At 44.4% G+C, this 57,671-nt stretch carries 44 protein-coding genes, 2 tRNA genes and 2 pseudogenes (1 of these 48 running past the window's edge); 21 read left to right on the plus strand and 27 right to left on the minus strand.

Annotation, left to right across the window (positions count from 1 at the left end):
* Positions 1–251: 251 nt before the first annotated feature.
* Positions 252–1,103: a PepSY-like domain-containing protein gene (locus tag DW947_RS18795; protein ID WP_005834354.1), complete on the minus strand. Its 852-nt coding sequence runs from the start codon at positions 1,101–1,103 to the stop codon at positions 252–254.
* A 166-nt stretch (positions 1,104–1,269) separates the two neighbouring features.
* Here DW947_RS18795 and metG point away from each other — a divergent pair, with 166 nt between their 5' ends.
* The 7 genes from metG to DW947_RS18830 all read left to right on the plus strand — a co-directional run bounded on the left by metG (position 1,270) and on the right by DW947_RS18830 (position 9,769).
* Positions 1,270–3,312, plus strand: a complete 2,043-nt coding sequence (gene metG, locus DW947_RS18800; RefSeq protein ID WP_117962975.1) for a methionine--tRNA ligase — start codon at positions 1,270–1,272, stop codon at positions 3,310–3,312.
* 92 nt (positions 3,313–3,404) lie between these two features.
* A complete protein-coding gene (locus DW947_RS18805) occupies positions 3,405–4,850 on the plus strand; it encodes a lipopolysaccharide biosynthesis protein (RefSeq protein WP_098032005.1) in 1,446 nt (481 codons plus the stop codon).
* On the plus strand, positions 4,847–5,758 hold the full coding sequence (locus DW947_RS18810) for a beta-1,6-N-acetylglucosaminyltransferase (RefSeq protein WP_057281447.1): 912 nt from the start codon (positions 4,847–4,849) through the stop codon (positions 5,756–5,758). Before DW947_RS18805 ends, DW947_RS18810 begins: the two co-directional genes overlap by 4 nt.
* A gap of 64 nt (positions 5,759–5,822) precedes the next feature.
* Positions 5,823–6,692: a phosphorylcholine transferase LicD gene (locus tag DW947_RS18815; RefSeq protein ID WP_005834345.1), complete on the plus strand. Its 870-nt coding sequence runs from the start codon at positions 5,823–5,825 to the stop codon at positions 6,690–6,692.
* 15 nt (positions 6,693–6,707) lie between these two features.
* Positions 6,708–7,724, plus strand: a complete 1,017-nt coding sequence (locus tag DW947_RS18820; protein WP_016272354.1) for a hypothetical protein — start codon at positions 6,708–6,710, stop codon at positions 7,722–7,724.
* Between the two features lie 40 nt (positions 7,725–7,764).
* Positions 7,765–9,030 carry a glycosyltransferase family 4 protein gene (locus DW947_RS18825; protein ID WP_057281448.1) on the plus strand — a complete coding sequence of 422 codons (1,266 nt, stop codon included), beginning with the start codon at positions 7,765–7,767 and terminating at the stop codon, positions 9,028–9,030.
* Positions 9,023–9,769, plus strand: a complete 747-nt coding sequence (locus DW947_RS18830; RefSeq protein ID WP_057256564.1) for a glycosyltransferase family 2 protein — start codon at positions 9,023–9,025, stop codon at positions 9,767–9,769. Before DW947_RS18825 ends, DW947_RS18830 begins: the two co-directional genes overlap by 8 nt.
* Before the next feature lie 265 nt (positions 9,770–10,034).
* On the opposite strand, the gene DW947_RS18835 is transcribed toward DW947_RS18830, so the two are convergent.
* Positions 10,035–10,751 (minus strand): SIR2 family NAD-dependent protein deacylase, encoded by a 717-nt coding sequence (locus DW947_RS18835; protein WP_057256565.1) that lies wholly within the window; start codon positions 10,749–10,751, stop codon positions 10,035–10,037.
* A gap of 182 nt (positions 10,752–10,933) precedes the next feature.
* Between DW947_RS18835 and DW947_RS18840 the strand changes: the two genes are divergently transcribed.
* The 7 genes and pseudogenes from DW947_RS18840 to DW947_RS18875 all read left to right on the plus strand — a co-directional run bounded on the left by DW947_RS18840 (position 10,934) and on the right by DW947_RS18875 (position 15,292).
* On the plus strand, positions 10,934–11,527 hold the full coding sequence (locus DW947_RS18840; RefSeq protein ID WP_044468323.1) for an FKBP-type peptidyl-prolyl cis-trans isomerase: 594 nt from the start codon (positions 10,934–10,936) through the stop codon (positions 11,525–11,527).
* 18 nt (positions 11,528–11,545) lie between these two features.
* Positions 11,546–12,412: an FKBP-type peptidyl-prolyl cis-trans isomerase gene (locus tag DW947_RS18845; protein ID WP_005830844.1), complete on the plus strand. Its 867-nt coding sequence runs from the start codon at positions 11,546–11,548 to the stop codon at positions 12,410–12,412.
* Positions 12,413–12,642: 230 nt separating this feature from the next.
* The gene (locus DW947_RS18850; protein WP_005830846.1) at positions 12,643–13,107 is read left to right on the plus strand and encodes an Lrp/AsnC family transcriptional regulator; all 465 of its coding nucleotides are present in this window, start codon (positions 12,643–12,645) and stop codon (positions 13,105–13,107) included.
* Between the two features lie 9 nt (positions 13,108–13,116).
* Positions 13,117–13,428, plus strand: a complete 312-nt coding sequence (locus DW947_RS18855; RefSeq protein ID WP_005830847.1) for a DUF4491 family protein — start codon at positions 13,117–13,119, stop codon at positions 13,426–13,428.
* Between the two features lie 92 nt (positions 13,429–13,520).
* A tRNA-Ile gene (locus tag DW947_RS18860) sits at positions 13,521–13,594 on the plus strand.
* A 546-nt stretch (positions 13,595–14,140) separates the two neighbouring features.
* Positions 14,141–14,809, plus strand: a pseudogene (locus DW947_RS21935) (IS982 family transposase); the annotation flags it as partial.
* 27 nt (positions 14,810–14,836) lie between these two features.
* Positions 14,837–15,292, plus strand: a complete 456-nt coding sequence (locus DW947_RS18875) for a lipocalin family protein (RefSeq protein WP_005830863.1) — start codon at positions 14,837–14,839, stop codon at positions 15,290–15,292.
* A 127-nt stretch (positions 15,293–15,419) separates the two neighbouring features.
* Here the strand turns inward: DW947_RS18875 and DW947_RS18880 are convergent, their stop codons facing one another.
* Both DW947_RS18880 and DW947_RS18885 read right to left on the minus strand, forming a co-directional pair.
* A complete protein-coding gene (locus DW947_RS18880) occupies positions 15,420–16,058 on the minus strand; it encodes a nucleotidyl transferase AbiEii/AbiGii toxin family protein (RefSeq protein ID WP_005830867.1) in 639 nt (212 codons plus the stop codon).
* Positions 16,055–16,387 (minus strand): hypothetical protein, encoded by a 333-nt coding sequence (locus DW947_RS18885; protein WP_005830869.1) that lies wholly within the window; start codon positions 16,385–16,387, stop codon positions 16,055–16,057. Before DW947_RS18885 ends, DW947_RS18880 begins: the two co-directional genes overlap by 4 nt.
* Positions 16,388–16,563: 176 nt before the next feature.
* Here DW947_RS18885 and DW947_RS18890 point away from each other — a divergent pair.
* Positions 16,564–16,629, plus strand: a tRNA-Met gene (locus tag DW947_RS18890).
* Positions 16,630–16,772: 143 nt separating this feature from the next.
* Positions 16,773–18,041, plus strand: a complete 1,269-nt coding sequence (locus DW947_RS18895) for a phage integrase SAM-like domain-containing protein (RefSeq protein ID WP_035447284.1) — start codon at positions 16,773–16,775, stop codon at positions 18,039–18,041.
* A 206-nt stretch (positions 18,042–18,247) separates the two neighbouring features.
* On the opposite strand, the gene DW947_RS18900 is transcribed toward DW947_RS18895, so the two are convergent.
* The 23 genes from DW947_RS18900 to DW947_RS19015 all read right to left on the minus strand — a co-directional run bounded on the left by DW947_RS18900 (position 18,248) and on the right by DW947_RS19015 (position 51,289).
* Positions 18,248–19,360 carry a BF3164 family lipoprotein gene (locus tag DW947_RS18900; protein ID WP_242496941.1) on the minus strand — a complete coding sequence of 371 codons (1,113 nt, stop codon included), beginning with the start codon at positions 19,358–19,360 and terminating at the stop codon, positions 18,248–18,250.
* Positions 19,361–19,675: 315 nt separating this feature from the next.
* Complete coding sequence (locus DW947_RS18910) at positions 19,676–21,775, minus strand: family 20 glycosylhydrolase (RefSeq protein WP_227186982.1); 2,100 nt, start codon at positions 21,773–21,775, stop codon at positions 19,676–19,678.
* A gap of 23 nt (positions 21,776–21,798) precedes the next feature.
* The gene (locus DW947_RS21940) at positions 21,799–22,005 is read right to left on the minus strand and encodes a hypothetical protein (protein WP_035447288.1); all 207 of its coding nucleotides are present in this window, start codon (positions 22,003–22,005) and stop codon (positions 21,799–21,801) included.
* Positions 22,006–22,110: 105 nt separating this feature from the next.
* The gene (locus tag DW947_RS18920; protein ID WP_057281450.1) at positions 22,111–23,670 is read right to left on the minus strand and encodes a DUF4434 domain-containing protein; all 1,560 of its coding nucleotides are present in this window, start codon (positions 23,668–23,670) and stop codon (positions 22,111–22,113) included.
* A 30-nt stretch (positions 23,671–23,700) separates the two neighbouring features.
* On the minus strand, positions 23,701–24,708 hold the full coding sequence (locus tag DW947_RS18925; RefSeq protein ID WP_057281451.1) for a GRP family sugar transporter: 1,008 nt from the start codon (positions 24,706–24,708) through the stop codon (positions 23,701–23,703).
* 30 nt (positions 24,709–24,738) lie between these two features.
* Positions 24,739–25,635 carry a ribokinase gene (gene rbsK, locus DW947_RS18930; RefSeq protein ID WP_035447294.1) on the minus strand — a complete coding sequence of 299 codons (897 nt, stop codon included), beginning with the start codon at positions 25,633–25,635 and terminating at the stop codon, positions 24,739–24,741.
* Between the two features lie 33 nt (positions 25,636–25,668).
* Positions 25,669–28,446, minus strand: coding sequence for a glycoside hydrolase family 2 protein (locus tag DW947_RS18935; protein ID WP_035447296.1), 2,778 nt, complete (start codon positions 28,444–28,446; stop codon positions 25,669–25,671).
* 9 nt (positions 28,447–28,455) lie between these two features.
* Positions 28,456–29,343, minus strand: coding sequence for an ROK family protein (locus DW947_RS18940; protein WP_227186983.1), 888 nt, complete (start codon positions 29,341–29,343; stop codon positions 28,456–28,458).
* Entirely contained in the window at positions 29,343–30,404 is a 1,062-nt protein-coding gene (locus DW947_RS18945; protein ID WP_035447300.1) for an SIS domain-containing protein, read from the minus strand. The genes DW947_RS18940 and DW947_RS18945 overlap by 1 nt, the downstream gene beginning before the upstream one ends.
* Before the next feature lie 74 nt (positions 30,405–30,478).
* Complete coding sequence (locus tag DW947_RS18950) at positions 30,479–32,089, minus strand: DUF4434 domain-containing protein (RefSeq protein ID WP_057281530.1); 1,611 nt, start codon at positions 32,087–32,089, stop codon at positions 30,479–30,481.
* Positions 32,090–32,094: 5 nt separating this feature from the next.
* Positions 32,095–33,606 carry an ADP-ribosylglycohydrolase family protein gene (locus tag DW947_RS18955; RefSeq protein ID WP_057281453.1) on the minus strand — a complete coding sequence of 504 codons (1,512 nt, stop codon included), beginning with the start codon at positions 33,604–33,606 and terminating at the stop codon, positions 32,095–32,097.
* Entirely contained in the window at positions 33,603–34,670 is a 1,068-nt protein-coding gene (locus tag DW947_RS18960; RefSeq protein WP_035447304.1) for a DUF4434 domain-containing protein, read from the minus strand. The genes DW947_RS18955 and DW947_RS18960 overlap by 4 nt, the downstream gene beginning before the upstream one ends.
* 21 nt (positions 34,671–34,691) lie before the next feature.
* A complete protein-coding gene (locus DW947_RS18965) occupies positions 34,692–35,795 on the minus strand; it encodes an SGNH/GDSL hydrolase family protein (RefSeq protein ID WP_182012138.1) in 1,104 nt (367 codons plus the stop codon).
* A gap of 10 nt (positions 35,796–35,805) precedes the next feature.
* Positions 35,806–36,927 (minus strand): DUF4434 domain-containing protein, encoded by a 1,122-nt coding sequence (locus tag DW947_RS18970; protein WP_310591724.1) that lies wholly within the window; start codon positions 36,925–36,927, stop codon positions 35,806–35,808.
* Between the two features lie 290 nt (positions 36,928–37,217).
* A complete protein-coding gene (locus DW947_RS18975) occupies positions 37,218–38,180 on the minus strand; it encodes a metallophosphoesterase family protein (RefSeq protein WP_035447308.1) in 963 nt (320 codons plus the stop codon).
* A 139-nt stretch (positions 38,181–38,319) separates the two neighbouring features.
* Positions 38,320–39,735 carry a hypothetical protein gene (locus tag DW947_RS18980; RefSeq protein WP_035447310.1) on the minus strand — a complete coding sequence of 472 codons (1,416 nt, stop codon included), beginning with the start codon at positions 39,733–39,735 and terminating at the stop codon, positions 38,320–38,322.
* Positions 39,736–39,784: 49 nt separating this feature from the next.
* Positions 39,785–41,374 (minus strand): RagB/SusD family nutrient uptake outer membrane protein, encoded by a 1,590-nt coding sequence (locus DW947_RS18985; RefSeq protein WP_057281456.1) that lies wholly within the window; start codon positions 41,372–41,374, stop codon positions 39,785–39,787.
* A gap of 12 nt (positions 41,375–41,386) precedes the next feature.
* Positions 41,387–44,503 carry a SusC/RagA family TonB-linked outer membrane protein gene (locus tag DW947_RS18990; protein ID WP_098032009.1) on the minus strand — a complete coding sequence of 1,039 codons (3,117 nt, stop codon included), beginning with the start codon at positions 44,501–44,503 and terminating at the stop codon, positions 41,387–41,389.
* Positions 44,504–44,541: 38 nt separating this feature from the next.
* Positions 44,542–45,723, minus strand: a complete 1,182-nt coding sequence (locus tag DW947_RS18995; protein ID WP_057281531.1) for an AGE family epimerase/isomerase — start codon at positions 45,721–45,723, stop codon at positions 44,542–44,544.
* 77 nt (positions 45,724–45,800) lie between these two features.
* Positions 45,801–47,321 carry an ADP-ribosylglycohydrolase family protein gene (locus DW947_RS19000; protein WP_057281532.1) on the minus strand — a complete coding sequence of 507 codons (1,521 nt, stop codon included), beginning with the start codon at positions 47,319–47,321 and terminating at the stop codon, positions 45,801–45,803.
* 17 nt (positions 47,322–47,338) lie between these two features.
* Entirely contained in the window at positions 47,339–48,745 is a 1,407-nt protein-coding gene (locus tag DW947_RS19005) for a sugar porter family MFS transporter (protein WP_057281458.1), read from the minus strand.
* Positions 48,746–48,773: 28 nt separating this feature from the next.
* Entirely contained in the window at positions 48,774–50,198 is a 1,425-nt protein-coding gene (locus DW947_RS19010; RefSeq protein ID WP_172793031.1) for a calcineurin-like phosphoesterase C-terminal domain-containing protein, read from the minus strand.
* Between the two features lie 11 nt (positions 50,199–50,209).
* Positions 50,210–51,289, minus strand: a complete 1,080-nt coding sequence (locus DW947_RS19015) for a DUF4434 domain-containing protein (protein ID WP_057281533.1) — start codon at positions 51,287–51,289, stop codon at positions 50,210–50,212.
* A 325-nt stretch (positions 51,290–51,614) separates the two neighbouring features.
* On the opposite strand from DW947_RS19015, the gene DW947_RS19020 reads away from it, so the two are divergent.
* From DW947_RS19020 to DW947_RS19045, 5 genes and pseudogenes are all read left to right on the plus strand, one after another.
* On the plus strand, positions 51,615–52,817 hold the full coding sequence (locus tag DW947_RS19020) for an ROK family transcriptional regulator (RefSeq protein WP_035447319.1): 1,203 nt from the start codon (positions 51,615–51,617) through the stop codon (positions 52,815–52,817).
* A 476-nt stretch (positions 52,818–53,293) separates the two neighbouring features.
* A complete protein-coding gene (locus DW947_RS19025) occupies positions 53,294–54,445 on the plus strand; it encodes a hypothetical protein (protein ID WP_229095654.1) in 1,152 nt (383 codons plus the stop codon).
* A 1-nt stretch (position 54,446) separates the two neighbouring features.
* Positions 54,447–55,214 carry a M15 family metallopeptidase gene (locus tag DW947_RS19030; protein ID WP_117962969.1) on the plus strand — a complete coding sequence of 256 codons (768 nt, stop codon included), beginning with the start codon at positions 54,447–54,449 and terminating at the stop codon, positions 55,212–55,214.
* A gap of 201 nt (positions 55,215–55,415) precedes the next feature.
* Positions 55,416–56,663: a THUMP-like domain-containing protein gene (locus DW947_RS19040; protein ID WP_119958604.1), complete on the plus strand. Its 1,248-nt coding sequence runs from the start codon at positions 55,416–55,418 to the stop codon at positions 56,661–56,663.
* Positions 56,664–56,936: 273 nt separating this feature from the next.
* Positions 56,937–57,671 (plus strand): annotated as a pseudogene (locus DW947_RS19045) (carboxypeptidase-like regulatory domain-containing protein); its annotated part runs 546 nt beyond the window's last position; the annotation flags it as partial.

Genomic DNA, 57,671 nt, shown 5'->3' on the forward strand with positions numbered 1-57,671 from the left:
TACTGATATCGGTTATAAAAAGAAAAAGCGTCTAGCTAAATCAGGAAAAGACACACCTCACATGATAACTCCGGTTACCCCAAACGGTAACTTCATTTACACTACGAGGTAAAAGGCTTTACACTATGGTGTAACGACCGTTACAATATGGAGTAACGGCCGTTACACCCTATGGTAAACTGCTTTACATTAGAAGGTAAACAAGCGGTAAATACAATACGCTGATTTAAAGGGAAGTATTCAGTATAAGACTATGGCAGTATTTCACCTTCCGCTGTCACCTTTACGTAGATTTCCCTTTCCCCTTGCTCCATCTCTACCAAAAAGTAACTGCCATCGGGAGTCTCAATAAAGTCGGCATCATCAATGACATAACCGGGATGGGCAGCCGTAACGGCGTTCTTCACTACATCCTCCAGATGTCTCTTACTGATATCCCAGATAGTATAGGCCCATGCACCCTCAGCGGTGAACATCACATCCTTGCTGATACTTCCGTGCACGATTTCGACTTCCGTCATACCGTTCTTTTCTTTTTCAATATCCACAATGCGGGCATTGGGATATTTCTCTGCTATAAAATCTTTGATGGCAGCGGAAATATCAGAAGGGAGATAATCTTCGGGAGAACCGCCGTTGTGTGCATCGGCCACTTCCTTCACCAGAATGCCGTCCTCCGAATAATAGAGGTCCATTTCCTGATTACCTTTCTCCACTTCGATGATGTAGACAACAGCCATTTCCTTACGTTCCAGCTTGTCTACATCTTCCACCTTCCATACATTATAATAGGTACTACTCTCGTAAGAGCTTCTCACCGGAGCGGGAAGGTCTGCATAACGGAGGTCGGTTTCGGTCATCTGCCATACACCGTCTTTGGTGAACCAGGCCTCCTTTTCGAAATTGTCCTCATGGAAATCAGCCACATAATATGCACCTTTTGTTTCCCATTCTATACGCTGGGCATTGGGATGCTCCTTGGCCAACGCATTACTCAGTTCCGCGGGCACGGAGATTCCGTCGTTGTCGTCATCATCACAGCTTTGCAAGGCAAAGGCAAACACGCCTAACGCCAATAATAAGAAGTACTTTTCCAGTTTCATAGTCATTTCGTTTTTTTACATTATCAATACCAAGTTTGTTCATTTTGTATGGCAAAGATGAAGCCTAAATCTGGAAAGAATCTGGAAGAATACTCATATTTTGCAGAAAACAGCTATCTTTGTGCCACTAAAAGCGTTCATAACAAAAGAGATACATAATAACACAATGGAAAAGAAATTCAAACGTACCACCGTGACCTCGGCATTGCCGTATGCCAACGGCCCGGTTCATATCGGACACCTGGCAGGCGTTTATGTTCCTGCCGACATTTATGTCCGCTACCTGCGACTGAAAAAGGAAAATGTAATCTTCATCGGCGGCTCCGACGAACACGGAGTGCCCATCACCATCCGCGCCAAGAAGGAAGGCATCACCCCGCAAGACGTGGTGGACCGCTATCATACGCTTATAAAGAAGTCTTTCGAAGAGTTCGGCGTTTCCTTCGACGTGTACAGCCGTACAACTTCAAAGACGCATCACGACACGGCTTCCGACTTCTTCCGCAAGCTGTACGATAAGGGAGAATTCATCGAAAAGACCAGCATGCAGTATTACGACGAAGAAGCCAAGACCTTCCTTGCCGACCGCTACATCACCGGCGAGTGCCCCCACTGCCATGCCGAAGGCGCTTACGGCGACCAATGCGAGAAGTGCGGCACCAGCCTCAGCCCCACGGACCTGATTAATCCGAAGAGTGCCATCAGCGGCAGCCAGCCCGTGATGCGTGAGACGAAGCACTGGTATCTGCCGCTGGACAAACACGAGGAATGGCTTCGCCAATGGATTCTGGAAGACCATAAGGAGTGGCGTCCCAATGTTTATGGCCAATGCAAGAGCTGGCTCGACATGGGCTTGCAGCCGCGTGCCGTGAGCCGCGACCTGGATTGGGGTATTCCCGTTCCCGTAGAGGGCGCCGAGGGCAAAGTGCTCTATGTATGGTTCGACGCCCCTATCGGCTACATCAGCAACACCAAAGAGTTGCTGCCCGACACATGGGAGAAATGGTGGAAAGACCCCGAAACGCGTCTGGTACACTTCATCGGAAAAGACAATATCGTGTTCCACTGCATCGTGTTCCCCGCCATGCTGAAGGCAGAGGGTAGCTACATCCTGCCGGACAACGTGCCGAGCAACGAGTTCCTGAACCTGGAGGGCGACAAGATTTCCACTTCACGCAACTGGGCGGTATGGCTGCACGAGTATCTCGTTGACTTCCCCGGCAAGCAGGATGTGCTACGCTACGTGCTGACCGCCAACGCACCGGAGACAAAAGACAACGACTTCACCTGGAAGGACTTCCAGGCACGTAATAACAACGAGCTGGTTGCCGTTTATGGCAACTTCGTGAACCGCGCCCTGCAACTCACCAAGAAGTACTTCGACAGCGTAGTGCCCGCCGCAGGCGAACTGAACGACTACGACCGCGAGACGCTGAAAGAATTTGCCGACGTCAAGGCAGAAGTGGAGAAGTTGCTGGACGTATTCAAATTCCGCGACGCACAGAAGGAAGCGATGAACCTTGCCCGCATCGGAAACAAATACCTGGCAGACACCGAGCCGTGGAAGCTTGCCAAGACAGACATGGAGCGCGTAGCCACCATTCTCCACATCTCGTTGCAGTTGGTCGCCAACCTTGCCATTGCTTTCGAACCGTTCCTGCCCTTCAGCAGCGAGAAGCTTCGCAAGATGCTGAACATGGACAGCTTTGACTGGGCAGAGCTGGGACACACCGACCTGTTGCCTGCCGGACATCAGCTGGGCACCCCCGAACTGCTGTTCGAAAAGATAGAAGACGACGTCATCCAGGCACAAGTAGACAAGCTGCTTGCCACCAAGAAGGCAAACGAAGCCGCCACCTACAAGGCAAACCCCATCAAGCCGACCATCGCCTTCGAAGACTTTGAAAAGCTGGATATCCGCGTAGGTACAGTGCTTGAATGCGAGGCAGTGCCCAAGATGAAGAAGCTGCTGAAGTTCAAGATTGCCGACGGGCTGGAAAACCGCACCATCGTCAGCGGCATTGCCCAGCACTACAAATCGGAAGAACTGGTAGGCAAGCAAGTGCTGTTCATCGCCAACCTCGCTCCACGCCAATTCAAGAACGGGCTGGTAAGTGAGGGAATGATTCTCTCTGCCGAGAATTATGACGGCTCGCTGGCGGTGACTTCACTGCTGAAAGAGGTGAAGCCGGGCAGCGAGGTGAAATAAAACAGTAACAAGGTAACGAGTTAACAAGGCTACAAGGAGGAAGGAAAAGCCTCGTGGCCTTGTTAACTCGTTGCCTTATCAACCAATAAACTATGTCCGATACATCACTCAAAGAAAAAACAGCCAAAGGCCTCTTCTGGGGAGGATTCAGCAACGGCATACAGCAGTTGTTAAATCTGGGATTCGGAATAGTCCTTGCCCGTCTGCTGGATGCTTCGGATTATGGTATGGTAGGGATGCTTACCATCTTCTCCGCCATTGCCGCCGCCTTGCAGGAGGGTGGGTTCATTTCGGCACTGACCAACCGGAAGGAGACTTTGCACAAGGATTACAACGCCGTGTTCTGGTTCAGCCTGATGTGCAGCACTACTATATATATATTACTCTTCTTTGCCGCACCGCTGATTGCCGACTTCTACGATACGCCCGAGCTGATACCGCTGTCCCGTCTCTCCTTCTTGGGATTCGTCATTTCCAGCATGAGCATTGCACCGAGGGCATATCTATTCAAGAACCTCAGAATCAAGGACACTACCGTCATTTCTATTTCAAGTCTGATAGTCTCCGGTATTGTGGGCATCACATTGGCGGCAAACGGATTCGCCTATTGGGGGATTGCATTGCAAAGCATCTCTTTCATCACCGTAATGACGATTCTTAACTTCTACTTCTCGCATTGGAGACCCCGCTTCCGGTTCGACTTCACACCCATTAAGGAGATGATAGGGTTCAGCAGTAAGATAATCATTACGAATATCTTCACCATAATCAATAACAATTTGTTTTCCGTCTTGTTGGGTAAGTTCTATTCGGAACGGGAAGTGGGTAACTTTACGCAGGCAAACAAGTGGAACGGCATGGGACATACCACGATTACGGGCATGATAAACGGCATTGCACAACCCGTCTTTACCCGGGTTGCCGACGACAAGGCACGACAACTTGCCGTATTCAGAAAGCTGCTGCGCTTCACCGCCTTTATCTCTTTCCCCGCCATGCTGGGATTGAGCTTGGTATCGAAAGAACTGATTATAATCACTATCACGGAGAAGTGGCTGCCCAGTGCCGATATCTTGCAACTGTTATGTATTTGGGGAGCATTTATTCCCGTCATCAATCTGTTCTCCAACCTGCTCATCAGCCGGGGACATTCTTCTATCTATATGTGGAGCACCATCAGCTTGAGCCTGCTGCAAATAGTAGCTGTATGTGCCATATACCCATACGGGTTGGAATGGATGCTGCGTATTTTCGTCATTATCAATATCGGCTGGCTGTTTGTATGGTTCCGTTTTGTCAAGAGGGAGATAGGATTAAGACTGCGCGATATGCTGAAAGACATCTCTCCTTATCTCTCCCTATCCATTGTACTCGTAGTGTCAACTCACTATGCTACTCAGCCCATAGAAAACCTATACTTAAATATGGCAGCCAAAATCATTATGGTAGCTGGGCTTTATGCACTGGTTTTGTGGAAACTACAATCTACCATCTTCCGGGAAAGCATTGAATTCCTCTTAAAGAAAAAAAGAGCATGAGCCGCATAGCCTACATCATATCCGCCTACAAGGATGCCCCACACTTGGCACGCCTGGTTGCCGCACTGGATGACCGGGCAGACTTCTACGTGCACATCGACCTCAATGCCGATATACACCCTTTTGAAGAAGCCTTGGGAGACAAGGTCACTTTCGTGCCCCGCCACCGGATAAGCTGGGGAGGATGGGAACAAGTGGAATATCAGAAAGAATTGCTTGCCGCCGTATTGCATAGTGGTATCCCCTATACCCGCGTAGTATGCCTGAGCGGGCAAGACTATCCGTTATGGAACAACAACGCCATCCACCACTATTTCGAGGAGCATCAAGACACTGAATTCATCGGCGGTTTCAACCTGACACACTGCACCGTGAAACAGCAGTTGCACAAGATAACCCATTACCACCCTTTCCGTGACCTGCCTTGGAAGAGTATATGGTGGAAGAACAAACTCATCGTAGCATCGCGCAAGCTGGCACAGATACTCCCCATCCGGAAAGCCCCTTTCGCACCCTTGGAAGGCAAGCAGGCAGATGTCTATTTCGGTTCCGACTATTGGGCCATCACGCTGCCCTGCGCACGATATGTATATGAAAAGTTGTGCACGGAGGAGAAACTGGTGAAGTATTTCAGAACCAGCTTTGTACCCAGCGAACTGTGCATACAGACCATCGTATTCAACTCCCCTTTTGCCTCAAAAGGGCTTCTTTTAGAGGGAAAATACCCCGGACTTACCCGTCTCACCCCCTTGCACTACATAGACTACGGTGCATCCATCCGCGTGATGACACTCGAGGACCTGCCGGTATTGCAGCAGTCTGGAAAGATGTTCTGCCGGAAAGTGGTAAGCGGGGAGTCCGACACACTGATAGAAAAACTCAAGTCCGATTTCGCAAAAGAAGATTGAAATGGAAAGTGCTCCTTTCAACTATTATCATTATTTTTGCAGACATCAATCAAAAATGGTATCCATGGTGAAGCAATATACCCCAGAAGAACTGACCCAACTACATCAGGTGCTATACGAAATACTGGAAGAGATTGTGCGCATCTGCGACAAACACAATATTCCCTATTTTGTAATCGGCGGAACAGCAATAGGGGCACTCTATGACAAAGCGATTCTTCCTTGGGATGACGACATAGATATAGGTATGAAACGGGAAGACTACAATAAGTTTCTCCAGATAGCCTCCCAAGAACTGAGAGAACCATACTTTCTTTCATGGATACATACCGACCCTCATAGTCCTTATTACTTTGCCAAAGTCAAGAAAAACAACACCTTGTTTGTCGAAGAGATGTTTAAAGATGTACCTATGCATCAGGGAATCTTTGTCGATATATTCCCTTTTGACCGTATTCCAAACAATAAGCTATTAAGGAAGATACAATATGAAGCCGTCAACTTTCTGAAATGCTGCCTGATGGGAAAAGAGGTATGGCTATGGAAACACTTCGGAAAATGTCAAATATCCAACCCTACCAATCGTGGAGCTGTTGCCTGCCTTCTGAACCGGATAGTTGATATGACACTCTCTAAAAAGACAATCTACCGTTTGATGGTGATAATGCAAAGTTGTTTCAACTCATGGAAAACTTTGTATTACAACAATGTGATTACCACTACCGACCATGTTTTGGAGACGAGTCTCAACCATTTACAACCAATCAAATTCGGTCCACTTTATCTGAAAGCACCTGATGGATTGGAAAACTTTCTACGGTACAACTATCCCACTTTACACCGGTATACAGAAGAAGAGCAGGACAAGATAAACAATCATTATCCGGCAGTTCTTTCTTTCAACATACCAAATGACCATATAGCCACCTCCTAATCCAACAAAATTGCCATGAAACCAGCCCTTGTAGATGTATCTGTACTGATTCTTTTCTTCAACCGCCCCAAACTGCTGGCGCAAGTATTCGAACAAGTGAAGAAAGCACGCCCCGCACGACTGTTTCTCTATCAGGACGGCCCGCGCGGCGAGCGTGACATGCCGGGCATAGAAGCTTGTCGCAAAGTGGTGGCAGACATCGATTGGGAATGCGAAGTACACCACAATTACCAGGAGAAGAACTACGGCTGCGACCCATCGGAATACATGGCACAGAAGTGGGCATTCTCCTTGTCGGACAAATGTATCGTGCTTGAGGATGACGACGTGCCCGCCGTCTCTTTCTTCGGCTTCTGCAAGGAACTGCTCGACAAGTATGAGCACGACACACGCATCAGCATGATTGCCGGATTCAACAACGAGGAGATTACACCCGACATCACTTCCGACTACTTCTTCGCCACCACCTTCTCCATCTGGGGATGGGCGAGCTGGCGGCGGGTGACGGACCAATGGGATGAATTCTACACCTTCCTGGACGACAAGGAGAACATGCGGCAACTGAAGAACCTCATCCACACACGGCGCTACCGCAAAGACTTCATCTACATGTGCCAACGCCACCGCGAACACGGGAAAGCCTATTACGAAACCATCTTCCACGCTTCCATGTTGTTCAATTCGGGTCTGAGCATCGTGCCCACCCGCAACATGATAAACAATCTGGGAGCCACTGCCGACTCCACCCACTTTGCCGGCTCCGTGCACACCATGCCGCGCGGTTACCGCCGCATCTTCACCATGAAACGCCACGAAGTGGAGTTTCCACTGAAGCACCCTCGCCACGTCATCGAGAACACAGCCTACAAGGATAGCGTTTACCGCATCATGGCATGGCGGCATCCCTGGATAAAGATTGCACGGTCGTTCGAGGAACTGGCGTTGAACCTACGGTACGGCAACTTCACCATCATATGGCAAACGCTGCAAAAGCGTATCCGGAAATGGATGAAACAAGACCGGCATCTGTAACAAGAAAAAACATTCAAAAAAGAAGAAACGAACAACAGTCATGAGAGTACTACTTATCAATACATCCGAACGCATCGGCGGCGCAGCCATCGCCGCCAGCCGTCTGATGGAATCACTCAAGAACCACGGCATCAAAGCCAAGCTGCTGGTACGCGACAAGCAGACCGACCAAATCTCCGTTGTGTCACTGGACCATAACTGGCGCATGGTGTGGAAGTTCGTCTGGGAGCGCATCGTCATCTGGAGCGCCAACCGCTTCAACAAGAAGAACATCTTTGCCGTCGACATAGCCAACACGGGGACAGACATCACCTCACTGCCCGAATTCCAGCAAGCAGACGTCATCCATCTGCACTGGATAAACCAAGGGATGCTCTCGCTGAAGAACATCGAGAAGATTCTCACCTCGGGCAAGCCCGTCGTCTGGACCATGCACGACATGTGGCCCTGCACCGGCATCTGTCACCATGCTCGCGAGTGTACCCACTACCAGCAGGAATGCCACAACTGCCCCTTCATCCACGGAGGCGGAGGCAAACGTGACCTTTCCTACCGCATCTTCCACAAAAAGCAGGCATTGTATCGCAACCGTCACATCAACTTCGTCACCTGCAGCCGCTGGCTGGAAGAACGTGCCCGGACAAGCGCCCTCTTCTGCGGACATGCCGTGACGTGCATCCCCAACCCCATCAACACCAACCTCTTCAAGCCCCGCAACCGACAGGAAGCCCGCAGCCGTTGCCTACTGCCGCAAGACAAAAAGCTCATGTTGTTCGGCTCGGTGAAGATTACGGACAAACGGAAAGGCATTGACTACTTGATAGAATCGTGCCGACTGCTGGCCGACAAGCATCCCGAACTCCGGGAACAGTTGGGTGTCGTCGTCTTCGGCAACCAATCGCAACAACTGGAAAACCTGCTTCCATTCAAAGTCTACCCGCTGAACTTCGTCAGCAACGAACACCAACTGGTGAACATCTACAATGCCGTGGACATCTTCGTGACCCCCTCGCTGGAAGAGAACCTGCCGAACACCATCATGGAAGCCATGGCATGCGGCATTCCCTGCGTCGGATTCAACGTGGGCGGCATCCCTGAGATGATAGACCATCTGCACAACGGCTACGTGGCACAATACAAATCCTCGGAAGACTTTGCCAACGGCATCTACTGGACGCTGACCGAACCCGACTACCCCAGCCTCTCGGAACAAGCCTGCCGGAAAGCCATCTCCCACTATTCGGAGAACGTCGTCGCCAAGAAATACATTGACCTTTACAACAAAGTGACCGGAAGAAATGCATAACCACCCCACCCCGAAATTCAGCATCATCACCGTGACCTACAATGCCGAAGCGGTACTGGAGGACACGATTCAAAGCGTTATCTCGCAAACCTACCACCACGTAGAATACATCCTTGTGGACGGTGCGTCCAAAGACGGCACGCTCTCCATTATCGACCGTTACCGCGACCGCATCACCCGCATCGTGAGCGAACCGGACAAGGGACTGTACGACGCCATGAACAAAGGTATCCGCCTTGCCACCGGCGATTACCTCTGCTTCCTCAATGCCGGCGACAGCTTCCACGAGGACGACACCTTGCAGCAGATGGTGCGTTCCATCTCCGGCAACGAACTACCCGACGTGCTGTATGGCGAAACGGAACTGGTGGACAAGGAAGGTCACTTCATCCGCATGCGCCGCCTCGCCGCCCCGGAAGTGCTTACCTGGCGAAGCTTCAAGCAGGGCATGCTGGTCTGCCATCAGGCCTTCTTTGCCAAAGCTTCCCTTGTAGAACCCTACGACCTGCAATACCGCTTCTCCGCCGACTTCGACTGGTGCATCCGGGTGATGAAGAAGGCAAGGGCGTTACACAACACCCATCTCACCCTCATCGACTATCTGGAAGAGGGAATGACCACCCAGAACCGGCAAGCATCCCTGCGCGAACGCTTCCGCATCATGGCGCGACATTACGGACTGGCGAGTACCATAGCCCATCATGCCTGGTTCGTATTACGGGCCGTAATAAAGAAATAGCACAAGTTTCGAGAGCAAATATACTTTATTCCCGCAAGACCTATACCTTGTGGGAATCTCCCCTATACCCAGCTCTCTACAGTATAGGAGTGAGTACCCAAAACATCCCCATGTTTTCACCTAAAACATCCGGATGTAATGGGGCAAAACATCCCCATGTTTTGGGGTAAAACATCCGGGTGTTTTGGAGAAAGACATCCGGATGTTCTGCATATTAAGTCCTATACCGTGAGGGGCTAAGTCCTAAGAAGTAGGAGATTAAGTCCTAAAGCAAAGGAGGCTGGGTAGCTGCAAGCAGCGCCTTCAACTCTTTTACCCCTTCCGAAGCTCCCTTTTGAATGACATGTATCGGACGCATGACGTGCGTGTCCACCGGCTTGGGGTCTATCAGATACACTTCGGCGGCACGGGGCACGTAGTTCAGCAGTCCCGCAGCGGGATAAACGTTCAGGCTGGTGCCGATGATGACGAAGATGTCCGCCTGCTCCACATACCGGATGGCAGTCTCAATCTCCGGCACCGACTCGCCAAACCACACGATGAACGGGCGGAGCTGCGTACCGTCGCCCGCCTTGTCGCCCAACTTTACTTCATATTCCTCCGGCGCCAGTTCCTTGACGAAATGCGGATTATAAGGGTCGCGGCTGGAACAAACCTTCGTCAGTTCCCCATGCAAGTGTATCACGTGCGTACTGCCGGCACGCTCGTGCAGATTATCTACGTTCTGGGTGACGACCGTTACATTGAAATCCCTCTCCAGGTCGGCAACGCCCAGATGCCCGGCATTCGGCACCACATCGAGCAACTGCTTGCGACGTTCGTTATAGAAATTAATGACCAGTTCCGGATTACGTGCATACCCCTCGGGAGTCGCCACCTGCTCCACCGGATATTTGTCCCATAATCCGCCCGCATCACGGAATGTGCTGATGCCGCTCTCGGCGCTCATACCGGCACCCGACAATATGACCAAGTTCTTCATTTTCTGCTCCTTTCCTTTATTAAAGTAAGACAAATATAAGAAGAATGTTCAAGTTGTGATATAAATAAGAAAAATTAAATACTTAAAAGCCTTATCATTCAAATAAAAGACGTACTTTTGCCACTCATAAATTTGCAATAGACTGGAAAAGAAACCAATCCGGTCGTCAACAAAAGAATCTTATGGACAAATTCAGTTATGCTATCGGCCTTGGAATAGGTCAGAATCTTTTAAGCATGGGTGCCAAAGGCATTGCAGTAGATGACTTTGCACAAGCAATCAAAGACGTTTTGGAGGGCAACCAGACGGCAATCAGCCACACAGAAGCCCGTGACATCGTCAACAAGTACTTCGCCGAACTGGAGGAGAAGATGAACGCAGCAAACATAGAAGCCGGCAAAAAGTTCCTGGAAGAGAACAAAAAACGCGAGGGAGTTGTTACGCTGCCCAGCGGACTTCAATACGAAGTTATCACGGAAGGAAACGTGGGCCGCTATGCCAAAGCCACCGACCAGGTGCAATGCCACTACGAAGGCACACTGATTGACGGAACGCTGTTCGACAGCTCCATCAAACGCGGCCAGCCTGCCACGTTCGGTGTAAACCAAGTGATACCCGGTTGGGTGGAAGCCCTGCAGCTTATGCCCGAAGGTGCCAAGTGGAAACTCTACATCCCCAGCGACCTGGCATACGGAGCGCAGGGTGCCGGCGAGATGATTCCTCCCCACAGCACGCTCGTATTCGAAGTCGAATTACAGAAAATTTTATCTAAATAAACAACAAGTAAAAGCAAAATGAAAAAAGTAACATTTCTCATGGCTCTTGCAGTAGCTGCCGGTATGGCATCTTGTACTGCTCAAAGTCCGAAAGCTGATTTGAAGACGGACATCGATTCATTGTCTTACGCCATCGGTATGGCACGTACAGAAGGTTTGGACCAGTATCTTGCACAGCAAGGAATTGACTCAACCCAGATGTCAGAATTCCTGAAAGGTTTCAACGAAGGCGCAGCCAAAATCGATAAGAAAGACGTGGCTTACATGGCCGGTCTGCAAGTAGGCCAGATGGTCAGCAAGCAATGGGTGGAAGGCTTCAACCAACAAATCTTCGGCAACGACTCTACACAGAGCATCAGTCGCGAAAATCTGCTGGCAGGTTTCGTAGCAGGTGTCATCGGCAAGGGTGGTGCTATGGATATGATGAAAGCTCAAGAGTACATGCGTACTCAGATGGATGCCATCAAAGAAAAAGCAACCGCAGAAAAGTATGCTGACAACAAAGCTGCCGGTGAAAAGTTCCTGGCTGAGAACAAGGCTAAAGAAGGTGTAGTAACTACCCCGAGCGGTCTGCAATACAAAATCATCACCAAGGGTAACGGTGCCGTTCCTGCCGACAGCAGCAAGGTGAAAGTAAACTACAAAGGTACGCTGATTGACGGAACAGAATTCGATAGCTCTTACAAGCGCAACGAACCTGCTACTTTCCGTGCCAACCAGGTAATCAAAGGCTGGACAGAGGCCCTCACCATGATGCCCGTCGGCTCTAAGTGGGAACTCTATATCCCCTACGACCTGGCATACGGTTCAAGAGAAACCGGTAGCCAAATCAAGCCGTTCTCTACTTTGATATTCGAAGTGGAACTGCTGGGTATCGAGAAGTAATGTAACAATCCGAAGGGAGGGGCAAAACCCTCTTGATACTTCTTTTAGGCGCGGATTACGCGGAATAACGCGGATTTGGTAAACTAAATCCGTGAAATCCGCGTAATCCGCGCCTTATCGTTACCCCTCACTTTTATTCATTTTTCCGTCCCTTTTTATAGATAAATTAAAATAAAGTCCTATATTTGCTTACTATTTGATAACAACAAGAACTTTACTTATTTACTATTATGGAAAAAATAGACAATCTTGACCGGCAGATTCTGGAAATCATTTCCCAAAATGCCCGTATCCCTTTCAAGGACGTAGCTGCTGAATGTGGCGTGTCACGTGCTGCCATCCATCAACGTGTACAGCGCCTGATTGACCTTGGCGTTATTGTTGGCTCAGGCTATCATGTAAATCCCAAGTCCCTTGGATACAGAACCTGCACTTACGTAGGAATCAAGCTGGAAAAGGGCTCCATGTATAAGACGGTAGTTGCTGAGCTGGGCAAGATTCCCGAAATCGTAGAATGCCACTTCACCACTGGTCCGTACACCATGCTGACCAAGGTATATGCCCGCGACAACGAGCATCTGATGGATTTGCTGAACAACAAGATGCAGGAGATTCCTGGCGTAACCGCTACCGAGACCTTGATTTCCCTGGAACAGAGCATCAAGAAGGAGATTCCTATTTGCCCCGAGAAATAACGAACAACAATGGATTTCTTGAACGAATATCATCTGTCGGGCCTTGTCATAGGTATCTGCACATTCCTCATCATCGGCTTGTTTCACCCCATAGTTGTGAAAGCCGAATATTATTGGGGCACCAAGTGCTGGTGGATTTTCCTTTTACTCGGCATCGGCGGCATCATTGCCTCCCTTTATACGGAGAACATCATGATAGCCTCCCTTTTGGGCGTCTTTGCATTTTCCTCGTTCTGGACCATCAAGGAGATATTCGAGCAGGAAGAACGAGTGAAAAAAGGCTGGTTTCCCAAGAATCCAAAACGAACTTATAAGTTCTAAGGACAAAGGTTATAAGGAATTTTATCCAAAAGTCTTGCATATTTCAATAGAAAATGCTACTTTTGCCCCCGCTATCCAAGCAAGGATGCATCGGACTTGTAGCTCAGTTGGTTAGAGCAACAGACTCATAATCTGGAGGTCCCTGGTTCAAGCCCAGGCTGGTCCACGAAGAATTGCCTCATAAACAAGTGTTTATGGGGCTTTTTTATTAGGACTTCTTCTCTTTGGATTTTCGAAATACTGACAAGAAACAGGCTGTTTTGCTTCGTTGTTGACCTATTGTTGACCCCAAAATAAGTACCACAAACAGATAATCTCACCACACAGATAAGCAGACTACAAACTATTCAGAATATCTAAAATGAAAGAATTTACTTATGAACAGATAAGAACAAAGGCTCTTAAACAGGGAGTGAAAGATAATAAGGTTCACATTGGATTGTGGGCTAATCTTAATAACTATCTAAAGACAAGGAGAAAAAAGAATGGAAAGGTTACTACCTATTATATTTCATTGCAGAAACTATCTTATTAATTTACTAATATTTAAACTGACATGATAATTCATCTACCAACAGGAAAGAAGTTCCACAACAGAAAGGAAGCCAAGATATATTTTGACACTGCCTACTATTACAAAATGGCACAGCGTAGAGAATCATTAAACATGGGTGAGTTTGCAGAAGAAGCAGTCACTGTAGAAGAAGTTGCAGCAGCATTGAATTTGTTCCATGCCTACAACCCATCCAAAGACCTGCACCTGTTAAGAACACTTGGACAGATGTCAATCTCCACAAGCGAGGACTCCACTCCCTTACGTGTTTGTCGTAACCAAAGGATCCTTATTCATAAGACATTTGAGGGACTTGCCGAGCGTGGAAAATGTTCAATGGGATGGTCCTTCGGATTCAAGTTGCATCTGATAATCAATGACAAGGGTGAAATTCTCAATTTCATGTTCACGCCTGGAAACGTGGATGACCGGGAACCGTTGAAGCAAGGTAAGTTTCTGGAGAACATCAAAGGAAAACTATGTGCAGACAAAGGATATATTGGTCAGGCTCTGTTTGAGAACCCTTTTCTTAATGGCATACAGCTTGTCACTAAAGTTAAAAACAATATGAAGAATTCACTGATGAGTATTGCCGACAAGATTTTGCTCAGAAAAAGAGCCTTGATCGAAACGGTCAATGACGAATTGAAGAACATTGAGCAGAGGGAGAAATCCTTACCTTTAATAAGGATAACACCTATACAGAGAAAGGCGAAAATGACACTCAAAATGATACATTTGAATACTTCCCTAACAGATATATGTTCGTTACTTATTATACAACTGATTGGGGAGAAGAGAATACCATTTACACTGTTGTTAAGATAACTAAAGATGAGCTATATCTTAACAACAATGAAAACTTTAAGATTAATTGGAACGACCTTATTAATGGTCATGTTGGCTGTAAACTTTACAGCATGTAGTGATGATGAAGATGAACAGACAATCATTGAACAAGCTAACCTTATAGGTAAATGGCAGACCACTTGGGAGAAGATTCACAAAGTGGAGAATGATAAGGAAGTAGTAACTTCTGATGAAGCATATACCAATGGTTTATGGGAGTTCAAAGCTGACGGTACTTGCACAGAAGGCTATGCGGACGGTGGATATACAGAAACAAGTCGTTGGTCTTTGAAAGACAATAAGCTGACTATCTCTTACGATGATGGTTATTCAGATGTCCTAACTGTTAATGAACTTACAGCTACTAAGTTGGTTCTCGCCTTTGAGGATTGGGACACAATGGATGATGGTAGCGAGGAATTGGATGACATTACAACAACCACTTACAAGAAGATTGACTAATTACCAATCTACTTAAGACAGAGCAGCATTTGAGGAAACTCTTATGCTGTTTTTCTTTTTATAAAGCTACTACAATTTCAAGGAATACTTCTATATATAATCCCATTCGCAAGAATGTTGCAGCAGTTTATAATAAACAAAACTTTATATAATCTTCTATTTCTTGAGCAGTTACAGCATAAATCGGTGCAAGTTGCTCAAAATGGGAATCTCTTGTAAAACGAGAGCCGTTGGTGAGCATAGCTAACAGATTCTTGGATTTCAATTTATGTCCAGAGTAGGTAAGGGCTAAAGATACCAAATCGTTGATAGGTACACCAGACTTTAAGATGGAATAAATATCATAATAATCGCGAAAATTACTCCTGCGTAGCATCACCTCCATCTTCATAGCTCCAATAGACTTTACATCTGCCAATCTGAGATTATTCAGATATTCCACAGGCATACTTACAGGAGAATATTTAGGACAGGCATAAAAGGAGAACTTTACTCCAGACACTAAATACTCCACATGGTCTATATCTAAAATGTCCTTATGCTGAATATCACCTATTACAGCGAGCTCTTTCTCTATCTGATACCATGCCACTTCCATTTTCTCTGTTTTAGAGGTACGCCATTTCATAAAGTCCAAGTCCTCACTTTGTCGAGTTCCCATTTGCAATGACAAAGCTGTGCCACCTACCAAGAGATAGGGTTTGATGCAGTCCAACTTAGAAACGGCTTCAAAAACTTGCAGCGTGTGTGGAGCTAAACCTTTCATGCAAACATTTTATTAAGATGGCGGGTAGCCATAGACTTTATATAAGCATCTGGCTTCTTTGCCTTGAAATAATACCATGCAAAAAAACGATTCAACGTGTAGAGATATTCCGCTTGGGGAACAAGATAATCCAGCCACACCTGCTTAATTTTCTTGAAAGGATAAATTAGAAACAGTTGGTTTATTTCTTCCAAGTCAAGATGTAACAAGGTTTTCTCAATCAGCATATCATCTGGAATATCCTTGATTAAGTTTTCATTGTACGACCAAAAGCAGTGTTCTTGCTTCAGTTTCGCCAATAGTTCTTGTTTTACCACATCTCTTGACATAACTCCCTGTTTTAGAATAACACAAAATTAGTGATTATTCTTGTCCAAAGCAAATCACAATGGAGAATGTTTCATTGTGAATAAGATTTTTAGTAAATTTGCATAATAAGTTCAGTGTTGACCCATTGTTGACCTCAGAACTTACACAGAGATAATTAACGTGTTGATAACGAGGCAGCTCAGTTGGTTAGAGCAACAGACTCATAATCTGGAGGTCCCTGGTTCAAGCCCAGGCTGGTCCACAAACTAAAAGGCTCATCTCTAACGAGATAGAGCCTTTTTTAGTTCATGGAGACCTCCGATTAAGGGTCTGTTGCTTGGTTATATTAGCCTTAATAAAGAGCAGTTGTTTCACTATTGTTTCACCAATTAAACAATGTGTAATATGCTGACAATCAACCCAGAAGTAGTTAAAGTACAAAGAAAGACAAATGACTGTTTCACCGTAAGGCTTAGATTTACTCTTAACAGAAGAATGAAACGTATATCAACAAGCCTATTCGCAACCCCTAATGATTTAACAAAGAACTACAAGATTAAAGCCTCAGCACCCATAAAACAAGATATAGACGCTTTAATCCACAGCTACTATGACAAGTGTGCCAAACTCCAAATTGAGTTAAACAACTACACGTTAGACGATGTAATGAACTACCTAAATGGAGAACAAGAGAAGCAACAAACCATTGACTTTATAAAGTTCAGTCGTGAGTGGATAGCCTCAACCACTATCAAAGGTGCACCTAACTACACCACTGCCATTAATGCCTTAGTCCGTTTCATAGGTAAAGAGGAATTGGATATTAATTTGATTACCCTTGACTTCTTAGAAAGCTTTAAAGCATTCTTGAATAAAGAACGTGAGATACGGACTAAAAGATTAATGCAGCAGGGTAAACGGGTACCTTCCAATCGTTCACTCTCTCTATATTTGATAAGCATTAAGAAGTTATTCAATGAAGCCAAGAAGAAATACAATAAGAAGGAGAAGAATTTAATCCTAATCCCCAACTCACCCTTCATGGAACTTGAAATACCCAAGCAGGAAGCAACAAGAAAGAGAGCCATATCCGCAGATATTATAAAGAAGCTATGGAAGCTACCCTATAAAGATATGAAGAAAGGCTACAAATCTACCTGCCATTATAATTTGGCAAAGGATTGTTTCATTCTATCATTCTGTCTTATGGGAATCAATTCAGCAGACCTTTACAATGCCACTGAAATGGAAGGTTATACAATCGTCTATAATCGTACCAAGACGAAAGACCGTAGATTGGATAAGGCTCAAATGAAGGTTGACATACCCAGATTAATCCTGCCTCTTGTTGAGAAGTATAAGGATAAGACTGGTAAACGTCTCTTCAATTTCTATCAATACTATGCTGACGAGAAGGATTTCAATAAGGCTATCAACTACGGCTTAAAAGAAATTTGTACAATATTAGAAATTGACGATTTGGAATACTACGCAGCAAGGCATAGTTGGGCTACCATTGCACTTAATAAAGCTGGCATTGATAAATATATAGTCCATGCAGCACTTAACCATATTGACGATGCAATGAAAGTAACGGACATCTATATTGAACGTGATTTCGTAAATGAGAACAAGGCTAATACTAAGGTTGCGAAGTACGTGTTTGGCAAGTAAGCTAATAATTCCCCACTAAAAATCTACTGAGCTATAATTAGTCGCTATCCTTTTTCGGCTTCCACATGCTTCAAAGGTAGAATGCCTAAAAAGGATATCAAATCAACACTTCAGTAATTTAATGGATATCAGTTATATACAAATTAAAACATATAATTATACGCTATCCTATTTCTAGTGTATAAGGGAAATACTAGACTATATATCTAAAAAACGACATCAAACGAAACAAATGCAGGTTCTGGCAGATTCCCCAGCCCGATAATCTTATGCAATTTTGTACACAAAGCCATCTGATAGATTCGTTTATCCAATATCAACTTGGCTATGGGTACTCCCGAGTAATTGAAAACCAGCACCTTGTTCGCCATGGATTTTTGCGGGTCATTATAGTCATACTCGCTTAAAAGTTGATCTAAGTACAAAATATAGATATATTGGTCATCCATTGCCAAATCCAACACCTGCCCAAAGCTTCTTGCCTTACTAAACAAGAGGTTATAGTCTTTACATTCATAAAAAGACCGATCAAAATAAAAGTTCCAGTCTTTTACCATGGTTCCATTTTCCAGGTGGTATTTAGCAAGATACGGCAGTTTGCTAGGCGCAAACACCATATGCCCGTCATGCGCCGACAGATAACCTTTCAAATTCATCCGTGAAGACTGGACAGAAATTTTGTTCCCCACCGGAGATTCGCCGAACCTCTGTAAAGGCTGCAGATTGGCATCCAGTAAGGAAAAGAAACTACCGTCCTTTCCGCACAATAGGGAGACAAAATGCTGTTCATCCAGTCGTACGAAATTATAATCTGCAGGATTGAGCTCACCTTGCACACGCTTATAAGGAGTTTTTTTTCTGGACAGCTCTTCAATTTCAATAGCATTTCCGTTGCCTTTTAGAGACATCACTGCCAACATTTGTATATTGACATCATTCAAACCGAAGGTGTTTTCGTGAGCGTATGTAATTATTGGCTGTAGGAACTCGCCAGGACCATTTCCCAATGAACCCCAAGTATGGATTTTTTTCATACCCGAAGGAATGGAATATACATGGCAAAAATCATTTTGGGCGACATGCGTCATTACCAAGAATGTATCAACACAGTCAATCCATCCCATATTAATCAGCAATTCTGTATCAGATTGCTCACCATCTACTCTAATCTCCTTATCAAAGGCTGGAAATTCTGTTTTAGATTCGAAGCTACAACTTGACAAGAAGCATAGAAGAATGAATATAATAGAAGTTGTTTTCTGCATAAGTACTTCAAAGCAACATGTAGAATAATCAATGAGCCCTACTTTAAGTTTCACTTTACATCTTATTACATATCTGTTGTAACAAGCTAATGGCTAAAAGTGAAATTTAAAGCAGGCTTAATAATTGCACTTTAGCACTAATCATTATATCCAACCAGGCCTTTTGGTATGACCCAGCAAAATATTTTCACCATAATCTCCGTCAGGATATATTACAACCATTGAATATAAATCAGGGAATTATCACTATCCTTTTTCAACTTCCACATGCTTCAAAGATGAAAAAGCATTAGTGTCCACCAATGAATTCTTACAACAAATTAAAGGCAAAGAATAACCTAAAATGGATCCTTGTAACATGAACTCGAATTACTTTTGCAGTACTTTCAAATTTAACAATTGCCCACTAAAATTTCCAGTAAAAGCTAATGGAAAAACAAGAGTGGACTGGTAGTACACCACCTCCTCGCCAATTTTATAAAGTATCTTTTTATCCAAAGTCTGATGTAGTTTTCCATCAATGTATAAACTTGTAGAGGTATGGTCACCTTTAATCACAATTTGTACCCGTTGACCGATAGGAAACATATAATCAAACTCATTTAAATAACCATCTGACCAGAATGCCAATTTTCCAGACTTTGGGCTACTCTGATACAAAATGGCATTGGAAGATTTAAAAAGCACACTGCCCTTATCTGCGGATTTTGCAGTGAAATCAAAAGCCACTTCATAATCATACCCTACTTCTTCTATCAAAAGCTTTTGATTCCTTTTCAACTTCGAGACTTGAAGCACTTTCCCATCCATCGTTTTTACCTTTGCTCCAATATTCACTCCCGGAGCTTCCGACAAAGCACGACGGCAAGAATCAAACCGTGCGAAAGACAAATCATCCACAGCACCGGTCCACATTTTCAAGCTTAATGTCTGCATAGCAGGATACGCACGATGATGAATGTCCTTGAAAGTAATCCCATTTCCAATGTAATCATTCCATACGGCAAACATTCCCCCTTTCACACGCCTATCATTCCGACTAAATATTCTATCATCAAACATATAGGGTTCCCAGTTATTAAAAATCCACTCTATATTCAGGTAATCGTGGTAATAGAGTGCCGTCAATGGTATTATGTACAATTGGCTACATGCCACATTCACCAATCCAAATCCCAATTCGGCCATTTCAAAGGGATCGGCATAACCATTGTACCAAATGTCCAATAGTACCTCGTCAGACTTCACAGGAAGATCTCCTCTGGCATGCGTCAATGCACCCCATGCCACCGCTTTCTTCCCAAAACCCTCCACATATTTAATGTAATAATCAGTAAAAAAGCGAAACTTTTCAACAACATTAGGATCCGAATTATCGTATTCATCTGTACCAATATGCACTTCTTTACCCCTAAACACCGGATTTTCTCCACCTAAATACTCTGCAAACAAGCTGTCCAAGAACAAATAAGTCTCCGGATTAAACAAATCCAGGTGATCCTCTCCGTACTCCTTACTAGCAATTTCCGGCTTATAGCGCGTAAAGGCCAATGAATGCGCAGGCACATCTATTTCCGGCAAGACAGTCACTCCATACTGCTCGGCTAACATCTGAAGTTCAACAAATTCTTTTTTTGAATAATGAGCCCCCTCCGTGGCCAATCCCGGAAACACGGTACTTTCTAATCGGAAAGCCGCGGGTGTTTGCGACCAGTCATTGCCATAGAACTTTTTAAAGCCGTTGTCATTCAAATGAATCTGGAAACAATTCATTTTATAATAGGACATTATCTTCACATAATCCCTCAAAAAGCCAATGGGGACAAATTTACGTCCTACATCCAACATAAATCCACGCTTAGGATAATTGGGCCAATCTACAGCCACTCCCTGCGGCACCGCCCCATCATACTGTTCCATCATTTGAAGAATGGTCCGAGTTCCCCAAAACACTGCCTGCGTCGTTGCACCCGTCAACACCATCCGATCAGACACATCCAAATAATACTTCTCCCGATTCTCTTCTGTTTCTTTTCCAGCCAAAGTCAAAAAAATATCTCCCGAGCAGGCAGAAACGCCTTCCGCCACCTTATATTTCCTGCCAAACATCACTGCTAAATCTTCGGCAAATGTGTTTGCCACCGGATTGAGTTCTGCTGCATAGCGGGGGTCCAACACCAACCGACACGATGAGCGCCAATAGCCATCCCCGCCTTTCCACTCCTGTAATGCCGGTATCACAAATGGCCTAGAATTTTCTGCCTTTAGCCCTGGCACAAATAGTATGCAAGACACTGCTCCCAATAACACACCTGCCTTAAACACCTGCAACACTTTACCAAAGAGAAACTGCCCCAAAAACAAAATAGTCATTTTCACATCACGAAATATCCACCTCATGTAGTTTGGTCCAAAAACATCAATCCAAGCATTATGCTTGGTAATCCATCTATCCAAAGCAAATTCCATACTATTTATTTTAAAGTTTCAGTTCACTCTACAAGAGTGATTTTTTTTACAAAAGTAACTCCATGATAAGGGACTTGTGTCCAAAATCCCCCTTTATACTCCCCTAAATCCTTTTGATGCCACAAATCACGAACAGAGACTTTTTCTGTATTTCCAAGGCTGCACCATAGACTATTAATCTGTGGAACCTCAGGTGCTTTGGGGGTTAGGATATATTTCTCCTTTGCCATCGATTTTGACCAAGAAGGAATTGGTACAATTTCCCCGCGGCCTACACAAGCAAGAAACAGCCACACCGTTAATAAACACAAACTCACTCTCATCTCAACTGGTCTTTATTTTATCACCGGATTAACAAACAACTCATCCATATACACTTGTTGCGAAGCTTCGAAAGCCACCTTCATATAACGGATGCTTTCATCCAATTGATCAAATAACAAGTTTTCAATCCATGCATCATGCCGATTGTTCGGGAAATGGGGAGTATCCTTGATAGAAGCTAATCTATATTCTTTTCCATCCAACGAAGTGAACAGATAAACTTTCAGCGGCATACCTATTCCATCTAAATTATAGTCCAGCATACGAAGCATGACTTTCCGTAGTCTGGTCTTTTTCTGCAAATCTACCACAAGCTCATGATAACCTTTCTCGAATTTCACCCAACGGGCATCTTTACTGTCTTCCTCGGCAACCCTGCCATCAAGCAATGCCTTCAAATCCGCTTTTCCCAACACCATGTCAATGGTAGCCCCGTTAGCCAATCTCTCCATAAAGGCAGCTTCGGCCAATTGCCAGCAGCCAATCCGCCTTTTCCAGGCCATATAGTCATTGTATACTTTATGTGACCACACCGGTTGCCCCAACTGATAAGTTGACGTGGGGCTTTCTATGATTCCACAAACCATAAATGAGATAATCCTGTCAACCCCTGCCACAGAAGCAGCCACTTGTTGAGATAAAAGACGCGGATAAGCGGCAGGAATCAAGGCCGAAGAACGGTCGTTGGTTCCCTGTTCCCAAGTGAAAGTCTCACAATTGGCCCACATCTCAATATTCAGACGGTTGTGGATGTCTCTCAACCGTTTCCAAGTCTTCTTTAAGCGAGGCAACATGAATTTATCGCGTACACAGCCCACTTCGTCCTGATAGGCTATGATGTCGACTTTCAGCTTTGCCAATTGTTTCTCATACTCCGGATTATCAAAATCAGACAGTCCGATACCATAAGGAGAAATCAGTGTCTTCTTATCCGGAGTCAATGCTTTTGCCTTTTTGGTCAATGCATTAACCGATTGTACAGCATGTTCTGCAAAAATGGGGCAAAGACAATCCTCTACCGGCAAATACCAGCCATAAAAGGCTTTATGATTTTTATAAAAGACGGCCAGTTCCTCCATAATTTGCAATTGGCGTTGTTTGATAGCAGGATCCTGCAAATTATCATCCTGGTCTTTTGCCCATCCAGTACTCATAAAAACCTTCATGTCATATCGGGCAGCCTCATCAAGAATGGCTTCCACAGGACTCTGTTTATCTTTATCATACCACCAGGGCATTAATTGAGAGGGATAATAAGCCTTACCCTCATTGGCAACTTCCATGAATACCAGATATTCAATGCCCATAGCTGACAGTTCCCGCACTTTAGCTTTCCATAATTCCGGATCCGTATTATCAAAACTCTGCGGATTGGTATATCTATTACGTACATCCTTATATGCCAGATTTATCCAAGTACCAGTAATGGGCTTCACCCTCAAAACAGATTCCTTCACCTTCTGTTTTCTCTGTCGGCCAGGAACATCATTGCCAGCAAAAACTACTGCCGACGGCAGTACGGCTGATATCATCAGTACCCCCAATAGGATTGGCAGAAAAATCCTCTTCATAATATACACATTTTTTTAATTAATAAAAGATCAATTGCCACCGGACGTAATAATTAACGCCAAACCTAAAATAAAGAGAATAAACATCAAGGCAATCAATAGATTAGTAGATTTAGAAGCCCCTTTGAATTCCTTCCAAATAAACACCCCCCATAATGCGGCAACCATCGTAGCCCCTTGTCCCAACCCATAGGAAATGGCAGCACCGGCTGTTCCGGCAGCAATATAACTGCACGCTGTTCCCAACGCCCAAATGGCACCCCCCAAAATACCAACCAAATGAGTATTCATATTTCCTTTGAAGTATTGACTGTAAGCCACAGGCACCCCCGTAAAAGGTTTCCTCATTAACAAAGAGTTGAATAGAAAGTTACTGATAAAGATACCTATTGCAAACACAAACAAGGCAGAATACGGAGTCATCATACCAACAGCAGGCGATTCCAGATTTTCCAAATCCATAGCAGCGGCGACAAAACGATAGAAAAACGCCATCAGAATACCAGCGCAGACAGCGATCAGAACTCCTCTTTTTCGGACAGTCTGACCTGATACTTCAGAAACTTTACTGGAAGCAATCCCATTAAAAACAATGGCCAACACAATCAAGAAGACACCCCCAAAAAGAGTGACAGGATCCCCCTTCGGTACACTAAAGTAATTGACAAATACGCCTAATACCAACGCCAACCCCACCCCTATCGGGAAAGCAACCGACATACCAGCCAACGACATGGAAGCCGACAACAATATATTCGAGGCATTGAATATGACGCCACCCAGAAAAGCGCTCCAAAAATTCTCCATACCAACTTGCTGCAAGTCCTGCATAAATCCGCGTCCCCCTTCTCCAATGCTGCCCAGTGTCAAGCCCCAAACCAAAGAAAAAAGAAGTATACCAATCACATAATCCCAATAGAACAATTCATAGCGCCATGTTTGGGCTGACAATTTTTGAGTATTTCCCCATGATCCCCAGCATAACATCGTGACCCAGCACAACGCTACCGCCAATCCGTAACTTTCAACTATAAACATAATCGTGATATTTAATATTGTTTTTAATGATTACAACTCTTCACGGTAAGGAATAGAAGACTGGGCTCCCATTCTGGTTACAGCTATGGATGAAGCTTTTGAAGCCATCACAGCAGCTTGTTTCAAGTCCATGCCCTCTGACAATCCTACGCACAAAGCCCCATTAAACGTATCTCCGGCAGCTGTAGTGTCAACAGGCTCCACTTTGAAAGCATCTATACGATAAGAAACGCCCTCTTCCCTTATAAGACATCCTTTCGAACCCAAAGTGATAATTACATTCTTTACCCCCATCGCGCAAATCTCTTCCGCCACTTTCTCAACATCGGCATCATTGGCAATCTTTATGCCCGTAAGCATCTCCGCCTCGATGCGGTTCGGAGTGACCATGTACAGATGCCGGAACAATTCTTTGGGAAGACTGCGGGCAGGAGCCGGATTCAGCACCACCTTCACTCCTTTCCCGAAAGCCTTTCTGGCAGCATACTCCACTGTTTGAAGCGGAATTTCCAATTGCATCAAGAGGATATCTCCCTCACACATTTCCTCCAACATTTTATCTACATCTTGTTCGTTCAACAACATGTTGGCACCGGATGCCACTACAATACTATTCTCCGCATGATCGTCCACGCTGATCAGAGCTACTCCGGAAGCAGAATCTTCATCGAGAGCAATATATCTTGTATCAATTCCTTCCTTTTTAAAATAACCGACAGATTGCCGACCTAATACATCATTCCCCAATTTTGCCATAAATATCAGATTGCCGCCCAATCTCTTTATTGCAACAGCCTGATTTGCTCCTTTTCCACCCTGGTTCATAAAGAATTCCCCTCCCAGAATCGTCTCACCGGGAGCAGGCAGATGAGAAGTTCTCACCACCATGTCCACATTGGAGCTGCCAATCACTATAATTTTTTTCATAACACTATATTATAAATAAATTCAATCTATTCATCATCGTGCCCGGAAGAACACAGGAGGTGTATCTCCGGCATCGGATACTGCCACACGAGCCGTTATTACCTTTTCATCTCCCGGAAAGAGCGTAATAAAATTGTCACTCCAGAATACTGGATTAATCTCCTTACCCCGGACGTCCAGCAAAGTCAGATGATTGAAATGGGACAAACGATCCGATTCGTTCTTCAAACAAATAGAAAAGACATATTCCCCTTCCTCTTTGGTAACTTCAACCTCCTCCTTCAATTCCGGTTTCTCCATAGAAGTGAACCAAAAGAAATCCATATGCTGGGAATAGAACCAATATAGGTTCTCGGACAGAAGTTTACCGTATTTATCATGCAGCTCCAGCTTCACAAAGTAATTATAAGAGTATTTTCCACACCGGGGCACCGTAACAATCTCCTGATAGCAATCGGGAGAAACAGTTATCCGCTGGGAGTCCTCCCAAGCCACTTCCATGTCATTGTTGATAACTTTAGCCGTCACTTTCACGTCTTGCAGTGTCTGATGGGAGGCATTAATCACAGAAACCCTGAAATCATTCGCATTCAACTGTACGTGCACCGGTTCCATAGCTTTTTTTGCAAAATAATAAGAAGCATTGGGAGCCAGATACCAGTCGTATATCTGCCAGCACACATCGGGCCAGCAAGAATTAATCTTCCAAATCATCACACCGGAAGTAATATCCCACATCCGGTGATTAGCCGCTTCAAACATAGCGCGATAACCATCGGCACTCAGAAACTGGGCATTGTCGGCATATTCTTTTGCCGTCTTCGGATCACCGAACATTGTGCGAATGGCATTGTCATAAGAGCGATAGCAATAATTACTTACATCCCAAGCACCATGTTCAGCCCAAATGCTATCCAATGGGAAAATAGGGCTGTTTACATTAGCCGTACTCTCCGCGGTAGGAATAAATTTCCGGAGGCTGTTGTACGTCGGCATGGAAGGCATCCCCAGTTCATTGCGGAACATCTGCAAATGGACCTCACGCACTTTATCAAAGAAGTAGGAAGAAGGCGCCCAATTATAGTCGGGCGCACCGTCATCCGTCGTACCTGTTGGCAGATCTTCTTTCAGATAAGGAGTCAAGGCGTCTACATCCCAATGAAAACTGGTAGTCGGAAGATAAACACGCGTAGTATCGATACTCCTCACTTTCTCCTTGGTCAGCTTGTACAAGCTTTCATTCATCAAGACCTCATTGGCTCCTATCCATGAAATAATAGAAGGGTGATTGCGATAGCGGAGCATCATATCTTCCACTCCTGCCACCGCCAGACCATGATCCAGAGGATTGTCAGCAGTTTCAGTTCCGGGAGTCATACGGAAACATTGATAGAAAACATGCCACCACATCAGGCCATATTTGTCAAAACTTTCAAACCAGGTTTCAGAAGGAGACGGCATATCTTCACTGCCAATCAGGTTGATGTTCGCCTCTGCCATCAAGCGGGCTTCATCATAGATACGTTTTTCAGATTCCTCCAACAAGATGTCCGGCTGTATCCAACCGCCCTTACAGAATATCCGCTTGCCATTCACATAATATACACGACCACATTCATCTCCCACCCGGTTCAGTCCACTTGCCACCTCACGGATTCCGAAATCAAACTCTTTGGTATCGGACACTTTTCCACCGATGCTAAAAGACAGTTTCATGTGATGCAAGTATTGCTCGCCATACCCATTCGGATACCACAAATACGGGTTTTCTATCAGCAAGGAAGGAAAGTCCTCAGGGGTCAGTTCCACTACTTTTCTCTCACCGGCACGCAGGGCTACTTTCTTCGTCAGCTTGATTGGCTTGAGGTATCCCTCCATATGCTTGGTATAAGTGGGAAATTTGACTTCGTTGAGTAATGTAATCCAAGCATTCACCTTTCCCTCGACAAGCTTTGCAGAAGTATTCCTCACTTCAAGTTTAATATTGACCTTTGCAAGCCCAGTGTCAACCTTCATAGGCATGGTAGTGGACTTTGGTAAAGTAGTGATAACAAAAGGATTTTCAATCAACACCTCGTCCGTGGCTTCCACTATCACTTTCTGGTAGATACCCATATTCCGGTCGCGAACCACGGGAGCACAATCCCAGCCACCGGATATCTTCAATGTCTCATCCTTAAAGATATCGTAGGAATGTCCGCGTACAGGACCGAATACTTTCAACTGGGTGCCGGGAGTCGGGACGCCCGGATGATCCACCTGATAAATTTTTATCGCAATGCAATTGTTGGCTCCGGCACGGGCATATCCGGTTATATCAAGTTTAAAGCGACGAAACATACCCACAATATCTTTTTTATCAGCAACCTGACGACCATTTACCCAGACATCTGCCCGGTAGTTGATGCCGTTCAAGGTCAGCCATACCTTCTTGCCTTTATATGATTTGGGAAGAACGACTTCCGTACGATACCAGTATGGATCTTGCCAAGGATTACGGCCACTTTTCAGGTAGTTGTATTTAGATAGATCCATCCGGGCATTAAATTCATCCGACACATCCGGAATCAGGTAATTATTCAGGCCGATTCTCGGATCAGGATATACGTTTTCCTTCACCAAAGCGTTCAACACGGTAGTGGGCACAGTGGCCTGATACCATCCGGCAGTGGGATAAGACAATTGCGAAACCTCAGCAGCTCCGGCGTTTAGCTCGGAAGAATTGATAATCTTCCAGTTCTCCAGTTCAAGAGATTGGGCATTGACAAACAACATGTTACATATCAACAGTATAAAAAAGAGTTTTCTCATAGTTTCTTGTTATTTTAATATTAATGCAGCCGCACCAATAAATCCGGCATTGTCTCCCAAGGCTGCAGGCAGCAAAGTAGTATGCCGGGCTGCTGAACGACAAATGAATTTACGAAATAGCCACTCTGCCTTGTCCCAGTATAAATCGGAAGATTTCAGAACAGATCCGCCTATGATGACAATTTCGGGATCGGTAATATTCACTGTCCATGACAAAGCATGAGCTAATGCCTGGGCAAAAGCATCCCATACCTGCAAAGCCATTTTATCACCGGACCGTGCCAGTTCGGCTATACGATAAGCCGGCAACTCCTCCTTTGTATATTCTTTATAAAGACGGGTGACGGCATTGCCGGATACATAATCTTCCAATATCCCTTCTTTATAAGGTGAAGTCCATACTTCTCCAGCACAACCGGAATGCCCACGCCATACTTTTCCTCCATTAATCCAAGCACATCCTATCCCCGTTCCTAAAGTGAAACCCAGGACTGAACCGGCATTCCGACCCGCTCCCCATAATGCCTCTGCATAAATCAGCGCATTGGCATCATTATCAAGGATCACCCGCAACGGAAATGCTTGTTCAACGGTGTCTTTCAACGGAAAATAGTTCAAAGTGGGAAGATTCTCAACATCCAGCAGTATACCTTTACCTATATCGAGAGGTCCGGTACACCCGATACCAATGCCCTGAATATCGTAATCCGCAGCATCAGCCAGAATATTTTTCAACAGAGAAAACAAATTGGCAATAATTACTTCGCCGGGTTCTTTCGGATTAGTTGCAATAGTACGGGGAGAAGCATAAACCAATCCCTCTCCGCCAACAATACCCGCACTGATCTTTGTGCCTCCGATATCGACTCCTATGGCTACCTTTCTTCGTCCCATCATTATTCTATTGAAGTCACTTTAGCACCATGTGTAAAACTGCCGGGCACTAGTTCCATTTCTTCCGCCCAAGCATTCACTATCAGCTGAACAGGAACAATGGACGGAATTGCAAACAAATCAGGGTCTCCGCAATGAACATTGATTTCCAGCAAATTCACACTTTCAATGCCGGAGGAGATATCCGACACCAGGATCACTTTACCATTAAAAGACAGAACATCAGCCATAAGCCTGATGCTCTGCCGATAAACACCGGACCGTGAATGCGCATAAATGATACAGATAAAGCCAGGGCCTACCATCTCTAGTGGGCCGTGGCGAAACTCACCGCCCAACAAAGCTGAAGCCGGAGTCTTGGTAGCCTCCATAAACATCAGGGCGGTTTGGGCAGCGCTTGCAAAAACCGTACCCCTGCCTATCACTTGAACAAACGGATGCCCACTTAAAAAAGCGACCGAACGGGATAAATAAATCCCCCCTTTCTCAAGCTGAAGACCGACTTCCCGAACGACACTATCTAAAAGAGCATTATCCACCCTGCGACCATCCAATGCTCCTGCAAGCAGATACACTACCAGATAGGTGGTGATAAATGTCTTCGTAGATGTCATTTCCTCCCTCCCAGCCTTACATAGCAGACTGAGAGTAGCCATCGCCGCTAAAGAACTTCCAGACTCATTTGTGACCCCAACCACTGTCAACCGTGAATGATGCCGTTCACCAAGTTGTTTAAGCAGTTCAATCACCTCATAGCTCTCGCCTGACTGTGAGATGGCAACCAATAAAGTGCGCTCTGTCAGAACTGAAGACTGAAAATGCAATAGCTCCCCGGCATTGATAGCAAAAGCGGGTATATTATAAGCGGTCATCATGGTCGCGGCAGCTTGCGATACAAAATAAGAACTTCCCATACCGGTAAGTACTATTTTGTCATAGTCACCGGTTGTCCACAGAGTACAGACAGCATCCAAACGCTCCTTTCCTTCTCTTGAATGATAATAGCCAAGAGTACGTTCCAACATTTCCGGTTGTTCTTGTATTTCTTTGATGAACTGATTCATAAAAAATATTTGTTTTTTATTGATTAAACACTACCAATTCCGCTAATGAGCTATTTTATTGCATCAGCAATAGGTCATTTTCCTTCAATATACCTCTTATAACCTTCATAAGTGTCCGTTCCCGGCTTAAAGGTAGCCCAACTGAAATTCGTAATATGATCGGTAAACATTCCGGCAACCCTTAATTGTTCTTCCAACTCTGACCAAGGCTTGGTACGCATTGTAATCTTCGGACACCAGCATTCCTTAAACGACTCGATGTCTACCCCGAAAATCACTCCGTTGGCATCGCAGGCTTTCTTTATTTCGGCAAACCAATTGGGCAGATCCACATCAAAGTCCACCAGACAACGTCCGCCTATGTCCTGAAGATAAAGAACATCAATATCGGGTGTTTGGGCAAATATCTTACCGAACCACTCCCCACAAAGATCGGCCGGCATGCCACGCCACAAGGCAGGAGCGATGCAGACTTCCTTGGGAGATTTCGACTTTATATAAGCCGCCACCGTCTGCAAATAGTTGGCCAGCATGGAGAGTGAAGGTTCTTGCTGCCACCCCACGGGATAGGAGCCATCGTGAAACTCTTCCGTTATATACCAACCATCCAGGCAGGGATGATTTCCCCAAAGGGCAAACAGTTCATCAAAGACCTGCTTGTTCCGCTCTACGAGGAAATCGTATTGCTCGGGGCTTGCAGTGTCTTTTTTGCTATAATCACCGGGATAAAGCCCTACGATAAGCTTCATTCCATTCTGCTTGGCAGCCTCGAACATCCGGTTCATGATATCATATTGTTTCGTGACCCAAGGAAGTTTTGTTGGAACATAAAAAGAAGTTTTTTCTTCTGCACGGTCATTGAACCCCTCGGCATACTGTATAATCCAGGTATCAATGCCCACCTCTTGGCTTGCTTTAAACTCCTTATCCCAATCGGTGTTTTCATATACCCCGTCCAATTGAATAAACACACTGGAAAACTTTGGAGCCCCTTTGAACTCGGGAGCATAAGAAGTCAACTGCTCCAGATTGTCAATGCAGAACGAACCGGTACACATTACACCCTCATCATTGGTTACTTCTATCCGATACCCCTCAAAGCGGTTCAGCATCAGTTTATTATCCCCCATATCATGTCCCTTGACAAAAGTAAAGGCTTCGTATGGCATCACCACCCGAGTCCACTCTTCTTGAGTCAACACCTCTTTGTCCACATATTCAAAGAATTGCCAGCGCCCTTTGTCGTGCAGTGTCCCCTGGGTGAACATGCCTGCATCTTGAATTATCATAAAACGGAATGTACCCTTGTTGTTCTTATTACCCTTCACCCAAATGGAAAGTCCCAGAGGATGAAAAGATAAATCACTGCGGTAGTCTCCACCACTTTGCTGGATATACACCGATTCCGCTTCGGAAGAATTGCCGGAAAAAGAGTATCTGATTTCAAAACTTCCTGCACCTTCTACACAGTCATCACTGACAAAACGGTCTATCGAACTTTTAGGCGAGGCAGGAGTTACCTTCATATCATACACCACACAATTCATCTCATCATAAGCGTTCAATGTCTTCACAGCACGAGCTTCTGTCAAGATATCCTCGCTTGTGGGGAGCTGCTTATTGCTGCAAGCTGCCATACATAGCAACAAAGAAGACAAGGTTGCCAGAATCATTCTTTTTTTCATGGCTGTCATTTCGTTGTATAGGTTATAATTTCGGTAATCCATATCTTTCCGCCGGACACGGGATTTTTCCATTTAAAAGTCACTGCGTGCTTACCCACCGGACAGTCGTAGCAGAAGAACAACTCGCACTTCCGGTGATTGAGTTCCTGAGGCAAAGCAGTGGTCTCATGCAATTTCCCATCTATATACACCTCCATTTCGGCCGTATAGTCTGTCGGAAGAGCACCTGCGACGTACCCCTTCACCACCAGACCTGTGCCTACGAAAGTGAATGGATTCACCTCATCTATCGATTTTTCAACAGTAAGTTTGCCACTAACTTTCAGGTCCTCAAAGGCCACTTCCAACGCAACAGGACGAATATCCTCCCGCTTGATTTCAAAAGCATTCCCTATTTTCGCATTTCCATGCTTCCGGAGCATATCACAAGCATGTTTATAAGTCATTTCGTAAGCCTTGTTCAGACTTATGTCTGTATGAGAAAAAGGCCGGTCTTCCACCTCATACAAAGTCCCTTTCCAGTATTCGGGAATGTTGCTGTAACCTATCATGGTTCCCAATATACCTGCTGCCGATGCCGGGTTGCAGTCAGAATCCTGCCCAGCACGGGTAGAGATATCAATGGTTTTTGTAAAATCACCCTCTCCATAGAGCAATCCTAAAAGGATGTAGGCCCCGTTGATTTTCGTACCGATATTAAAAGAATTGTGGATGCCTTCGGGACAACTGATTTCTTCGCTCCACTTGTTCTGCAGTTCAAACCAAGTACGCTTCCAGTCATTGGGATATTTCTTGTGCCAACGAATGACATCGGACATGCACTTGTGAAAATCGCTTTCCTCCGGTATGATTTTAAGGGCTTCTTCCACAATATACTCCATATCATCACTGACATAGGCCAAAGAATACATGGCTGCAACATACACCCCCCCGTACCAACCTTCGCCATAAGACATGATGTGACCTACCTTATCGCAAATTTCAGCCGCTTGATTGGGCATCCCAGGCGACATAATTCCGGCAAAATCAGCCTCAATCTGAAAATCGATACAATGGGCATGAGGGTTGTTCTTCCAATGCCCGCTCTGAGGAGCTTTCATTCCTTGCAGCAGGTTATAGCGCGCTACCTGATTGGCATGCCACAAGGGATATTCCGTTCGCTTAAAGGCAACGGCAAACGAATCCACCGGAGCATCCAAACCGCATCTTTCAAAGACTTCGACAAATGTCAAATCTACATAGACATCATCATAAAGTCCCGGAAAGCTATCGTACCATTTTTTCACCATGTGTTCATTCCAAGGAATGGGAATATAATCCTGAATAATAGTTCCCAGGAATTTGAATTCGGTGGGACCACCATAACTGCACCCTAACGTTTGCCCGGCCCAAGCACCTTTCACCTTATCCTTCAGCACTTGCTCTGACAAAATTCTCTTTTCGTTCTTTTTAAAAGCAGCTTTTACTTCAAAGGTACCAAACAGAACCAATAAAGTCAAGAGAAACACTTTTTTCATTCACACTTCTTTTGATAATGATTATACCATTCTGTATATTGCTCATATAATTTTATAGAATCCGGATGCCCTGCCACAATATCTGTATCAGGTTTGTTCATAATGCCCAAATATTGATAGCAGAGCACCTTATCCACATAAGGGGACACAGCTTCCAGCTGCCTGATAATGCGTTTGCCAAAATCAGCAGGAAGCAAATTACCACCGGTTCCATCCTCAAAATAAAACAATTCGACATCTGCCCACAAACGAGCCCTGCAAGCTTTTTCATGCGCCTTATACAATATTTCATAGAACTTGGCCGAGTCTTCCAATGAAGTATGGTTCACTCCCACCCCGTCCTGATAGGCTATGATATCAATATTCATCTTCTCCAACTGACGAACAAAATGATCATCAAAACGGGCTTCCTTGATAAAATAAGGGGCTATCAGGTTCACACAATTGGGCGTCAGGCGTTGGGCAAATGCCGCAGTCTCATTGACATAGTTCACACAAGCATCCACAAAATAAGGTTGCAGCATGGCTTCATTCGGGAAATACCACCCATAAAAACACGCATGATGACTGTACCTCTCAGCTATCTCTTCCATCGCCTGGAAACGAACTGTCTGTACTCCTTTGTCCAACATCATGTTGTAAGCATCTAAATCGCCCCAAAAATCATTGCTGACAAAAAATTTGATACCACATTCATCTGCCGCAGAAAGGACAGCTTCCAGCGGGTCATCACACCCCATTGGAATCCGAGGAGCAATTTTAGAAGGATAGAAGGGTTTGCCGGCACGAGCCACTCCCATCAAAACCAAATACTCCATACCGACCTCACGGATTTCAAACACCTTCCTGCGCCATTGGTCGGCAGTAAAATGGGCCAATGCTTCATTCCAATACCCGCCTTCGGCTGCCGAATGTTGAAATTCAAACCAAGAGCCCGAAATAGGCTTGGTCTTCTTGTCCGAACACAATGTGGTGGCGGCAGCAGGAACTGCATGCATAGCTTCGGGTATGGTCACAGCCACACTTCCCAAGCCTAAATATCTTATAAAATCACGTCTTCTCATCTCTTGTTCTTTTTTTCTGTTTTACTCAATAATTTTATCAGCCAATTCCCACCCCATGAGGGTCGAGATATAAGGAATTATCCACATAGCCATTTTCCTATGTCCACTGTATCCGGGATGCCAGGCTGCACCCAAATCTGTTGTCCTGTTATAAAGTCCTTCATCCAGCCTCAGCAGAAAGAGTTTCGGATCATTCAATTCAGACACTATTGTTTCATAATAACTGAACACCGGAGCCTGCATAGCAACCGGATAAAGGCAGAGAATAGGAATATTCCCATAATGCTCGCGCAACTGTGCTATTATCTGCATATAAGCTTTTACAAACTCTCTCTTGTAAGGATGCGGTTCTGTAGAAAAATCGTTCGAGCCTAAATTTATAACCACCAAATCCGGTCGATAGCCCGTGAAATTCCATTTAACAGTAAGGTCTTCATCAAGAGTATTTAGCATTCGGTCTTTCATCGTTACTTTCGACACCCTCACCGAATCACCGTAGTTACGGGCTACTCCTCTGCCCGAATGGGCAACCAACGTATAATCGGCATCATAATAGCGGGCTACCATGGCTGCAAAGGCATGATTACAGTTTTCCGTTTCCACCCCAAAAGGCTCATCACGGTGCCTACCATCCACCCCATACCCACAAGTAAGCGAGTTGCCGATAAACTCAATATGACGGGTACGCACAGTAGGACTTGCCTGCAACTGTCCCGAAGCAGAGAGCACAAATCGGTGGATGGTTGTCTTTCCAAACTCTCCCTCAGAACGTTTTTGCATCCTCAAGCTATGAAGACGCTTATCTATCCCCGACACCACATTAATTAGAGTATCTGTCCCGCACACCTTTACAACCCGGTGCAGTTCATCATCCACAAACACATTGTAGTAGCTTGTTCCGGTTTCAGAGACTATCAAAGAGAGTCTTCCGCCCGTAAAACGAGTCTCCCAATAGGTGCCCACCCAATCGAAAGATACCGACCCGTCCGAGGAAACCAGCGTTCTGCCAACATATCTCACGGCCGGATCATTCCCTTTGAAAACCTTGCCACAACTCTTAGCAGAAAGCTCCGACAGGTAACACATCTCTATTAGGATAAACAGGTATAGATAACAGCGCTTCATCACTTTCTTTTTATTTACGTGTTTTATTCCTATATTTCAGTTCTTTCAAATATCTCATATACCCATTGAACAAGTTGATTGTACGCGCTTCGCCCACACGGATAGACATCTCCGGATCGTTGAAAACACCGGGGAACTGATAGCAAAGGATCTTCTCGAAATTGTCAAACAGATTCAAATCATGAATAATCTGCTCTATAGGACGGGGATACAAAGAATTGTCCGGATTGAATAGAAAAGCCTCAAGATCGAACCACAAGTGCGCATTCGCCTCATCGCAAACCTTCTGCAACAAATCGGCAGCCTCTTTGCCGCTTATATCGGTTGCCGGCATACGTGCAAAGCCGAATGGACAAAGAATATCCAGATATTTCAATAATTCCGGATAAGTATCCATCCCAACAGGGACATCAAAACTATTAGTGGCAAGCATTATGGGTTTCTCAGGAGCTAAAGCACTACAAAACTCCTTAAATTCCTTGAAGAAATGTACTATTTCAACTTTTCTTTCCTTACTGCGTTGTGGATCTGGTTCCCAGTTATTTAGGCCCCCACCACTTTCTTCGGATACATAGAAAGCATAAAAAGACTCATGATGCCCATACATATCCCACAGTTCTTTGGCAACCCGTTTGTGCCATTCCAAGGACTCGGGGGTAAAGTCGAACCAAGCGAACATACCAACCCCCATCAATACTTGCATTCCTTGCTTATCCGCTTCCGAGAGAATGGCTTCGATAGGATCTTCAGCTGCAATGTCCATACGGCCGGGATATAATTTAGAAGGATAGAAAGCCTTCCCCGGATAATCCTCAACGGTAGTAGAACTTCCGATATAAGCTTGATGGCGAAATACTTCCTGAATTACCACCATATCCATCTCAATCTTGTGCATGGAACGAATCATCTCTCTCCAATGGTCATCGGTCATCTTTTTGATATCTTGATTCCAGTGCTTACCTTCCTCTTCACTCCAATGATAGATTCCGGTCCAAGCACCTGAAATCTGCTGAATGGAACGAATGTCCGATTGAATTACTTCTATTTCTTTTGTCTTACGATATACTCTTTTGCCATCAGACACCTTCAAAATCACCTTATGCTTGCCCACTTTATCTTTCATGGGAATCATAATCTTCACAACATCCGATTTACTTGATGATATTTTCAAAGTTGTATCACACAATAAAGCAGATTTTTTCTCTTTATCCCAAAAAAGGGAAACTTGATAAGTTTGCAGAGAATTACCCCTATTCACAATTCCTCCACGTATATCCAAATTTATCTTATTTGAAATTTTGCCGGGAGGTATCAATGTTAAACCCACTTTCTCATTAGAGTACATATTCACAGTACAAAACAGAGAAAAAAGAAACAATAATAAATATTTCATAATTACCTTTTTTGAAAGTATAATTTCTATTAATAGAAGCTGTTGGGAAAAGTGACAAAAGATTCCATCTCATTATTAGCTACGCGAATATAAGTATCAAACCTACGTTCACCTTCATGCAAAACAATGACACGAGCTCCATTAGAAGACAAATCATTATAAACAGTTTTTCCACCTGTATAACGACCATAAGCCAACAACACTTCTTTATATGCTACTGCATAATCATTATCATGATCATGTCCAACGAAGATACCCATCACATCACCACACTCCTTAACTGAAGTGAAAAAGCCAGAATTGGTAGTTGGACAACATACCATTTCTCCCTTACAACCAAACAAACGGTTTTTATCTTCCAGTAATGCATCTTTATATTCTGGGAGAGCAATATGGAAAAAAGCCAATGCAGGCAGAGGTATACCTCCGTTGTTTTCTGCAAACTTCTTACTGTGCTCACGATACCAAGCTATCTGATTAAATTTAATCCAATCATAACCCGGAACTGACTTAATTTGAGTATAAGAATGAGAATCAATGCAATACAGTAATGCCGCATCTTTATTCTTATCTTTTGAAGATTTCACAGTCAGCACATAATCCGGAACCACCTCACTTATACGGGTAGGCATTAGACTGCCTTTCTTCTTCGCAATATAGTCATAGAGTTCCGGACGGGTATGATCGTATTCGTCGTCATGATTACCAAATACGACAGCAAAAGGAATATTACGTTTGATACAAACGTCCAACACTATATCCAACCCTTTAAAAGATTCGTTAGAAACCACAACATCTCCCGTGAATATTACAAATTCGGGCTTCTCTATATCCAAGACCTCATTCATACGATCCAGTGCTACCTGAGAATTGACCTGATCATCATATTTATAATGGACATCCGTAAACTGTACTATTTTAAATGTTCTATTCTGATTGAATTTCAATGTCTCTTTTTGTCCCCATACTGTAAAAATATTCAATAAAGCCATAAGGGAAAAAAGTACTTTCTTACATGTCATAATCTAAGTCCGATAAACTAATTAATAAAAACCCAAAAAACAAAAATAGGCGGGATTATCACTCTTAAGACGAATTCCCGCCTATCAATCACCAGCTACATGTTACTTCTTATTGGCGATACCAAGTCATCTTATACATGCGTATTGTTGTTTGGGATGTATCACCACCAATCACACAAGTTGCAATATAAATATCATATCCAGTATCTGTAGGCACAATGGCAGTAGTCAAATCACCCCAAGAGTTATAACTTGTAGCATAAGGAGACCATTCACCCCTGAATAAACAGAACTTATCATAACCTGCATCATCAGGTCCCAATTCCATCTTAGACGGGTCGGTAATATCATAAACACTCAATGTAGAAACGCCACCAGACCAAGTGTCCGCTTGCTGGTCGTTCAACGCTAAATAAGTCTCGTTTTCAATATTGAACACATTAAATCCTAAGATGCGATACTCGTGATTGTCTTGATTCAAAGACGTAATTTCATAAGCCGGAGTAAACATACTAAATTTAGCTTTATAAGCAGCGTCATCGCCGGTAGCGCCAGAATAGCGATTATAAGCAATATAATGCTTAGAATCATCTTCAAGAGTTGCACGTTGTATCATTGGAGCGCTGGTCCAATCGCCACCAGCAGGGCCATAACGAAGTACATTCGGTTTTGCATCAGGAGTTACCAATTGACCATCCTCCAATTTCCAATAATAAATTTCCATATTATGAGGACACATACCATAAATATAAGCTACTCCTTTAGTTACATCCCCCTTCACACTCATGTTATAACCCAAATCATCGGGACATCCTGCATCAGCTGTCCAATTCAATAGATTAATATGTTCTTGAGTCTCCTCTGAATAGTAATAGACCATAAATCCTGCACCATAAACATTTTCACGGTTTGTAATCAAATGACCGGCATCATCTGTACGAGCTCTCATCATAAAGGTACTTGCTGCAGGGATTTCCTTCACAAACTCACCGCTATTTCTATCATACAATTTAATAGGAGCATTGTACTCTTGAATAGCCAAGTAGTTCTGATAGAAAGCCAAACCGGTAGTATTAGATGACATATTCAGTAAAGCGGCATTTTTCTCCCATAATTTAGCATATTTAGTCTTCGGAGGAGTAGGCACTACACGAATCGTGTTATGATGCTTATTTCCCAATGCATCCACTACCGTTATAGGATAAGGATTTGTAAAATCCATCTCACCACCAACCGCAGGAGTAACATAACAATTGTGTTCTACATTCACCATGCAGATAAGACGTGTTAGATCCAACGGGGTTTCATCTGTCGTAGGTACCTTAACAATAATCTCTTCATTTTCTTCATAAGGTCCAGTCTTGGTGGCTGCAAATTTCGATGGATTTCCCGGAATCTGTATGGTAACACTCATCAGTCCGTTCACTTGAGCAGTACGGCCTGTTTCATAATCAGGAGACTCACACGATGCCAATGTAGCCCAACACAAACAAGCGATTACTGATAATTTACTTAATATTTTCATGGTTAATTTTTATTTTCAAGTTAATACATTCAGCAAATAAATTGATTTTTTACTTCCATTCATCAAACTGTTGAACTGCTTCATTCTGTTCTATTTCACCAAGGGGTATAGGGAATCTGGCATAACGTTCTTCCCAAACACGGGTCTTGCCGCCATCAATATCTACAACTTCGTATGTAAATTCATTATCACCGACCTTAATCGGCTTCACTCCATGCATACTTGTACCGTTCAGTACAGTAGATGCCAACCCCCAACGGCGAAGATCCCAAAAACGATGGCCTTCAAAAGCCAGTTCAATCTTTCTCTCATGGCGAAGTAATTTCATGAATTCTGTTTGGGTAGCAGCCGTTAAATCCTTAGTAAAACCAGCTCTTCTCCTGACCTGATTTAAAGCATCTAAAGCCTCCGGCAACTTATCCTGCATCGCCATGGCCTCTGCATAAATTAACAGCACTTCAGCATAACGCATATAATAATAAGTCAAATCTCCCTGACCAGTAAAACTCGTGCCTTTGGGTTGAATGGCTTCTTTCATCAACTTACGCATGTAGTAGCCTGTACTGGTAGTACCTCCTCCCAAGCCAAAACCATCCTTACTACCCTCATAAGTATATAAAGTTTCCCCTTTCCATTGACAACCGTTATACAAGATTGTTGCATAAAAACGCGGCTCACGCCCTTCATAAGGATTAGCAGCCATCTCAGGATTATCCCAATCAAATTCACTACCATCAGCCATTTGATAAGAAGAAACCAAATCTTCTGTAGGAGAAATCTCAGCATAACCACCATCACTTGGCGGACAATAGAAATAATCAAAAGAATAAGTGAACTTATCCTTCAGATATCCGAATTCTATGACACTTTCTTTATTTTCAACCGGCACCAAACGCGAATTGGTAAACAGTTTACCGTAATCTTCATATAGCTCATAATCTTGGTTCATTACCTGAGCTGCTGCATCAGAAGCTTCTTTCCAACGTTCAGCATATAACATAGCACGAGCCAACATACCATAAGCAGCACCACTGCTCAAGCATCCCAATTCCACTTTATCTTTTGTAGGCAAATGTTCGGCGGCAAACTTCAAATCCTCATAAATAAAATCCCAACCTTCTTGAGAAGAACAAAGCGGATGATTTTTCTCACCTAACACAGGAAGTTGTCTATAGATTATATATTGCCCACCATAGCATTTAGCTAAATTAAAACAAGTTACACCACGGAAAAAGCGGACTTGTGCTTCAGCAAGTGTAGCAATCGAGTCTGAAAAATTAGTTCGATTCTTTTCTAGATTTTCCAAAAAACGAGTCAAAGACAATTGTGAGGAGTGGCTCCCCCCCCAAGTATCAAACATATTACTAGTAGTTGTTATAGGCATCGAACCAAAAACGAATTGATTATAATCAGATACAGGATTATTCTGCTTCAACATATCAGTACAAGCTTCACCTCCAAGTCCATAATAACCACCCACCAATGAATAATAACCATTGATATAAGTAATCAAGTTAGATTCATTCGACCAAATAATATCAGAAGGATATGAAGATGTTAATGTTGGATCAATATCACAACTACCCAATATGAAACAAGTAGAAGTGAATACCGTTAATATTTTCTTTATAGATTTCATCTGATTAAATTTTTAGAAAGTAATGTTTAAACCAAATTCATAAGTACGCTGCTGAGGATAATATCCTTGATTTACTCCAGGCATTTCCGGATCCATATAATCCAGTCCACAAATAGTCAGCAAATTACCACCACTCACATAAGCACGAATAGTTCTAAATCCAGCCTTTTCCGTCAATTTCTTAGGAAGTGTATAACCTAACTGAACTGATTTCAAACGTAAATATGTACCATCTTTTACCCACCAAGAAGAGAATTTTCCACCATTATCGCGAGCCTCAATCCCTAAACGAGGAAATTTTGCATTGGGATTATCAGGACGCCAAGAGCCTTCCACCAAATAATAAGGGGTATTTCCATCAGCATAAAACGGACGGGTATAGAACGTATCGTCACGAATTCCACTATCATAAATACCGCATAAATTCACATCGAACATAGCAGCTCCCTGCCAGAACATACTGAAATCAAATCCCTTCCATTCAGCTCCTAAATTTAATCCAAATACCATTTCCGGAATACTACTACGACCAATGGGTACCATATCTTGATCCCAAGTAATCTTTCCATCACCGTTAATGTCTTTCAATTTAATATCACCTGGTTTTGTATTTGTAGACCCTTCAAACAAAGCGCTGTGAGCTATTTCTTCTTCCGATTGAAATAATCCTTCTGCAACGAATCCCAAATAGCGTCCCATACTTTGCCCTGTAGCACGTTTATAAATCGGCACATTAGCATCTTCTGTAACTTTCAAGATTTTGTTACGAGCCCATGACAAGTTGCCTCGTACATGATAATTAAAATCTCGAATTTTATTATGGTGCGTCAATACCAATTCAAAACCACGATTGTCATGTGAACCATAGTTAATATATCCCGGGAAGTAACTGCCTAAAGAAGGTGGAAATTTCCCAGACTGACCTTCCAGAGAACGAGTGGTCTTCATGTAGAATACATCCAATTCAAGCCCCAATAGGCCATTCCACATATTAGACTCAACACCAATATTATAGGTATCAGTCAATTGCCATTTCAAATCCGGACAAATAGGCCCACTCATACCTATATCTTTCAAAGCATTAGTACCAAATACGACTACGGGGTCAGCAGATAAGGTTGCTGTAGAAAAATAAGTCATAGTGCTCTCAATAGCACGATCACTACCTAAACGTCCTATAGAAGCACGAATCTTTAAATTATCCATAAAAGGAACGGCTTCTTTAAAGAAATCTTCTTGAGAAATTCGCCAACCGACAGAAACGGCAGGGAAAAAGCCCCAACGGTTATGAGCCGGAAGTGCAGTAGAAGCATCCACACGTCCTGTAAACTCAAGCAGATACTTTTCATCATAAGCATAATTAAAACGCATAACATAGCCTGCACGTTTGTCATTACTATGACTGCCCTTGACTAAATTTTCGCTGACTTTCAAACCGTAACTCATATCCATTATATCTGTAATCGGAAAATCCTCCCGTCCAGCAGATATTCCTTCATAATCTTCTCTGGCATATTCATACAAGAACAAACCTGAGACATCGTGCTTACCAAATTTATTAGCATATTCAATGGTAGGTCTTATCGTATAACGCTGCTGGGAACCGTACCAGTGTGAGACAGATGCCATTGAACAGATACGCCCTTTTTCAACATTACCCTGATGTGTCGTTTGATTCCAAGAATAAACATTATACGGTGTCATTGCAGCTTTCCTCATTGAATGACTCTTCAAAAAAGCAGCATCCAATTTTGCTGAAAGCCCCTTGATAGGCAACTTATAACATAAAGAAATATCACCTTGAAACTTAGTAGTCTTACTTGATTGATATCCAGACAAGTCTCTGGCACCTAAAGGGTTATTATTTCCATTACCTGCTGTATTTTGACTTGCTATAGGCATACCGTCTTTGGTATAAGGCCTCAAATAAGGATAAGACAACATCGCTTGTTGGAATACTCCCGCATAAGCATTCGGACCAACAGAAGCACCCGGTGAACGCTGGTCATCTACAAACCCAGATAAATTCAAAGAAAAATCAATATTATTAGTTACCTTAGCATCCAAGTTTGAACGGAAATTATACTTATCATAAGATGTGTTTTCGACAATACCTTCCTGATTATAAGCTCCCAAAGAAGCAAAGAACTTGATACGCTCATTACCACCAGAAACAGAAACCGTATTCGTATATGTAGGAGCTACATTTTTAAAAAGCAAATCAAACCAGTCTGTATTACCATAGATCTCTTCATCCTCTCCAGGATTATTTATACGTTCAATATCTTCGGGAGAAAAACGTAAATTCTCCTCAGCTACACCATCCATCAACTGAGCTTTATTATACCAATAGGCATAATCCGGACCATTCAAAAATTTCGGAAAATTAGTATTCTGGCTCAACGTAACGGAAGAATTCAACGTTACAGTCGGTTTTTGTACAGTACCACGTTTTGTCGTTACCAAAATTACACCGGCAGCAGCACGTACGCCATACACGGCAGCAGCTGTGGCATCCTTCAAAATAGTAACTGATTCTACTTCATCTGGAGAAAAAGAGGGAAAATAATCTTGTATCACACCATCCACTACTACCAAAGCGTTACCGTCACCAGCACCTGTACCACGAATATAAAGATTTGAACCATCCTGCCCAGGCTGTCCACTGCTTTGTTTAGCAATCAACCCCGGAATACGTCCAGCTAACATATTAGAAAGTGTCCCGCTTGGAGCCTTCTTCAACTCTTTGTTACCCACTTGAGCAATAGAACCTGTTACACTGATTTTTTTCTGTGTGCCATAGCCTACTACCACCACTTCATCCAACAATTCGGAATCCTCTTTCAAAACCACTTTCAAAAGCTTTCTATCTTTCAGAGCAATCTTTTGAGTAGTATATCCTACATAAGAAAAGGTTAATGACACTTTAGTATTGGGCACAGTAATCGTAAAATGACCATCCACATCTGTCACTGCACCAGTCTTGCGATTCTCTGTAAAAACAGATACACCTATCAACGGATTATCCATCTCGTCGAACACACTACCCTCTACCTTCACTTGGGCACTTGCACCTAAACTTACCAAAGTGAACAACAAGAACAGCCAACAAAAATACTTGTTTTTCATTTTAACTAGAATTTAAAATCGAACAATTGAATTAGTTTTTAATATTGTTTATCCAGAACAATCTCTTCCAAGGTCTTCCAGCATTGATAGAGCCCTCTGGGAACATGGAAACAACCTTTCCACTTGCCACCCTTCAAAGGCAACAGAACTTCACCTCTACGATTCAAATAGCCAAACCATTCCGGATATTCTTGATCCTTGAAATGCGTCCATACATAACCATGTACTTTTTCAAACCACTCCAAACATTTTTCGTCTCCGGTCAACCGATAGCCTTTAAGCAATGAAATCAGCGTCTCTATATGCACCCACCAGAGTTTCTGATCCCACTCCAATTGCTGGGGAGGGAATCCCTTGCGATCCATAAAATAATAGATACCGCCAAATTCATTATCCCAACCATATTCCAACATCTTCAAAGCCGTGTTCTTAGCCTTCATTATCAATTCCGGGCGTTTCAACCGCTTACCTAAATCCATGATAAACCACATGGCTTCAATAGCATGCCCCGGAGTAACCTGACGTCCTTCAAAACAGTCTACCAAACTATTGTCACCATTTAGGTTCTCAACAATAAGTCCTCCAAGTTCCGGACGCAAGAACACCTCCATCACCTCGTGGATGCACGTATCCATTGTTTCCACCAAAAAATCCTCGTCAAGCAAATGCTCAATTTCTAATGCCAAGTTACATAGAATCATAGGCAAAGCAAAGCCTTTAAGATCTCTTGTTCCCGGATGAAGCTTATTCCATTTTCCTTTCGGATTATCAACTTTCGACAAAACAATGTCAAAAGTCTTTTTAGCTATATCTGCATACTCTTGATTTCCGGTGGCCAAACTCAGTTGCCCGAATGCCATCGTTGCAAAAGTGTATGAAAAGATATTATAAGGCTCTACCAACGGATGTCCTGCACGGTCCAATGAAAAATACCAGTTGTAATTCCCATCGTGCCCGTATTTCTTCAAGAACTCACCACCCTGAATGGCACAATCAAGCCACTCCTGACGCTTCTCCACCCTATTGTAAAGCATGGAGAACATCCATACTTCCCGGCCTTGCAGCCAGATAAATTTATCCGTGTCGAAAACATTCCCCTCCCGATCCAGACAAGTAAAATAGCCACCGTATTCGGTGTCTTGGGAATGATTCAACCAAAAAGGAAGAACATTATTCATAAGTTCGTCCTTATACTGATTCGCCAATTTCTTAAAATCCATCATCTTCATTCTTTTTTAAATAGGGCTGGGAACGTTTTTTATCCGGCATGCATCTAAACCAGCCCTTTACATTCACATTATTTATCTGTTGTATAAGAAATTACATCTCTTACCCAAATATCTGCTCCTTCAACGGGGTTTACCCATTTACAAGTCACGGTATATTTGCCATAAGACTGTACATAATTAAAGAACAACTCATGCTTACGGTGATTATACTTCAGCGGAAGCTTGCATACCTCAATCAATCTATCATTGAAATACACTTCCAGTTCAGCAACGTAATCTTCGGGCACATTCTCACCTTTCAATTCACCTTTAATGACAGCCCCCACACCTTCAAATTCGAAGGTCGGGAAATTAGCAATCCAATTCTCCACTACCACTTTTTTATCAACTTTCAAGCCTTCGAAGCTAATCTCCAATTGTGCAGGTTCCAGTTCTTGAAAACAGATAGTCACCTCATCGCTTCCAACTTTTCCACCGTTTTTTTCTATCATTTGTAAAGCGTGCCCAAAACTCAATTCACATCCTTTATTAAAGCTCACTGTATTATTGAAAGGAATATCTTCGACTACAGTCAGCTCTTTTCTGAATTTCTCAGGAATGCGATTATACCCAATCATTGTTCCCAAAATTCCCCCGGAAGAAGCCGGATTACAATCTGAATCCTGACCGGCACGTGTAGAAATATCAATCGTCTTCTCAAAGTCACCCTGCCCGTAGAGAAGCCCTAAAATGATATATGCACCGTTCACATAAGTCTCAATATTGAAAGGCATCTCAACCCCATCTGGACAAGCAATATCATTGGATCCCCATTTTTTCTCTATTTCTTCCCAACATTTTTTCCAATCCTCTGGATACTGTTTATGCCAATTTATAACATCAGCCATGCATGCATGAAAACGACTTTCCCGAGGAATAGACCTCAACGCCTCCGTCACAACATACTCAACATCATCGCTCACATAAGCCAAAGAGTACATGGCTGCTACATATACACCACCATACCAGCCATCGCCATACGCCATGATGTGTCCTACACGATCGCAAATTTCAGTAGCACTATTTACCATACCTGGAGCCATGATACCTGCAAAATCCGCTTCAATCTGAAAATCCAGACAATTGGCATGGGGATTATTTTTCCAATGCCCGCTGGCGGGAGGAGTCAAGCCATGAAGAAGATTGTAACGGGCCATCTGATTGGCATGACACAAAGGGTATTCTTTAGCCAAAAAGGCTGTGGCAAAAGAATCGGCCGGAGCATCCAAACCGCATCTTTCAAAAGTCTCCACAAAAGTCAGGTCGACATATACATCGTCATAAAGGCCGCCACCACCATCGTACCATTTTTTAATTTCACCCGGTCCCCAAGGCATCACTATCGAATCCGGAATCATAGTAGACAGATAGCGGAACTCTGTAGGACCTCCATACGTACAGCCGATAACCTGACCGGCCCAAGCACCTTTTACTTTATCAAACAGAGCATCTTTTGATAGAGTAAGATTCAAATTCTCGTTTTGAGAACCACCACATGAGCATAAAGTTGCCACCAAACAACCACTCAATAAAATTTTTCTAATTTTCATCATATCTATTATTAAGGTCAATTTTTTGTTTTCATCCAATAACGTTCAATCTCTTCCAATGATTTTCCGGTGGTCTCCGGCACCAGTTTCCAAACTATCAGCATGTAGGGAATACACATGGCAGCAAACAGGAAGAATGTTCCGGCGGGGGTAAGATTTTGGAGCATCCAGGGGGTAAGCTGCCCAATCAAGTATGTACCTATCCACAATGCAAAACCGGCAATGGACATGGCCAGTCCACGCACCCGGATTGGATACATTTCGGAAAGCAATACAAACACGACTGCGCAAATGGAAACCGCACAGCAAAACACATAGAACAAAAAGAAAACTAGCAGGAATAGGCTTGAAATGCCCCATGATTCTCCGGCAATAAAATAAAAGCCTATCAATACCAATGAAAGAATCATGCCTGAAACACCGTAATACACCAATTTCTTACGACCCACTTTATCAATAATGGCAAGAGCCAGTACAGTAGTCAGGGTATTGACTAGCCCCACCAACACCTGATAGAACAAGGAATCACCACCGGAAAGGCCAGCCCCTTCAAAGATGGAAGGACCATAATACAAGACTGCATTCACTCCCATAAACTGTCCGAGGATGGCTATACATACACCAATAATAACGGCTTTCATAATACCCGGCGACAAAAGCAAGGACCACTCTGATTGGGTTTCGGAAGTAAGAACAGACTTCGTTTCGTTCAATTGCACCAACGCTTCTTTGGAAGAGCTGTAAATGTGCTCCAAAATATTGACCGCACGCTCTTCACGATTGCGGACAATCAGCCAACGCGGACTTTCCGGAATAAAAAAGACAATGGCAAAGAACAGCAAAGCAGGCAAAGTCTCCATTCCCAACATTCCTCTCCATACTTCATTCACAAAAATCCAGTTAAACCAGCTATCGGCAGCTCCTGCATGGGTCTCAGCATACATAAGCAACTGATAATTCATTAGATAAGCTCCTAAAAAGCCAATGGTAACCGCTAATTGATAAAGTGATACCAAGCGTCCACGATACTGAGCTACCGACACCTCGGATATATAAAGAGGGGATACAATGGAAACCACACCGATACCTACACCTCCGACAATACGGTAAACCACCAACTGATTGAAATCTGCACATACCGCACAACCGATAGCAGACATGGAAAAGAGTATGGCCGACAGAATCATGGTACGTTTACGACCAAGCTTGTCACTTAAAATACCAGCAAAGAGCACTCCTACAATGGAACCTATCAACGCACAGCCTACATACCACCCTTGCGACATGGTATCTAAATTAAACTGAGCGGTTACCTTGGCAATGGTACCGGAAATGACTGCTGTATCATATCCGAAAAGAAATCCTCCCAAAGCAGCCACAACAGACAAGAAAACTACATAACCAATATTGACCGAAGATTTCATAGTATAAAATTTATCGATTAAATTCAAATTATTCTTTTACAAGTTGCTTATAAACAGTACCGAAGCGATCGGTCACCAGTACTTCTATGCGAGCCTTTTTATCTTTAGGAACAGCCTTAAACAAATGATTGGTAGGAAAAGCATTCACCCAGAGTGCACCCATCTTTTCACGATCGGAAAAAGCTTCTACAGCAGCCGGATCCAAACCTTTACAACGGGTCATCTCACCCATACAAGTACCATTCTCGAACCACTCTACCTTCCACTGCTCATCCCAATTCCAGACATTGGCCAGCACTTCTTCGGGAAACTCTTTCGAACTACCCGGAGCATAAGCCTGAAACTGGTATTCCAGCGGATAATCTACCGCTTTGTAGTGCCACTTCACCTGATTACCATCTACCTCATAAAGTCCAAAGCCTTGGGGGGTACCGTCAGAACAAAGCATGGATTTCCAAAAACCTGCACATACAGCAGCTGTATTGTGTTCCATTAACCGGTCGTTGAACACCACGTTACCGTTCACATGGGTATGTCCGGTAATGAGGTGTGCCTCATGGTCTTTCAGCAAATCATACAGACTATTGGCATTGCTTGTCTCGTCGGGTAGCAAGGCATTGAACTTGATGTCCTTGGTAGTGCTGGAAGGAATATGCATCATTACAAATACCAGATGATCTTTCGGCACCAAAGCCAAATCTTTCTCTATCCATTGCAGTGTACGTTCATCAATGTAACCTATATAACGATAATCCCTATTGATATAAAAACAATTGTCTAGTATAATATAATGTGCCTTTCCACGATTGAAAGAATAATAAATGGGACCAAAATAGTCCTCATAGGTCTTGTATGAATGTTCAAAAGAACGTACACCCATTTCCATATCATGATTTCCTATGATACGGTAAACAGGCAATCCCAGACCGCCAGACACTTGAATGTAATCTGGGTATAAACCAGGAGTATTACCCACAATGTCACCACAATCCAACACGAAGGCATCACGCTCCTTGGCATACTTTTCCATAAAGGCTCGTGCCTTACCTACATAAGAACGATAACTGTCTAAATGCTCCTGACAGCTGACTTGCACATCAGTCTGTACCATAAACACATGCTTCATATCATCTTTCAGATTCCTCTTCAATTCAAAATCATACTTTAAACGGCCTTTCTTAAGCGGGAAAAAGAAAGCGATATGCCCACCACCCTCTTGCGGCAGATAACCTGCAGGCGTGGAAAGATATACAAACCGAGCATCCCGGTTGCGCGGCAACTCATAACGGCCCTGAGCATCAGTCAGCACCACGTCAAAACCATCTGTCACCACAACACCAGCAAGCCCTTTGCCTTTACAGGTCACCACGCCTTCAACGGGATCTGGATAAATTGCAGCCTGCATGATTGAGACAACCAAGAACAGACAACAACTGCAAAACAATCTGAGCATAAAATTCATAATCACTTAATATTGAAATATTCCTTATACCTATTACACAAGTGTCCTGCCTGCAAATATGCTGATTGGGGACTCATAAAATGAGAAAACTCAAAAGTGATGGCCTTGTCATAACCGGCTCGCTTGGCAGCCTCCAGCTTCATCCGTAACTTGTCAAACTTAATAGGCAAAAAGTCGATGGGCATGTCACGATCAAAGGTTTCAGCGTTTGTCCAACATTTCATGCCATACTTATCAGCCAGCTTTTTGTTCACCGTAAAGAAAGCATCCAGTTCATCGTAATCGATATGTCCGTCCTGAAAAGCACAGGCGTCAACCACATCATGAATGCCATCGAAAATTTCATTCCACTCCCTTTCATGCTCCTGAACAGAAACCGCATCCTCCTTTGTCAACTTATCTGTACCCATCACGGCCTTTTTCCCGTCAATCCACGGAGAAATAAAAGTCGGCAAACCGCCGGAGACATCCTTGCATTGTTTGCCCATCGCATGAAAGGCATCAATGGCACCCTTCGTCTTACGGCTTATCTCACCACTGATATACCATCCGCCGAAACTCTTGTACTTCTCACCGTACCTGCTCCACACCTCATCAATCACATACTTGTTATCCTCAACCTCCCACGAAAGGTCACCGGTATCCCAGTACTTGCCCGAATCATATAAACCAAAATAGAACTTCATGTGATATTTCCCCGCCAGCCGAAGGAACATGTCCAACAAATCGACGGAAGGCATATAACACCCTTTGCCCAGCAAATGCGCCGAAGGATAAGTAATGAATTTGCGATAACCCGACCGGATCATTATGACCGTGTCAATTCCAATACTCTGCATATACCGGAAATCCTGATCCCATTCCCTTTCCCCCCAATTCTGATGGGGAATATCATGGGATATCTCATCCAAGAACGTGCCGGTAATTTTAAGTGCATCGCCCATGGGAACTAGCATGGAAGAGGCAGACTCTTGAGAAAAGAAGCAATCCCCATCACCCTCTCGCCCCAACAATGAAGGGGCCATGAATGCAGACGCACCGAACAAAGCGGTCCTCTTTAAAAAATCCCTGCGTGTTTTCATTATTAATAAAATTAAGATCAACCATTATATATTAAACCTATCGAATACACTTTTTTAAGATAAAAAATCAATTATGTTTTTCATTGTTTTAGATATTAATTGTTATTATTCAATTATCACGCTGCAAATATAGATATATTTATTATATTTGCAAGACTTAATAAAGTATTTAATTAATATATAACCTACAATTAATATATATTAACGCGTAATTACAAAACAATTTACATAATAACAAATCAAATACATAATATTTCAGAATAATAAATCCGTATTTATTAATATAATAAGCAAAATAGAGTAAATAACATAAAAATACATACATATGAAACAGAATTTATTAAAAGAAATGGAAACCGGGAGCAAGAATGCACTCTTAAAAAAAAGGATCATCACACATTATATATATAATGGGAGCTCCACTATTACCGATTTGGCCAAGGAACTCGATCTGAGTGTGCCCACAACCACCAAATTCATCAATGAAATGTGTGAGGACAACTATATAAACGACTATGGGAAACTGGAGACCAGTAGCGGCCGCCATCCAAGCCTATACGGACTCAACCCGGAATCAGGATACTTCATTGGAGTGGACATTAAGAAATTTGCCATAAACATCGGACTGATCAATTTCAAGGGGGATATGGTGGAAATCAAGATGAACATACCATACAAGTTCGAAAATACACAGGAAGCTTTGGAAGAACTGTGTGCACTCATCCGAAACTTCATAAAGGGAACGGAAATCAACGACAAGAAGATAATGAACATCTGCATCAACATCTCCGGAAGAGTAAATCCGGAATCAGGATATAGTTTCAGCATGTTCAACTTTTCAGAGCGTCCTTTGGCGGATGTACTGAATGAAAAGATAGGATACCCGGTCTGCATAGACAACGACACAAGGGCCATGACCTATGGAGAGCATATGCAAGGATGCGTCAAAGGGGAAAAGGACATCATCTTTGTCAACATAAGCTGGGGACTCGGAATCGGCATCATCATAGACGGGAAGGTATACACGGGAAAATCTGGATTTTCCGGAGAATTCGGGCATGTCAATGTTTTCGATAATGAAATACTGTGCCACTGCGGCAAAAAAGGATGCCTGGAAACGGAAGCCTCAGGATCGGCACTACACCGCATCCTGTTGGAAAGAATCGGTAGCGGAGAAAGTTCCATACTATCAAAACGGACTGCAGAAAATCCGCCCACCTTGGATGAAATCATCACCGCAGTCAATAAAGAGGACTTGCTATGCATTGAGATAGTGGAAGAAATAGGCCAAAAACTGGGAAGGCAAATAGCTGGATTAATAAGCATATTCAATCCGGAACTAGTAATAATCGGGGGTACACTATCATCAACAGGAGACTATATAGTGCAGCCAATCAAAACGGCAATAAGGAAATACTCATTGAATCTGGTCAACAAAGACGCCACGGTGACTGTTTCCAAGCTAAAAGACAAGGCTGGAGTAGTTGGGGCCTGCATGCTGGCACGGAGCAGAATGTTCGAAATTTAAAACGACCATTGCCAGCATAATGGGATTGACAAAGAGTATACCAAGAACGCAACTATCATATGCAAAAATATTGAAAAAGCGAGTCAGTAGTTGGTTACTGATAAAAGCACAGAATAAACCAGCATCATGATAACCGATTTCCAATACTGCCTCATATTGTGGAATTCGAAAATGCAGATTATTAAACTGTCAATAAAGAGAAGATGGGATCTATAGGATATACTCGGAAATATTACGAACATAACAAAGATTTGGGAAAGTATACCCTAAGATAAGGACAGAAAAGCAAGAAGCCATCATTACGGGTATCTATATTACTATAATTCCCTATCTGTAGCCTGCGTAGTGGGTTTAGGTGACGGAAAGAGGTTGTGGCAATCACAATCTCTTTCTTTTTATGATACATGGGGCAAGCTGTTGCATTTCAGATAAAATCCTTTACCTTTGCCGGCAAACACATTTATCAAGATATCAGGATGAAGAAAGTATTTAAATTGGCCGGAGGATTCATGGTCGGGGCATGCATCGGCTTTGTAGGAATAATAGGTGTAAGAGTCCTGGTTTTAGGAGACTCGTTCGACGGTTTACACAGCAAGTTTGCCGAAACCGGCATGCTGGAGACAGTAGGAGTTTCCTTGTTAGCCATACTGATTCTGCTGTTCTCCATCTTCCTGCAAGTGCTTCTGCACGAAGGCGGGCATCTTGTCTGCGGACTGGCAACCGGCTACCGCTTCGTCTCCTTCCGCATCTTCAACCTTACCTTCATACGGAAAGACGGAAAGTTGTGCATCAAGCGTTTCAGTATTGCCGGAACTGGAGGGCAATGCCTACTTACACCACCCGACAAGCCTCTGGAAGACATCCCGACCGTCTTATACAACCTGGGTGGAGTACTCACTAATCTACTGACTGCCATCCTCACCGTCCTTCCGTTACTGGCCGTAGACGGGCTGCCTTACCTGCTGAAATTCTTCCTTTTGATGCTCTCTTTGATTGGCATTCTCCTTGCAGGGATGAACGGCATCCCCATGAAGATGGGCGGCATCGGCAATGATGCCGACAACATGCGCCTGCTTCTCAAGGACAGCAAGAGCAAGCAGGCACTGGTCACCCAGCTGCGCATCAACGCACTGGTGCAAGAGGGCATGCGTCCTAAGGACATGCCTGCCGAATGGTTCAGCCAAACGGAAGACATCAACTACAAAGATGCCCTGCAGGTCACCATAGCCTTGATGAGCGCCTCGCGCCTGCTCGACTGCGAAGAATGGGAAGCCGCCTACAATGCATTTGAGAAAATAATGAGCCACCGGCACGAAGTCATCGGACTTTTGATAAAGGAAAACGCTTGCGAGCTGCTCTTCACCGCACTGGTGACAAAGAGGACCGCACGGGCAGAAGAATTATATACCGATGAGCTGGATACCTACATCCGGCAATATAAGGATGTGACGTCTTCCAAACAGCGGCTGCTCTGCGCCCTGGCACTCTACCGGGACAAGGACACAGCAAAGGCAAAGGAGATTTACGAAGCCACCTGCCAACGGAAAAACAAATACTTGATGCAGGGAGAAGTCAGTTCGGACATAGCTTTGATGAAATCAATCCTTACCGCCAAGAATGCCTTGTAAGATGGAACGATATTTCTTTTACTTGTTATATCTGCTGCTTGGCTGCTCACTATGCGGTTGTAGCAGAAAACAAGCGCCAAAGCAGACACAAGACCCGGATACGGAGACCACCATCCCGTACGCCGACACCATAGCGGCACCCGTCCCTCCGGCTCTGGCTAAAAGCCGGACAGCCCGCTACCTGGACTCCCTCGGTTTCGTCAACATCGCCGAAGCGGACAGCAGCATCGCCATCGACTTGATGTACACCCGTGCCGACAACTTCACCGGAACCCTATTGTACGAAGACCTGAAAGAAGCCTACCTGCACCCCGATGCCATGAAAAGCCTGAAGCGGGCACAACGCCTGCTGAAAGAACAGTACCCCGGCTACAGCCTCATCGTCTACGACGCAGCGCGCCCCTTGTCCGTACAGCAGAAGATGTGGAACGTAGTGAAAGGAACCTCCAAATACATCTATGTCTCCAACCCCTCACGCGGCGGCGGCCTGCACAACTACGGGTTGGCAGTGGACATCAGCATACTCGACGATAAAGGAACCCCTCTGCCCATGGGCACCCCGGTAGACCATCTGGGCAGGGAAGCCCACATCACAGAAGAAGCCGTGCTCGTGGCACAAGGCAAGCTGACGGAACAAGAACGTGAAAACCGGCTGCTGCTCCGGCAGGTAATGAAAGAAGCCGGATTCCACCCGCTACCCAGCGAATGGTGGCACTTCAACCGCGTCAGCAGGCAGACGGCAAAGGAGCGATACCGGGTCATCCCTTAACTCTCACCCCCAGCTTGTCCGGAAACTTAAATTTGCTATCGCTTTGACGCGGATGACGCAGATGACGCGGATTTTTAATATTCTTAATCTGTATTATCAGCGTCATCTGTGTCTGAAAAATAATCAGACAGAAAGCTGCGAATTTATGCCCCACTTTGTCCTTTTTGAGATAACTTTGCATCAGAATAAATAAGCCAAGCCATGCCTTTATCCCAAGACACCCTCCGCTTCATCCGCGAGCATCGCCACGACGACGTGCGCAGCCTTGCCTTGCAGGCACGCCGCTACCCTTCGGTAGACATGCCCGCCGCCATCACACAGATTTCCGGCTGGCAGATTGCCAAAGAGAAGATACCCGCATGGGCCGAGAACGAGCATATACTCTACCCCGCCCACCTTTCTCTGGAACAATGCTCCTCCCAAGCAACGGCACAGTATAAAGCGGAGATTATAACTAACCTGCTACATACAGAACAAGAACATCCCGCGCAGAACAGTACCCCCGCATCAGCCGGCACCTTTACCGACCTCACCGGAGGTTTCGGCATCGACTGCGCCTATCTCTCCTCCCGCTTCGGGCATGCCACTTACGTCGAGCGCCAGGAAACCCTCTGCCAGATAGCCGCACACAACTTCCCTGTCCTCGGCCTGAACCACATCTCCGTCTGCCACGCAGACAGCGTCTGCCATCTGCAAGAGATGGAGCCCGTGGACTGTATATTCATAGACCCTGCCCGCCGCGACGGACACGGTGGAAAGACCGTAGCCATCGGCGACTGCGAACCCGATATAGCCGCCCTCGAAGAACTGCTGCTACGCAAGGCAAGACACGTACTGGTAAAACTCTCCCCCATGCTCGACCTCACCCTTGCCCTGAACGATTTGAAGCATGTCCACCAGGCACACATCGTCTCCGTGGGCAACGAATGCAAGGAACTGCTGCTCTTGCTGGGACAAGGCGAAGGAGTGCCGGCAGACGACATCCCCATCCATTGCGTCAACTTCACCGGTGTACCGGCTCCCCAAGCCCTCGTCTTCACCCGCCGGCAGGAGAAGGAGCGTGCATGCCCCTACACCCCTCAACTGAAATCATACCTCTACGAACCGAATGCCTCCGTGCTGAAAGCCGGTGCATTCCGCAGCCTCTCCTCATTGTATAAGGTGGAAAAACTGCATCCCAACAGCCACCTCTACACCTCGGACCACTTCCTGCCGGACTTCCCCGGCCGCAAGTTCCGGATTACCTCCTCCTGCGGCTTCGGCAAGAAAGAAGTGAAAGAGATGCTGGCTGCCGAGAAAAAGGCGAACCTCACCGTGCGCAACTTCCCCGCCACCGTGGCCGAACTGCGCAAACGACTGAAATTGGCCGAAGGGGGAGGCACTTATCTCTTTGCCACTACTCTGGCAGACGAGAAGAAGGTACTTATCCGCTGCCAGGCTACGGGATAAGACACCAACCCCTATACCTTCCCCTGCACGAGATGTACATCTCATGTTGCTCGAGATGTATATCTCATACAGTCCGAGATGTACATCTCGTGCATCTTTAGCATCAGTCTGCCAGATGACGGCAAAGGGAGATACCGCCGAAAGGGTACTACCTCCAAGAATTTATGTAACCTCATTGTAACCGAATCGTTACCCTTTCTTCAATTTCCCGCAAACCTTGTGTAACGCCAACCCTCTACTTTTGCGGCAGATTATTAACAGATAATAACAAGCATGAAACAGATTTTGAGAGCATTCTTATTCTTACTCCTATTCACCGCCACCGTCAATACGGCCATTGCCGACGAAAAAGCAAATGTCACGAAACAAGGAACTGTACGCGGACGTATCATCGACGCTACTAAACAAACCCTCCCGGGCGCATCCATCTACATCGAGAAACTACACACTGGCGTGACGAGCGACGTCAACGGCTTCTACACTTTCTCTAACCTTGACCCGGGAACCTATACAGTAAAGGTGAGCTACGTGGGCTACTCTCCCGTAGAACTGAAAATCACCATCCCCGCAGGCCGTACACTGGAAAAAGACGTCGTACTGAACGAAGGCGTGGAGTTGCAGGAAGTGGTGGTAGGCGGCGCCTTCCAGGGACAGCGCCGTGCCATCAACTCACAGAAAAACAACATGGGGATTACGAATGTAGTCTCTGCCGACCAGGTAGGCAAGTTCCCCGACTCCAACATCGGTGACGCCCTTAAACGCATCTCCGGCATCAACGTGCAGTACGACCAAGGCGAGGCACGCTTCGGGCAAGTGCGGGGCACGAGTGCCGACCTCAGCTCCGTCACCATCAACGGCAACCGCGTTCCCTCTGCCGAAGGCGATACGCGCAACGTACAGCTCGACCTCATTCCGGCAGACATGATTCAGACCATCGAAGTGAACAAGGTAGTAACCGCCGATATGGACGGCGACGCCATCGGCGGCAGCATTAACCTCGTCACCAAG

The organism is Bacteroides sp. AM44-19 (genome assembly GCF_003603395.1).
GTDB lineage: Bacteria > Bacteroidota > Bacteroidia > Bacteroidales > Bacteroidaceae > Bacteroides > Bacteroides uniformis.

Coding starts and splice junctions, on each gene's coding strand:
- DW947_RS18795 (WP_005834354.1), bottom strand. CDS start 1,103: ATGAAACTGGAAAAGTACTTCTTATTATTGGCGTTAGGCGTGTTTGCC.
- metG (WP_117962975.1), top strand. CDS start 1,270: ATGGAAAAGAAATTCAAACGTACCACCGTGACCTCGGCATTGCCGTAT.
- DW947_RS18805 (WP_098032005.1), top strand. CDS start 3,405: ATGTCCGATACATCACTCAAAGAAAAAACAGCCAAAGGCCTCTTCTGG.
- DW947_RS18810 (WP_057281447.1), top strand. CDS start 4,847: ATGAGCCGCATAGCCTACATCATATCCGCCTACAAGGATGCCCCACAC.
- DW947_RS18815 (WP_005834345.1), top strand. CDS start 5,823: ATGGTGAAGCAATATACCCCAGAAGAACTGACCCAACTACATCAGGTG.
- DW947_RS18820 (WP_016272354.1), top strand. CDS start 6,708: ATGAAACCAGCCCTTGTAGATGTATCTGTACTGATTCTTTTCTTCAAC.
- DW947_RS18825 (WP_057281448.1), top strand. CDS start 7,765: ATGAGAGTACTACTTATCAATACATCCGAACGCATCGGCGGCGCAGCC.
- DW947_RS18830 (WP_057256564.1), top strand. CDS start 9,023: ATGCATAACCACCCCACCCCGAAATTCAGCATCATCACCGTGACCTAC.
- DW947_RS18835 (WP_057256565.1), bottom strand. CDS start 10,751: ATGAAGAACTTGGTCATATTGTCGGGTGCCGGTATGAGCGCCGAGAGC.
- DW947_RS18840 (WP_044468323.1), top strand. CDS start 10,934: ATGGACAAATTCAGTTATGCTATCGGCCTTGGAATAGGTCAGAATCTT.
- DW947_RS18845 (WP_005830844.1), top strand. CDS start 11,546: ATGAAAAAAGTAACATTTCTCATGGCTCTTGCAGTAGCTGCCGGTATG.
- DW947_RS18850 (WP_005830846.1), top strand. CDS start 12,643: ATGGAAAAAATAGACAATCTTGACCGGCAGATTCTGGAAATCATTTCC.
- DW947_RS18855 (WP_005830847.1), top strand. CDS start 13,117: ATGGATTTCTTGAACGAATATCATCTGTCGGGCCTTGTCATAGGTATC.
- DW947_RS18875 (WP_005830863.1), top strand. CDS start 14,837: ATGAAAACTTTAAGATTAATTGGAACGACCTTATTAATGGTCATGTTG.
- DW947_RS18880 (WP_005830867.1), bottom strand. CDS start 16,058: ATGAAAGGTTTAGCTCCACACACGCTGCAAGTTTTTGAAGCCGTTTCT.
- DW947_RS18885 (WP_005830869.1), bottom strand. CDS start 16,387: ATGTCAAGAGATGTGGTAAAACAAGAACTATTGGCGAAACTGAAGCAA.
- DW947_RS18895 (WP_035447284.1), top strand. CDS start 16,773: ATGCTGACAATCAACCCAGAAGTAGTTAAAGTACAAAGAAAGACAAAT.
- DW947_RS18910 (WP_227186982.1), bottom strand. CDS start 21,775: ATGGAATTTGCTTTGGATAGATGGATTACCAAGCATAATGCTTGGATT.
- DW947_RS21940 (WP_035447288.1), bottom strand. CDS start 22,005: ATGGCAAAGGAGAAATATATCCTAACCCCCAAAGCACCTGAGGTTCCA.
- DW947_RS18920 (WP_057281450.1), bottom strand. CDS start 23,670: ATGAAGAGGATTTTTCTGCCAATCCTATTGGGGGTACTGATGATATCA.
- DW947_RS18925 (WP_057281451.1), bottom strand. CDS start 24,708: ATGTTTATAGTTGAAAGTTACGGATTGGCGGTAGCGTTGTGCTGGGTC.
- rbsK (WP_035447294.1), bottom strand. CDS start 25,635: ATGAAAAAAATTATAGTGATTGGCAGCTCCAATGTGGACATGGTGGTG.
- DW947_RS18935 (WP_035447296.1), bottom strand. CDS start 28,446: ATGAGAAAACTCTTTTTTATACTGTTGATATGTAACATGTTGTTTGTC.
- DW947_RS18940 (WP_227186983.1), bottom strand. CDS start 29,343: ATGATGGGACGAAGAAAGGTAGCCATAGGAGTCGATATCGGAGGCACA.
- DW947_RS18945 (WP_035447300.1), bottom strand. CDS start 30,404: ATGAATCAGTTCATCAAAGAAATACAAGAACAACCGGAAATGTTGGAA.
- DW947_RS18950 (WP_057281530.1), bottom strand. CDS start 32,089: ATGAAAAAAAGAATGATTCTGGCAACCTTGTCTTCTTTGTTGCTATGT.
- DW947_RS18955 (WP_057281453.1), bottom strand. CDS start 33,606: ATGAAAAAAGTGTTTCTCTTGACTTTATTGGTTCTGTTTGGTACCTTT.
- DW947_RS18960 (WP_035447304.1), bottom strand. CDS start 34,670: ATGAGAAGACGTGATTTTATAAGATATTTAGGCTTGGGAAGTGTGGCT.
- DW947_RS18965 (WP_182012138.1), bottom strand. CDS start 35,795: ATGAAGCGCTGTTATCTATACCTGTTTATCCTAATAGAGATGTGTTAC.
- DW947_RS18970 (WP_310591724.1), bottom strand. CDS start 36,927: ATGATTCCCATGAAAGATAAAGTGGGCAAGCATAAGGTGATTTTGAAG.
- DW947_RS18975 (WP_035447308.1), bottom strand. CDS start 38,180: ATGGCTTTATTGAATATTTTTACAGTATGGGGACAAAAAGAGACATTG.
- DW947_RS18980 (WP_035447310.1), bottom strand. CDS start 39,735: ATGAAAATATTAAGTAAATTATCAGTAATCGCTTGTTTGTGTTGGGCT.
- DW947_RS18985 (WP_057281456.1), bottom strand. CDS start 41,374: ATGAAATCTATAAAGAAAATATTAACGGTATTCACTTCTACTTGTTTC.
- DW947_RS18990 (WP_098032009.1), bottom strand. CDS start 44,503: ATGAAAAACAAGTATTTTTGTTGGCTGTTCTTGTTGTTCACTTTGGTA.
- DW947_RS18995 (WP_057281531.1), bottom strand. CDS start 45,723: ATGGATTTTAAGAAATTGGCGAATCAGTATAAGGACGAACTTATGAAT.
- DW947_RS19000 (WP_057281532.1), bottom strand. CDS start 47,321: ATGAAAATTAGAAAAATTTTATTGAGTGGTTGTTTGGTGGCAACTTTA.
- DW947_RS19005 (WP_057281458.1), bottom strand. CDS start 48,745: ATGAAATCTTCGGTCAATATTGGTTATGTAGTTTTCTTGTCTGTTGTG.
- DW947_RS19010 (WP_172793031.1), bottom strand. CDS start 50,198: ATGCTCAGATTGTTTTGCAGTTGTTGTCTGTTCTTGGTTGTCTCAATC.
- DW947_RS19015 (WP_057281533.1), bottom strand. CDS start 51,289: ATGAAAACACGCAGGGATTTTTTAAAGAGGACCGCTTTGTTCGGTGCG.
- DW947_RS19020 (WP_035447319.1), top strand. CDS start 51,615: ATGAAACAGAATTTATTAAAAGAAATGGAAACCGGGAGCAAGAATGCA.
- DW947_RS19025 (WP_229095654.1), top strand. CDS start 53,294: ATGAAGAAAGTATTTAAATTGGCCGGAGGATTCATGGTCGGGGCATGC.
- DW947_RS19030 (WP_117962969.1), top strand. CDS start 54,447: ATGGAACGATATTTCTTTTACTTGTTATATCTGCTGCTTGGCTGCTCA.
- DW947_RS19040 (WP_119958604.1), top strand. CDS start 55,416: ATGCCTTTATCCCAAGACACCCTCCGCTTCATCCGCGAGCATCGCCAC.